This is a genomic window from Streptomyces sp. NPDC086077 (assembly GCF_040686175.1).
In the GTDB taxonomy this organism is placed as follows: Bacteria; Actinomycetota; Actinomycetes; order Streptomycetales; family Streptomycetaceae; genus Streptomyces.
Genome location: NZ_JBFBJT010000008.1, coordinates 56,893 through 102,680, shown reverse-complemented (window position 1 = coordinate 102,680; position 45,788 = coordinate 56,893). Strand labels below are relative to the sequence as shown.

The following is a 45,788-nucleotide window of genomic DNA, read 5'->3' as shown; positions in this document are numbered from 1 at the left end:
GGGGGGGGGGCGGCGGGGGGGGGGGGGGGGGGGGGCGCCCCCCCGGCCCCCCCCCGCGGGCGCCCCCGCCACGCCGGTGGCGGCCGGCAGGGCGGTACGGGCCAGGACGACAACCCGTTCGCACCGCCGCCCGAGGGCGCCAAGGACCGGCCGTGGCAGCCGCGACGGCCGTCGGGCGACAACGGCGACTCCTCGGGCCCGGACGGCTCGCGGGGGGACGGCGGCCGTCCGTCGTGGGGCAGCCAGTGGAGCGACCGGCAGCCCGGCCGTACGCCCGGCGGAGGCTTCGGCGACCGGCCCGGCGGCAACCCCAAGGGCTCCGGCGGCCCGGCGCCGGGCATGCGCTGGGACCCCACGGACCCCGCACAGCGCCGGGCGCGCTACGCGCTGCTCGGAGGCATGTGGGCCTTCTTCTTCGCGCTGTTCAGCTGGACGTACGTGGCACTGCTGCTGGGTGCGCTGGCGCTCTACTGGGGCATCAGCGCCCTGCGCGCCAAGCCGCGGACACCGTCGCCGGACACCCCGGCCGCCGCGACGCCGGCCCGCCCGCAGACCGCGGCGGCGGTGAGCGGCCTGGTCACGGCGTCGCTGGCGATCGCACTCGTCGGCGCCGCCTTCACGGCGCAGCTGGTGTACCGCGACTACTACACATGCACCAGCGACGCCCTCACGAACGAGGCACGGCAGGCGTGCAGCACGCTGCTGCCGGAGCAGCTGCGGAATGTGCTGGGAGCCAACGCCTAGGCGGTTCCTGGGGCTGAGGGGTCGTCGTCCGGTTTCCTGGAGTGCGGCTTCGTGAGGTCGACGGGTGCTGTGATTCCAGGGACGCCGGGGACTCCGGGGTGTCCGGGGACGCCGAGGGCCTTCGCGGGGGCGGGGGCTTCCGGGAAGTCGGGCAGCTCGGCCTGCTCCAGCGCCTCCGTCTTCGCCGAGATCTCGCGCAACGCCGCCCAGCGGGCCTCGCGGGCGGCGTCGTCGTGGGGCCAGGGAGGCGGAGGGCCGAGAGGGAAGGGTCCGTACGCCTCGTATGCGTCGTCCGCCTCGTCCGCGTAGTCCGTCGTGCTCGCGTCGCGCGTGCCGTCCGCGACGGCAAGGGTCTGCGGAGCCAGGGCTTCGCGGTCTTCGGGGGCAGGCACTTCGGAGGCGAGGGCTTCGCGGGCAGGGAATTCCGGCCCAGGGGAATCGAGGGCGAGGAACTCCGGGGCAAGGGCTTCCCGGTCGGGGAACGGCGTGCGTGACGCGGGAACCTGGAGCAGCTCGGGCTCGGTGTCGTCCAGGCCCGTGCCAGCTGCCGTCTTCCTGTCCTGATCCGCCTTCGCGTCCGGGTTCGTTGCCGCCTTCGCCGCGAGCAGCACGCCCGCCGTGAGCCGCTTCCCGCCCTTGGTGGCCGACGCCTCCGCCCGATCCGTGCCGGCCCTCCCCCGGCACCCCCACCACCGCACCACCAGCGCGACCGGCGCCGCCACCACCGTCACCCAGACCAGGGCCGCCAGGCCCACCTGCCACCACACCGGCCCGAACCGGGTCAGCGCGTCCACCCCCAGCGGCCCGCCCGCCAGCCCGGCCAGCAACGCCGACCAAACCCCGCACAGCACCGCCGCCACGCCGGTGCACCCCGCCGTCCGCCCTCGCGACCAGGGCCCGGCGCCGGTTCCCACCTCTGCCCCCGCCCCCACGGCCGCCCGGCCCGTGAACCACCCCACCGTCACCCCGGCCGCCACCGGCACCGCGGCAGCCGCCCAGTGGAGCGGCGTCATGGCGCCCGCACCCGGCACCGCCGCCAGCAGCGGGAACTGCGGCAGGAGCGGCACGGGGTCGGTGGACAGCGGGCCCGCCATGTGTCCGGCGCCCAGTGCGAACCCGGGTCCGAGGGCGTAGGACGCGCCCCACACCGCTGCGTTCGGCACCAGCGCGAGGCACAGCAGCAGTACCGCGAACCGCCCAGACCACCCTTCCGTCAGCTGCGCGAAGGCCACCCGGGCGGCCGGGCCGTGCCACACCAGTGACGCCGCCACCAACAGGGCGCCGCCCCCTACCAGCACCGCCGTCCCGGCCGTCGCCGCCCGCGCCGCCACGCCGAGCCGCTCCCGGTTCCGCGTCCCGACAAGGGCCCGGCGCAGCGGTCCCAGCAGGTTCAGCAGACGGTCCACCGGCCGGCGCGGCTGCCCGTAGGCCGTCCAGACCCCCGCCCCCGCCGCACCCACGGCGACGAGCGGCACGCACACCGCCGTCCACTCCCAGTCCGGCCGCAGCACACCCCCCGCCGAGTACGCCGCGGCCGCGGCCCCGACGGTGAGGTAGCCGAGCACGACCCCGGCCCAGGCCGTACGCCCGGCGACCAGGGGGGCCGGGCCGTCCCCCGCGAAGGCCCCGTCCACCGCGTCCCGGGCCGCCCGGTGCACCAGCCACACCGGCAGGGCGAGCAGCAGCATCGGGGTCAGCCCCACGGGGGCGGGGACGCCGGTGAGGGTGTCGGTGCGGACGAGTTCCGCGCCGTGCGCCAGCAGCCACAGCGCCGCCGCCACGTGCAGCGCGCCTCCCGGACCGCTGTCGGGATACGGCGAACTGATCCACAGCGCCATCACCAGTACGGCGAACGAGCCCAGCCCCAGCCCGGCCGCCACCACTCCACCGAGGAGGCAGGCGGCGAGTCCGGGGGACCGGCGGCGCATCCGGGTGAGCCGGGGAGGGAGCGGCGTTCGGCGGTCGGTCATCAGGATCACGCGGCCATGCTCCCAACGACACGCGCTTTCCCGGCGTAACAGGCGAACCACCGATGTGTCGCTCAATATGTGCTTATGTGTTTTTTCGTACGAAAGGGCGAACTGTGACACAAAGCCCTGCAACTCCGCTTCCCCCGCCCGAGGAGCGCCGACGCCTCCGGGAGGCCGCCTCCCTGACGCAGGCTCAGCTGGCGGCCCGGGTGGGCGTCTCCAAGTCGACGGTGCGTGCGTGGGAGTCCGGTCGCACGACGCCCGACGGCCAGAAGGCGGAGGCGTACGCGCAACTGCTCGCCTCCCTCAAGGACGAGCCGGCACAGCAGGTACGCCAGGCCGACAGGCCGGCCGTCGCGACCGCGGCCGCCGCCACCGCCGTACGAACCGCCGGGCCCACGGCCGACACCGAGCGCCTGCCCCTCCCCGACACCGGCCCTGACCCCCACCCCTCACCCAAACCCGAACCGGCCGCCGAACCCCTGACGCCCGCTCAGGCTTTCGACGCGCTCTACGCGTTCTGTGCGCCCGGCCTCGTCCGGCAGACGTACGTGCTCACCGGGCGGCGCGAACTGGCGCGCGAGTCGGTCGAGCGGGCCTTCCAACTCGCCTGGCAACGCTGGCCCGAGGTGGCCGTCGACCGCGACCCCGCGGGCTGGGTGCGGGCGGCGGCGTACGAGTACGCGCTCTCCCCGTGGCACCGCTACCGCCGCCGCTACCGCCATCCGGAGCCACCACCGGCCGACCTGCGCGACCGCACCCTGATGAACGCCATCCTGCAACTCCCACCGCCCTACCGCCGTACCCTCCTCCTCTACGACGGTGTGGGCCTCGATCTGCCGGAGACCGCGGCGGAGACGGAGGCGACCACCCCGGCGACGGCCAACCGTCTGCTCTACGCGCGCCAGGCCGTCGCCTCCCGGCTGCCCGACCTCGCCGACCCCAGCCACCTGCAGCGGCGGCTCGGCGAACTGGCCACCTCGGAGCGGTTGCGCGCGGCCAGACCCCTCGCGGTCCGCGCCGGCGGGGAGCGCCGGGCGCAGTTCTGGACACGGGCCGCCATCGCCTTCACGGTCACCCTGATCGGCGCGACGGCCTTGACCCTGCGGACGGCTCCGACGCAGTACGAGCCACCGGTTGCCCCCGGTGAGACCGTCCGGGGCGTGCCCCCACGGGCGGCGCCGGGTCCGCTGTCCTACGCGCAGCTGGAGCTGCGGCAGAAGCTGCGGCAGGCCTCGGTGAGCGGGCCGGAGCGGCTGATCCCGGAGGCGAGATGAACAGGTGAGCGCATGCGGAAGGGCCCGCTCCCGCGGCCGGACGGCCGGGGTGCGGGCCCTACTGCTGCACGCCGCGGTGAGGTGCTCCGCGCGCGCCGTGTTCCTGCTGGGCGGCGGGTCAGCCGGCGAGGATCTCGCGGGCCAGCTTCGCGGTCTCGGTCGGGGTCTTGCCGACCTTGACGCCCGCGGCCTCCAGGGCCTCCTTCTTCGCCTGGGCGGTGCCCGACGAACCGGAGACGATGGCGCCCGCGTGGCCCATGGTCTTGCCCTCGGGGGCGGTGAAGCCCGCGACGTAGCCGACGACCGGCTTGGTCACGTTCTCCTTGATGAAGGCCGCGGCCCGCTCCTCGGCGTCGCCGCCGATCTCACCGATCATCACGATCAGGTCGGTGTCGGGGTCGTCCTGGAAGGCGGCCAGCGCGTCGATGTGTGTGGTGCCGATGATCGGGTCACCACCGATGCCGACGGCGGTGGAGAAGCCGATGTCCCGGAGCTCGTACATCATCTGGTACGTCAGCGTGCCGGACTTCGAGACCAGGCCGATACGGCCCGGCTTCGTGATGTCGCCCGGGATGATGCCGACGTTGGACTGGCCCGGGGTGATGATGCCGGGGCAGTTCGGGCCGATGATGCGGGTCTTGTTGCCCTTCTTGCCGGCGTACGCCCAGAACGACGCCGAGTCGTGCACGGCGATGCCCTCGGTGATCACGACGGCCAGCGGGATCTCGGCGTCGATCGCCTCGACGACCGCGTCCTTGGTGAACTTCTCCGGCACGAAGATGACGGAGACGTTCGCGCCGGTCTTCTCGATGGCCTCCTTGACGGTCCCGAAGACGGGTACCTCGGTGCCGTCGAAGTCCACGGACTGACCCGCCTTGCGCGGGTTCACGCCGCCCACGACGTGGGTGCCGTCGCCGAGCATGAGCTTGGTGTGCTTCATGCCGGTGGCGCCGGTCATGCCCTGGACGATGACCTTGCTGTCCTTGTTGAGCCAGATAGCCATGGTGTGTTGGTGTCCTCGTCCTGAGTGCTTACTTGGCGGCGTGGGCCAGCTCGGCGGCCTTGTCGGCCGCCCCGTCCATGGTGTCGACGCGCTGGACCAGCGGGTGGTTGGCGTCGGTGAGGATCTTCCGGCCCAGCTCGGCGTTGTTGCCGTCGAGGCGGACGACGAGCGGCTTGGTGACCTGCTCGCCACGGTCCTCGAGGAGCTTCAGGGCCTGGACGATGCCGTTGGCGACCTCGTCACAGGCGGTGATGCCACCGAAGACGTTGACGAAGACGGACTTGACGTCCGGGTCGCCGAGGATGATCTCCAGACCGTTGGCCATGACCTGGGCGGAGGCGCCACCGCCGATGTCCAGGAAGTTGGCCGGCTTGACGTTGCCGTGCTTCTCACCGGCGTACGCGACGACGTCCAGGGTGCTCATCACGAGACCCGCGCCGTTGCCGATGATGCCGACCTCGCCGTCGAGCTTGACGTAGTTGAGGTTCTTCTCCTTGGCAGCGGCCTCGAGCGGGTTGGCCGCGGCCTTGTCGTGGAGCTCGTCCCAGTCGTGGCGGAACTCGGCGTTGTCGTCCAGCGACACCTTGCCGTCGAGGGCGATGACGTCACCGGAGGCGACCTTGGCCAGCGGGTTCACCTCGACGAGGAGGGCGTCCGACTTGATGAAGGTGTCCCACAGCGTGACGAGGACGTTCACGACCTTGTCGGCGACCTCGGCCGGGAACTTGGCGGCCTCGACGATCTCGCGGGCCTTGGCCTCGTCCACACCGTCGATGGCGTCGATCGCGATCTTGGCGACGGCCTCCGGACGGGTGGCCGCCACCTCCTCGATCTCCATGCCGCCCTCGACGGACGCGATGGAGAGGAAGGTGCGGTTGGCGCGGTCGAGGAGGAAGGAGACGTAGTACTCCTCGAGAATCTCCGGAGCGGTCTCAGCGATCATGACCTTGTGGACCGTGTGGCCCTTGATGTCCATGCCGAGAATGTCCGTCGCGCGGGCGACGGCCTCGTCCGGGGTGGCGGCCAGCTTCACACCACCGGCCTTGCCGCGGCCACCGACCTTCACCTGCGCCTTGACGACGGACTTGCCGCCGAGCCGCTCGGTGATCTCGCGCGCCGCCTCAGGCGTGTCGATGACTTCACCGGCCAGCACCGGTACATCGTGCTTGGCGAAGAGGTCCCTCGCCTGGTACTCGAACAGGTCCACGCGCTTCCGTCCCTATCAGTGATCTCGCGGTTCGTTGGATGCGTGGGCGTGCCGCGAAGGGCAACGTGACGACCGCATGTGTCACAAGGGAAGCGCACACGGTGTCCGAGCGCGCGGCATGTCCGTCTCGCAGGTTATCTCTGCTTGCGGGGGGCCTCTAAATCGCGGGTCACATGTGAGCGGTGATACCTGTCACATGATGCCGGAATTGCTGGCACGGGGTGCCGCGGGATGCCGTGGAGTGCAACGGGGCGCCCTGGGGGGAGCGGGTGGGGTGGTGGGGTGAACGCCCTGGAAACGCCCAGAGCCTCACCGGGCTGGGGTTGACCCGGTGAGGCCCCTTGAGCCGCCCCGATGAGGGACCCGACGGTCCCTCGCGGAGGCTTCGGTCCGGCGGTCCCCACCCCAATGGGGACCGCCGGACCCCGTCCGCAGGACTTCCGTCCGGGCGAGCCGACGGTTTCGGCCGCCCGCGCCGGGTGCCTGCGGGGTCAGTTCGCACGCCTGGGGGGCGTGCAGGTTCTGGGTGCGCGCGAGACGCGCCTTGCGAGTCAGGCACGGCGTGCGCCACCTCGACGGGGCCTCTGGAGGTCCTGGATGCCTTGGATGCCTTGGATGCCTTGGATGCCCTGGATGTCCTGACGCCCGGGATGCCCTGGATGCCCTGGACGTGGCTGTGAGCGTCGCTCTCCACGTGGCCCGGCGCGAACGGCCCGATGACGGCCCCGCCCCGGCGCCGTGCCGGCGTCGTGCCACGCACGACGGGGGCGGCGACCTCGTTGGCCACGGCACCGCGAGGGGGCCCGGGGCCTTCCCTAGCCGGGGAGGACGAGGATGTCCCGGTGCCGGTCCCGCGTCCCGTCCGCCTCGACGCGCTCGACCGTACGCGGCACCAGCAACAACGGCATCCGCCGACTCACCGTCACCGCGTGCGCGTCACCATGCCGGGGCGAACCGCTGTCCGCCGACGACCGACTGCCCAGCACCCCATGACCACCACCGGCCGGCGCCGGACGCACGGGCGCGTACCGCGCCTCGCCGTCCGCACGCTGCCGGACCCCGCCCCGGTCCGCGGCGGGAACACCATCGGAGGCCACGCCGAGATCCGGCCCGTGAGCACCTACGGCTCTTGCCATAGGTGCCCGCCCCTCCGGACCCACGTCATGAGCGGCCGAGCCCCGGCGGCCACCGGGCCACGCGGTCCCCGCGTCGGGGAGAGGCAAGGTCCGCCCCGGAAACACGGAGACGCCCGGCGGCTCGAACGCCACGGGCAGCCCAGGGATCCCGGGATTCACGGGAAGGAAGGGAAGATTGCGAACGTCGGGGAGGTTGGGCAGCCCGGAAACTCCGGGGAGCCCCGGAAGGCGAGGCGGGCCGGGCACAGCCACGTCAGACACGCCAGGCACGCCAGACATGCCAGGAAAATGGGGCACGTGAGGCAGAGGCGCGTGAGGCAGATGAGGCATGTCGGGCAGAAGAGGCCCGTGAGGCAGACCAGGCTCGCGAGGCACACGAGGCTCGTGAGGCCGCGCAGGCAAGCCATCCGCCCCGGGCCGCGACGGCGACTCCAGCCGCGAAGGCAACCCGGACGACGCCGACCCCCCACCCCCGGCCCCCGCAGACCGACCAGTCACCGCCTCCAGGGCTTCCCCGACCGACCGCACGGCCCGCTCCCCCACGGACCGCCCAACACCCTCGGCTCCAGGAGGCGCGACACCCTCGACCGCGCGTCGCGCAACGCCCTCAACCACAGGCTGGACAACCGCCCGTCCGACCGAACCGACCACCCCGCCCCGTGAACCACCTGCCCGGCCCTCACCACCGGCCCGCCCACCCGGCTCCACAGCCACCGGCGCGACCACCCGCGCCAAGGCCCCAGAGCCCGGCACCCCTTCAGCCGCGTCCGCCGGCTCCGCGCACAGCACCGCCAGCGCGAACAGCCCACCCACCAGCAGGACCAGGGGCAACGCACGCCGCCGCGCCGCCCCGCGCACCACACGCGGGACGGCGCCGGACCGTGCGGTTGACCAGATCAAGAGGGGGAGGATCCTCCCGTGCGGCGGAACAAGTCACGCATCGACGGCTACGCATCAACGACTACGCGGTACGGGCAAGCGGAGCCACCGCACCGCTGATGAGACGTCGATACTTGCACGTGACGCCCGAGGTTACGCAAGCCCCGCGTTACCGATGGGTAGTCATATCCCCTTTCGACATGCCTCACCCGTTCCCGCCGGTTCCTCCCCCTCGTCGTCACGTGTTGTCCGGTATCGGCAGCGGACGCTTCTCGATCGCCGCCGCCATCACCTCCGGGAACAGATCCGGCGTACAGGCGAAGGCCGGCGCCCCGAGCGCCGCCAGTGCGGTCGCGTGCTCCCGGTCGTACGCGGGCGCCCCCTCGTCGGACAGCGCTAGCAGCGTCACGAACTGCGCCCCCGCCCCCTTCATCGCCGCCACTCGCTTCAGCATCTCGTTCCGGATCCCCCCTTCGTAGAGGTCGCTGATCAGCACGACCACCGTCTCCGTGGGCCGGGTGATCTGAGACTGGCAGTACGCAAGCGCCCGGTTGATGTCGGTGCCGCCGCCGAGCTGCGTGCCGAAGAGCACGTCCACCGGGTCGTCAAGCTGGTCGGTGAGGTCGACGACCGCGGTGTCGAACACCACGAGTCGCGTGTTGATCGTCCGCATGGAGGCGAGCACCGCTCCGAACACCGACGCGTACACCACCGAAGCCGCCATGGATCCCGACTGATCGATACAGAGGATGACCTCCTTCTTGACTGACTGGGACGCCCGCCCGTATCCGATCAGCCGCTCCGGGACGACCGTTCTGTACTCGGGCAGGTAGTGCTTGAGGTTGGCCGCGATCGTGCGGTTCCAGTCGATGTCGTGGTGGCGCGGCCGGCTGATCCGCGCGCTGCGGTCGAGCGCCCCGCTGAGGGTGGCCCTCGTGCGGGTGGCGAGCCGCTTCTCCAGGTCCTCGACGACCTTGCGTACGACGGCCCGTGCCGTCTCCTTCGTCGTCTCCGGCATCGCCTTGTTCAGCGACAGCAGCGTGCCGACGAGATGCACGTCGGCCTCCACGGCCTCCAGCATCTCCGGCTCCAGCAACAGCGCGGACAGCCCGAGCCGGTCGATGGCGTCCCGCTGCATGATCTGCACGACGGACGACGGGAAGTACGTCCGGATGTCCCCGAGCCAGCGCGCCACGGACGGCGCGGATGCCCTCAGCCCCGCCGAACGCTCCTTGCCCGTCTGCGGCTTGTCCCCCTTTCCGTAAAGCGAACTCAGTGCCCCGTCCATCGCGGCGTCCCGCGCACCGAGCGCACACCCGGTCCCGTCCGCCGCGTCACCGCCCAGCACCAGCCGCCACCGCCGCAACCGCTCCCGCCCGGCGTCGTCCAACTCCACCCCCACCAGGGCTTCCGCAGTCATCCGGCCTCCTCCCCTCGCACCCCATGGCTCCCGGTCATCGCGCCACCCCCACCAATGCCGCGCCGTCCTCGTCTCCCGCCCCTTCGTCCAGCCCCAGCAGCAACCGCACCACCGGCAGCACGGCATCGGCCCGCTCGGTGTGGAGGTCCGTGCCGAAGCCCGGTATCCCCGGCCCCTGCGCCTTCGTGCTCCCGCGTCGCCCCGGCCCTCGCCGCACCAACTCGCCCAGAGTTCTGCGGACCCCCGGCTCGTACGCCGAGAAGGTGCGCCGCAGCAGCGGCAGTACGTCCGTGAACGCCTCCGCCGGCACCCCGGTCAGCCAGCCGTCGACCAGCCCCAGCAACCGCTCGTCGTGCACCAGCAGCATCCCGCCGCCGCCCCCGCCGACGAACCCCTCGATCCACGCGGCCGCGTCCCCCGGCGGCGTCCCCGAAGACAGCACCAGCCCCATAAGCCGCGCCGCCTCTTCCTGCGCCAGCTCCCCGTCGTCCAGCAACAGCCGCACCGCGCGCCCCCGTATCACGCCCGGCACGGTGTCCCGCGCGGAAAGCACCCGCAGCGCCGCGTGCCAACGGCCCCGCAGGTCACCGTGTCCCGCTGCCGGAGCCTCGCCGAGCAACCCCACCGCCGTGTGCACCGCGTCCACATGACGCCGCATCTCCTCGGCCGCGTCCGTGTCGAGCGCGGCACAGGCCGACGGCAGCCCGACGAAGATCCGCTCGGCGAGGCCCGCGGCGACCTCGGCGAGAGAACCGGTGTCCGTGCCCCGCACGTCGCCATAGCGCAGTGAGCGAACCAGCGCCGGCAGCGCCTGCGCGAGATGGCCGACGTCGGTGTCCAGCGCCGCCCGGTCCGCGAGGATCCGCATCACCACCGGGAGCGCCTGCGGCAGTTCGGCCAGCAGACAGCGCTCGGCGAGTCCGGTGACCTCGGCGAGGCCCTGTGCCGTCGTGGCCTCGCTCTCCGCCTTGGCGGTCGCGGCGGCCGACACGGTCGTCCCCCACACCCCCGCCTCGGCCACCCGCACCGACAGCTCCGGCTCCCAGCGCAGCCGCCAGGTCTCCCGGAACGTCCCCGTACTGCCCCGCGACATCGCCGGCTCGCCCCACGCCACGCCCAGCAGCCGCAGCCGATGCAGCAGCCGGCTGCGCCCGGCATCGGTCTCCTTGCGCAGATCGAGCTCCAGCTCCCGCTCCAGCGCCTCCGGCTTCAGCCGCAACCGCCGTTGCAGCCGGGCAAGGTCCCGCTGCAACGGCACCGCCGGCGCCGCCTCCGGCACCTCCCCCAGGACATCCCCCACCACCAGGCGGTCTTGCACCAGCACCAGCGGCACGTCCGATCCCTCGCACATCACCGCCCGCACGGCGTCCGTGGTCTCACCGAGCCCGGCCAGCGGGCGCCCGCGCATCGCGGCGAGCGTCTCGGCCAGCCGCACCGCCTCGATGACGTGCGCCGAGGAGACACTCCGGTCCTCGGCCCGCAGCAGCCCCGCGACCTTGGTCATCCACCGCTCGACGGGCCGGTCCGGAGCCGAGAACAGGTGCCCGTACCACCCCGGTGAATCGATCCCCGCGCCGTACCCGCTCGCCCTGGCGAGCCGGCGATTCGTCCACGGCACCCACGTCATGTCGACCTTGACCTTGGGCAGCCCCTTCACCAGCGCGCGGTCGGCCGCGACCGTGACCTTCTGACGCAGCGCGGGGACGTGCCACGCCCCGCACACGACAGCGACTCCCCCCTCGAACTCCCGCTGTGCCGCCCGCATCTGGAGCCGCATGTACGCCTCGCGCACGAGGTCCCGGTCGTGTCCCCCGCTCCCGTACACCTCCCGCAGCGCCCCCATCGCCTCCTCGACCACGGCGAACGGAGCGAACGCGTCCCCCGCGCCGAGCCCCCGATGCTCGACGACGTCCTCGCACCAACGCTCGGCATCGTCATAACCAGCCGCCTCGGCGAGCACACCGAGCGGGTCGATCCGCACATCCGCCTGAGCGTCGACGTCGGGACAGGCTGCCTGGGCATCGGTGTCCGCGTCCGCATAGATGCCGTCGTCACCGTCGGTACCGGCCTCGGCAAGGGCGCCGACGTCAGCGGCTGTCCCGGCGACAGCGTCATCGGGATCGGTGCCAGTGGCAGCCCCGGTGTCGGTGGCAGCTCCGGCATCACCGCCCCCACCGCCTCCGACCCCGGCCGACTCCCTCTCCGGCCCGCTCCCCCACACCAGCGTGTGCGTGGCCGGCAGATCGATGAAGCGGGCCGGAACGTCGTGGTCCAGGGCCCACCGGATCGCGACCCACTCCGGGGAGAACTCGGCCAGCGGCCAGAAGGCCGAACGGCCGGGCTCGTCCACGGCATGGGCCAGCAGGGCGACCGGCGGCCGCATGTCCTCGTCGCCGGCCAGCTCGACCAGCGCGTCGGCCTCGGGCGGACCCTCGATCAGCACCACCCGCGGCCGGGCCGCGTCTAGCGCCGCCCGCACCGCCCGAGCCGACCCCGGCCCGTGATGCCGTACGCCGAGCAGCAGCGGTTCAGGTCCCCTCCGTCCGCTGCTTGCGGCGTCCTCAACGCCCGTCACGCCGTCCCCCTCGCCTGCGAGGCCACCCCAGGTCGTCGTCGCCCACGGCGCCGACCCTCTTCACGCCCGCTACGCCCCACCCCGTGACGCTCATGCGCTCACCTCACGGCAGGCCCGGTAGAAGTCCTTCCAGCCGTCCCGCTCGCGCACGACCGCCTCCAGGTACTCCTGCCAGACCACCCGGTCCGCCGCCGGGTCCCGTACGACCGCGCCGAGAATGCCCGCGGCGACATCGCTCGGCCGCAGGACGCCGTCCCCGAAGTGGGCGGCGAGCGCGAGGCCGTTGGTGACGACGGAGATCGCCTCCGCGGTGGACAAGGTGCCGCTGGGTGACTTCACCTTCGTACGGCCGTCGGCCGTGATGCCGTCCCGCAGCTCACGGAAGACCGTCACCACACGCCGGATCTCGTCGACGCCGTCCGGCACGGCCGGCAGGTCGAGGGACCGGCCGAGCTGGTCCACGCGGCGCGAGACGATGTCGACCTCGGCCTCGACGCTGTCCGGCAGTGGCAGCACCACGGTGCTGAAGCGGCGGCGCAGCGCACTGGACAGTTCGTTGACGCCGCGGTCACGGTCGTTGGCCGTGGCGATCAGGTTGAAGCCGCGGACGGCCTGCACCTCCTGCCCCAGCTCCGGTATCGGCAGCGTCTTCTCCGACAGGATCGTGATGAGCGTGTCCTGCACATCGGCCGGGATCCGGGTCAGCTCCTCGACCCGGGCGGTCATCCCCTCTGCCATGGCCCGCATGACGGGGCTGGGCACCAGGGCGTCCCGGCTCGGGCCGTGGGCGAGCAGCTGCGCGTAGTTCCAGCCGTACCGGATCGCCTCCTCCGGTGTGCCGGCGGTGCCCTGCACCAACAGGGTCGAGTCGCCGCTGACCGCCGCGGCCAGGTGCTCGGAGACCCAGGTCTTCGCGGTGCCGGGCACGCCGAGCAGAAGCAGGGCACGGTCGGTGGCGAGCGTGGTGACGGCGACCTCGACGATACGACGCGGTCCCACGTACTTCGGTGTGATCACTGTGCCGTCGGGCAGGGTGCCGCCCAGCAGGTACGTGGCGACGGCCCACGGTGACAGCTTCCAGCGGGCCGGGCGCGGCCGGTCGTCCTGCGCGGCCAGCGCCGCGAGTTCCCCCGCGAAGGCGTCCTCGGCATGCGGCCGCAGCGCCTCCGCCTCCTGCTCGGGCGTGGTCTCGGTCAGCTCGACGGATGTCGTTTCCACGGACACAGGCATGGCTGAGTCCCCCTCCAGCTCGGCCGGTTCGGATCTGGCACCCACGTTGCACCACGCCACTGACAATCCGTTCTGACCTGCACATACGCGCTCGCAGGGCTGATTGTCAGTGGTGGGATCTACCTTCGATGACATGACTCAGCAGGGGGTGCGCTGGACTGCGGATCAGGTGCTGGCACTGGCGCCTGACGCCACGTCACGCAAGGCGGGAAGCAAACTCGGAGCGGCCGGGCCGTGGTCCGGGACGGGGAGCTCCGACGAGGGGACGGTATGGGGACTGTGCAAGGGCAGTGGCAGCAAGCCGTACCAGACGATCATCGACATCGCGGACGCGTCCGGCCCCGCGTACAAGTGCAGTTGTCCGAGCCGCAAGTTCCCGTGCAAGCACGCGCTCGGACTGCTGCTGCTCTGGTCGGGCGACGACGACGCAGTGCCGCCCGGCCAGGTGCCGGACTGGGCGGAGCAGTGGATCGCGGGCAGACGGCAGCGCGCCGCGGAGAAGCGGACGACGGGCCCTGCGGGTTCACCGGCCGCCACCGCTGATCCGGAGGCCGCGCGGCGCCGGGCCGAACGCCGCGCCGAGCGGATCACGGCCGGCGCGACGGAGCTGGAGCAGCGGCTGTCGGACCTGCTGCGCGGCGGCCTGGCGGCTGCCGAGCAGGCGGGGTACGGGCTGTGGGAGGAGACGGCGGCTCGCATGGTCGACGCCCAGGCACCCGGACTGGCAGCTCGGGTACGGGAGTTGGGGGCGATCCCGGCGTCGGGAGCGGGCTGGCCGGTGCGGTTGCTGGAGGAGTGCGCGCTCCTCCACCTCCTCGACCAGGGCTGGCTGCGTCGCGACCGGCTGCCGCAGGCCCTGGCGGCGACGGTGCGATCCCGGATCGGCCTGCCCGCGTCGGCGGACGGCCCGCCGGTGCGCGACCGCTGGCTGGTCCTCGCCCAGTACGACACGGCGGACGCACGACTGACGACGCGCCGGATCTGGTTGTACGGCGCCGACTCGGACCGCACGGCCCTTCTCCTTTCTTATGGCGCGGCCGGCCGGGCTCCGGAGCTCGCCCTGCCGGTCGGCCTGGCCCTGGAGGCGGAGGTGTCCGCCTACCCGGGGGCGAGCCAGGCGCGGGCGGCCCTCGGCGAACAGTTCGCACCGCCGGCCCCGGCGGCGATACGCCCCCGGGGCACGACGACCACCCAAGCCGCCGCCCGCTACGGCGAGGCTCTCCGCGCCGACCCGTGGCTCGACTCGGTTCCGGTGACCCTGGAGCGGGTGATACCGACCCCGGACGGCGACTCCTGGCAACTGGCGGACGCCGACGAGGACGCGGCGCTGCCGCTCACCCCGGTCGCCCGCTCCCGTTCCGGCCTCTGGCGCCTCGTCGCCCTCTCGGGCGGCGCGCCCGTCAAGGTCTTCGGCGAGTGCGGACACCAGGGCTTCACCCCGCTGACGGCCTGGCCGCAGGGCGTGGGAGCGGCGGTACCGCTGTGCTGACCCTCCTTTCCCCCACCACGAGACCGCAGACCGACGAGCCGAAGGCAGTCCCGCGAAACCGAAGAGGCCGACGTCCCCCGAAAGGACTCGCGTGACACCCATGGGACCGAAACCGAAAGGACTCTCGTGAACAGGACCGTGACTCCTGTGGATTCGCCCACCCCGGACTCCACCGCCGGCCACGGGCACGCGGGCGCCCCCGTCTGGGAGGACCTGGTCACCACCGCCCTGCTCGGCACGGACCGCCGCACACCCCCGCCCTCGGCCTCCGCGCCGGACCGCGAAGCACCGGTGGCCCTGCTGGACGCCGCCGCCGCCGAGACCGTACGGCGCCGGGCCGGCCTGCGTGCCGCACGGTCGGCGACCCGGCCGGAAAGGGCCCCGGAGGACCCGCGCCGGCCGCTCCCCGTCGCCGCCGCCCGCAGACTCGCCCTGCTGCTGGCCGACCGTCCTGGCGTGTCCGGCGGAGGCCGCAGAGGCACGGCTCCTGATCTCATGGAGCTGTTGCCCCAGTGGCTCGCACTGGCCAACGCCCACCACTACGCGGCACCTCCGGAAGCGCTGCCAGCCCTTCTGGACGCGGCCCGCGGCCGTACGGACCTGCGTCCCGCCGCCCTGACCTTCGCGGGCCCGCGCGCCCTGTGGCTGGCCCGCCTCAACCAGGAGTGGCGCTTCGCCCTGCGAGCGACCCCAGGCGGAGGCACGACACTGCCGCACCTGGAAGACGCGGAGAAGGTGCGACAGCTCTGGCAGGAGGGGCTGTTCGCGGAACGGGTCTCGCTCCTGGGCGCACTGCGCGCCCATGCACCCGCCACCGCAAGGGAACTGGTCGCGTCGACCTGGGCGACGGAGCGGGCCGAGGACCGCCTGATGTTCCTCGACTCCCTCCGTAAGAACCTCACCGCCGAGGACGAGCCGTTCCTGGAGCAGGCCCTGGCCGACCGCAGCCGCAACGTACGGGCCACCGCGGCGGAGCTGCTCTCCGCGCTGCCCGGCTCGGCGCTCGCCGCGCGGATGGCGGTCCGGGCCGGCGCGTGCGTGGCCGTGGACCACACAGCCATGGACCAGGCCGGGGGCACGCCGACCCTCACCGTCGAGGCGCCGCACGAATGCGACGCGAGCATGGAGCGGGACGGCGTGATCGCCAAGGCGCCGACGGGCCGCGGTGAACGCTCCTGGTGGTTCGGCCAGTTGGTGGAGGCGGCACCGCTCGCGACCTGGCAGGACCGGCTGGGCGGTCGGACGCCCGAAGAGATCGTCGGACTCACGGTGGCCGACGACTGGCAGTCCGAACTGCACGCCGCGTGGTGCCGGGCGGCGGTCAGACAGCGCGATGCCGACTGGTCGCGCGCCCTGCTCGGCACGCCCTCGGCACCGGAGGCCGGCGGCCCCGGCGCGGTCTCGCTGGCCGAGCGGGCCAAGCTGCTGGACACGCTGGAGGCCGGGGAGCGGGCCGAGTGGGTCGCGGGATTCATCGCCACGCACGGCCTGTCCGAGGCGTTCCAACTGCTGGGCGTCTGTGCGGTGCCGTGGTCCGCGCCCCTGGGACGGGCGGTCGTCGACGCCCTCGACATCGCGCGGGACGCGGGAAGTTACCCGTGGAGCTTCAGCGGGGTGATGGGCCTGGCGGAACGCTGCCTCGACCCGTCCGAGGCCAACCGCCTCGACGGCCTCCTGGCGATACCCGAGGAACCGGAGAACGCGTCACCGGGAGCTGGCGGCTACTGGGCCGAGGCCTTCCAGCGTCTGGTCACGACCCTGCGCCTCCGGGCGACGCTGGCCGAGGAGCTGAATCCCTGACGGAAACGGATCAAGGAATGGGCAACGGGGCCGCCGCCTGACGAAAGTGGGGCGCGGCCCGAGCCCGGGGGCTGAACCTGGAAGGGAAGCGGATCGCGACACCGGCCCAAGGGCTGGCCCCGGACGCAAACAGATCAAGGACGCCGCCCTCGAAACAGATCCCCGCCCAAGGGCGAACGCAAGGCGCCAGGCGCTGCCCCTGCCCCACCACCCGAACGGACCACGCATTGAGGGCCTCGCCTGCCCCCGGTCCCTACGCCCACCACAGGAACGGACCACACACCGGGCCGCAGGCCACCCCCATCACCCGAATGGAGCAACGGGCCAGGACCTCGCCTCAGCCGCCCCGGAACTCAGCCGCCCCAGCGGGCCGGCGGAGCACGGCGCGCAAGCACGCCACCCCCGCCTCACCAGCGCAGACCTCACGCCTCCGCGGGCTGACGCACGTTCGCCCGGACCCACTCCACGATCGACGTGGTCGTCGCCCCCGGCGTGAAGATCTCGGCGACACCCTTCTCCTTCAGCGGGGCGATGTCCCCCTCGGGAATGATCCCGCCGCCGAAGACCAGGATGTCCTCCGCCTCACGCTCCCTGAGGAGGGCGATGACGGCGGCGAAGAGCGTGTTGTGCGCCCCGGACAGGATCGACAGCCCGATGGCGTCGGCGTCCTCCTGGATAGCGGTGTCGACGATCTGCTCGGGCGTCTGGTGGAGACCGGTGTAGATGACCTCCATACCGGCGTCCCGCAACGCCCGCGCGATCACCTTCGCCCCGCGATCGTGGCCGTCGAGCCCCGGCTTGGCCACCACCACTCGGATCGGACCGGCTGCCACACCCATCACTGCCTCCATGAAGCGAATACATCCATCCGTACCGACAAGTACCGCACAGATCCCTCATGCCCGTACGCGTGGCGCGCCACCCGCGCCCACGGCCCCGGCACGCTCGCCGGGCCGCACCTCCACCGAGGAAGTGAACGAACGTTATCGCTAGCAGCCCATCACCGGCAGTTTTACGATGTGGACCGAGGGGGAAATCACATAGTGGGACACATTCGCACGCGCGGAGTCCCAGGGACCCCGCGCAACGGGAGCCGCAACGAGCGCCCCACCCCCGCGCCGCGAGCCGCGCGCCGCGGACGGTGAGGCACATCGACGCAGGTACGAAGGGCATGATCGGCACGTAGCGCAGGCCACACGATCCATCACCGAAATCCCATTCAGCCTCACAGCACACATGAGGCCTCACTCAAGGACACAGCTCAGAACAACAGCGGACAGGCGCAGCGACCGCACACAGCGCGACCGACCGCGCCGGACCACCCGCAGCGGAACCTGCACACCCCGTACCACCCCCGCACCAACCCGTACCCAGCGCACATCCCGAATCACCCAGCGCTCCGCGCAACCCTTCGCGCCCCGTCGATCCTCCACCGCGACTCCCACGGACGCACACGACGGACAGAGACGTCCCCCGTGTGCCGACGGGAGGTCGGCCATGAAGGTCACGCAGGTCACCAGGGCTCTGCAGCCCTTTGAACCGCTCTACCGCCAGCTGCTCCCGATCCCGGGCAGCCTCGCGGGACTGTCAATGGCCCTTCTGAAAGCCACCGCCCTGGAGATCGCGATCCTGGCCGGGCACCTGATCCTCTACCCCTCCGGCATCATCCAGGAGCGTCGCGCGCCGGCCACCCGGCTCCCGCTCCAAGAGGGCGCCGCGCAGCTCCCCACCAAGAGCAAGCCCCCGGTCGTCCTGCTGCACGGCTTCATCGACAACCGTTCGGTCTTCCTGCTCCTGCGCCGCTCCCTGGCCCAGCACGGCAGGCAGCAGATCGTCTCCCTGAACTACTCCCCGCTGACCTGCGACATCCGCACGGCCGCCAAGCTGCTCGGCCGGCACATAGAGGAAATCTGCGAACGCACGGACAGCGTCCAGGTGGACATCGTGGGCCACAGCCTCGGCGGGCTGATCGCGCGCTACTACGTGCAGCGACTCGCCGGTGACACCCGCGTCCGCACCCTTGTCACGCTCGGTACGCCGCACTCCGGCACGCGGGTCGCGCCGCTGGCGAACGCACACCCCATTGTGCGCCAGATGCGCCCCGGCTCCGGCGTCCTCGACGAGCTGGCGCTGCCGACGCCCGGCTGCCGTACGCGGTTCGTGAGCTTCTGGAGCGACCTGGACCATCTGATGGACCCGCTGGAGGCGGCCTGCCTGGAGCATCCCGACCTGCTCTCGCAGAACGTCCGGGTCACCGGCATCGGCCACCTCGCGCTCCCCGTGCACCCCGCCGTCGCGTCCGGCATACGCCAGGCCCTCGACGGGACGTACCACGGCACCTCGGAGGACGCCCAGCCCACCGCCCACGACGGCGGTCTCACCGTGGCCTGACCATCCGCCGCCGGTCTCCGCCCAGTTGCCCGCGCGCCACTCATCGGCTTCGGCCGGCCATGCCCCGGCCACCTGACCACTGCGGGCGAACACAGCCAACTCAGCGCCTCGGCACAGCCATCGACATCGAACAATCTTCGAACACAGCCCCAAAGCCGTGCCCGCGGTCCCCCGAAACACGGCCGAATGCCCGTTTCCTGCGCGCGCGAAACCTGCAGAAGATTGTCGTGCCCGCGTACCGCCGGGTACAGTCGCCGCACTGCTCTGCCAGCCCCTGTTGTCGAGGCGAAAGAGAAGTTGGTGAACGACCGTCACCCGTCGGGGTCCATGACCACCCCGGCCCCGGCTTCCGAAGCCGCCTCGGCGCACTACGCGCCGTACGGCACCCAGGAAGCCCAGTACGGCGACTTCACCACATATGCCGCCTATCCCGCCAACGGATTTGACACCGGTGGCCACCCCGCTCCGAACGCCCCGACCGCCACCACGACCTTCGAGGCCGACCCCCTGTTCGGCGACCTCGCGGGAAGCGGTCACGGCACCGGCGCCCACGACGCCTCCCAGTGGCCCACCGGCGGCCATCACACGGTCACCTACGACCCGTACGCGGCAGAGCACCAGGCCGCCTACGACACCGGCGCCTACGACGCGACCACCTGGGCCGGCGGCGACCACCAACTCCCCCTCATCCCTCCGCAAGCCGGCTCGGTCGACGCCAGCGGTCAGTGGGACGCGAGCGCGTGGCTACAGCCCGAGCAAGGCGGCCCGGCCGACCGGACCCAGCAGTGGCAATGGGGCACGCAGGTCTTCGACACCGGCGCCTACGACGCCACGCAGTGGAACTCCGACGGCGGCCAGGCCAGCACCGGTCAGCCCCCTGAGAACTACGAGCAGCACACCGAGGCCTTCCACCACCAGGCCGAGTCGTTCCCCCGGCAGGCCGGATCGTTCGACCAGCACACCGGCGAATTCGACCAGCACACCGGCGAGTTCACCGAGCAGAACAACGACTTCGACCAGAGCGCCGTGCCCTTCGACCAGCTGGCGACAGCGACGTTCGAGCAGGTCGACCTCGGTGAAGCCGGCCACGGCGATCCCGACAGCTGTGGCGAGACGTCCGCGCCCCCCGTCCTCCTCGACGACCAGGAGGAGGTCACCCCCGTCCCGGGCGGCCGGGCGGCCGGGCGCAGCGGCTCCCGCTCCCGTCGCCGCACGCCCGCCAAGCGGTCCGCGCTGCTGACCGTCGCCGTGCCCTCGGCGTGTGTGATGGGCGTGGCGGGTATCGCCGCCGCCTCCGTAGGCACCTTCACCGGGGACGAGCAGGACGCCACCACGACGACGGCCGCGGACGCCCAGGCGGTGAAACCATCCGCCGCCAACAACCAGCTGGACACCCAGCTCACGAGCCTCACCGCTGAGGCGGACGACTTCGGCGACCGCGTCAGCCGCACGCAGGAGCGCATCGACCTCAAGGCGCAGCAGGCGGCCGAGAAGAAGCGGGCGGCGGAGGAGGCGGCCCGCAAGGAGCGGCTGCGCCCGAAGTTCGCACTGCCGGTCGCGCAGCACGGGCTCAGCGCCTACTACGGCCAGTCCGGCATCAACTGGATGTCCGTGCACACCGGCATCGATTTCCCCGTCGCGTACGGCACGACGGTGATGGCCGCGACGGACGGCACGGTCCGTACGGAGTACAACAGCGCGTACGGCAACATGATGATCGTGACGGCGATGGACGGCACGGAGACGTGGTACTGCCACCTCTCCAGCTACCAGGTCGCCTCCGGTACGACCGTCAAGGCCGGCGACGCGATCGCGTACTCCGGCAACTCCGGCAACTCGACCGGTCCGCACCTGCACTTCGAGGTGCGCCCCGGGGGCGGCGCGGCGATCGACCCGCTGTCCTGGCTGCGCAGCCACGGGATCGACCCCTCGTAACGCGCCCCGCGCGGACGGGCGGGGACTCCGTCACGGAACCCCCGGCCCGGGCCGTACGGCTACAGCTTCTCCACCGGCGCGTACCGCAGCAGCAACCGCTTCGGCTTAGTGTCCCCGAAGTCGATCGTCGCCTCGGCGTTCCCCCCCGTGCCCTTCACCGCGACGACGGTGCCGAGCCCGAACTGGTCGTGCGTGACCCGGTCCCCCACCGCCAGCGCGACCACCGGCTGTTCGGCCGTCCGCCGGGTGGCGAATCCCGACGCACCCGACGCCGAGGAGCGCGAGCGGGACGAGGACAGGGAGGCCGCCACGCCCGAGACCGGGCCCGCGGGGGCCGCCGTGGCACCCGTGCGCTTCCAGTCCAGGTGCGCCCCGGGGATCTCCTCCAGGAAGCGGGACGGCGGGTTGTACTGCGGCTGGCCCCAGGCGCTGCGCATCACCGACCGCGTGAGGTACAGCCGCTCCCGCGCGCGGGTGATGCCGACGTACGCGAGCCGCCGCTCCTCCTCCAGCTCCTTGGTCTGGCCGAGGGCGCGCATGTGCGGGAAGACGCCGTCCTCCATGCCGGTGAGGAAGACGACCGGGAACTCCAGGCCCTTGGCGGTGTGCAGGGTCATCAGCGTGATGACGCCGTCACCGTCCTCCTCGTCGGGGATCTGGTCGGAGTCGGCGACCAGCGCGACCTGCTCCAGGAAGTCGGCCAGGGTCCCCGCCTCGCCCTCCGCGCGCTCCTGCTCGAACTCCAGGGCGACGGCGGCGAGTTCCTGGAGGTTCTCGATCCGGGTCTCGTCCTGGGGGTCGGTGGAGGTCTGCAACTCGGAGAGGTAGCCCGTGCGTTCGAGCACGGCCTCCAGGATCGTCGCCGGGCCGGCGCCGGAGTCCACGATGGTGCGGAGGTCCTCCATCAGCGTGTTGAAGCGCTTGACGGCGTTCGTGGAGCGCGCGGCCATGCCGTACGCCTCGTCGACCCGCTTGAGCGCCTGGGGGAAGCTGATCTTCTCGCGCTGGGAGAGCGCGTCGATCATGGCTTCCGCGCGGTCGCCGATGCCCCGCTTGGGGACGTTGAGGATCCGGCGCAGCGGGACCGAGTCCTCAGGGTTGGCCAGGACGCGCAGGTAGGCCAGGACGTCCCTGACCTCCTTGCGCTCGTAGAAGCGGACGCCGCCGACAACCTTGTAGGGCAGACCGACGCGGATGAAGATCTCTTCGAAAACACGGGACTGGGCGTTCGTACGGTAGAAAACCGCGACGTCGCCCGCCTTCGCGTCGCCGGCGTCCGTGAGTCGGTCTATCTCGTCGGCGACGAACTGCGCCTCGTCGTGCTCGGTGTCGGCGACGTAGCCGGTGATGCGCGCGCCCGCGCCCGCGTTGGTCCACAGGTTCTTGGGGCGGCGGGACTCGTTGCGCTCGATGACGGCGTTGGCGGCGGTGAGGATCGTCTGGGTGGAGCGGTAGTTCTGCTCCAGCAGGATCGTCGTCGCGTTCGGGTAGTCCTCCTCGAACTGGAGGATGTTGCGGATGGTCGCGCCGCGGAAGGCGTAGATCGACTGGTCGGCGTCGCCCACCACGCACAGCTCGGCGGGCGGCAGGTCGTCCTGGCCGGGTGGTACGTCGACGTCCTCAGCGGCACGCTCGCCGGTGCCGACGAGCTCGCGCACGAGGGCGTACTGGGCGTGGTTGGTGTCCTGGTACTCGTCGACCAGGACGTGCCGGAAGCGGCGGCGGTAGTGCTCGGCGACGTCCGGGAAGGCGCGGAGCAGGTTGACCGTCGTCATGATCAGGTCGTCGAAGTCGAGGGCGTTCGCCTCGCGCAAACGTGACTGGTACAGCGCGTACGCCTGGGCGAGGGTCTTCTCGAAGCCGTCGGTGGCCTGGGCGGCGAAGTCCTCCTCGTCGATCAGCTCGTTCTTGAGGTTGCTGATCTTGGCGCTGAAGGACTTGGGCGGGAAGCGCTTGGGGTCGAGGTCCAGGTCGCGGCAGACCAGGGACATCAGGCGCTTGCTGTCGGCGGCGTCGTAGATCGAGAAGGACGAGGTGAAGCCGAGCTTCTTGGACTCCCGGCGCAGGATGCGCACGCAGGCGCTGTGGAAGGTCATCACCCACATCGCGTTCGCCCTGGGGCCGACCAGTTGCTCGACGCGCTCCTTCATCTCGCCCGCGGCCTTGTTGGTGAAGGTGATCGCGAGGATCTGGCCCGGGTGCACCCCGCGCTCGGCGAGGAGGTGGGCGATGCGGTGGGTCAGGACCCGCGTCTTGCCGGAGCCGGCGCCGGCGACGATGAGCAGCGGGGAGCCGGAGTGGACGACGGCGGCGCGCTGGTTGTCGTTCAGCCCCTCCAGGAGCACGGCGGCGTCCAGGGCGGGGCGCGGGGCGCCGTCGCGGTAGTAGGCGTCCCGGTCCGGGGGCACGTCGAACTTCCCGCCGAACAGATCGTCCGGAAGCGCATCCGGAGCGTGATCGTCCTCGGGCGGCGGCGGAGGCTCCTCGTGGGCCCGTGGGGCCTGGAGGTCCGCCAGGAAGCTGTCGTCAAAGAGGCTGCTCATCGCTCTCCGAGTCTAGGGCGCCCCACTGACAACCCGCTCCCGCCCCGAGAACATACCGGCCACGAAAGGCCGGCGATCTTGCGGAGGAGCCCGCGATCACGGCCCGGGAAGGCGGCCGGTGAAGGCGGGGGGCGCCAGCGGACCATCATGCGGGTCCCGGCCCGTTATCGCCCGGCACCGGCGCTGACCAGGCGCTCACCGTCCGAACACGGTCTCACGCGGGGCGTGACCACCGGCCGAAGGTCACGAAAATGTATCGGGCATATCGCCCACCAACCTTCACACGGACCACACGAGTTGGCTACCGTGCCGGACAGGCCGCACGACTCTTACCGGCGAACGTCGCCGGGCCGCGCGGCCTCCGCCGAGTCCGATGCGCCCAAGGCAGCCGGAGCCGGGGACCCACCGAACTTGGGGTGAATCGGCCCAAATCCCTTCCGGGGAGCGGACCGTAGGGCAACCCTTCCGAACCACCCGCCCGAACCCGACAGCTAACCCGGTAGGCGGCAGATGGAAGGAGTCGCCTCCTTTGGCGTCGCACCGCAAGTCGCGCCCCACCGGCGCGCGGGTGGCAGGCATACGCACACCGGCCCTCGCCACCGCTGCCCTGACCTCCGTGGCCCTGCTCTCCCAGACCGCCAACGCCGAGCCCTCGGCCGACGACAAGCCGAGCCTCGAGGAGGTCGAGAAGAAGGTCGGCGATCTCTACCGCCAGGCGGAGTCGGCGACCGAGAAGTACAACGCGGCCAAGGAGAAGACCTCGAAGCAGCGCAAGCGCGTCGACACTCTCCTGGACGACGTTGCCCAGCGCGCACAGAAGCTGAACGAGGCGCGTGAGGAGCTGGGGTCGTACGCCGCCGCCCAGTACCGCTCCGGGGCCTCCGTCCCCGACACCGCCACCTTCCTGCTCGCCGACTCCCCGCAGGACTACTTCGACCAGAACCAGCTGATGGGCCGTCTGACCAGCCGCCAGAAGAGCGCGGTCGACGAGTACTTCACCGAGCAGTCGGCGACGATGAAGAAGCGCCAGGAGGCCACTCGGAGTCTGGAGACGCTCACCGAGTCGCAGAGCGATCTGCAGTCGGGCCAAGGCCACCGTCCAGAAGAAGCTCGCCGACGCGCGGGCACTGCTGTCGGCTCTGACCGCCGAGGAGAAGGCCCGCCTCGCGGCGATCGAGAAGAAGAAGCAGGAGGAGGCCGAGCGCAAGGCCGCCGAGCTCGCCCGGCAGCAGGAGCAGCGGCGTCAGGAGGCGGCGCAGCGCGAGCGGGAGTCCTCGAACGCCGATACCTCGGCAGGCACGGGCGACGAGTCCGGCTCCGGAGACTCCGCGTCGGACTCCGGGTACGGCACCAAGGCGGAGAAGGCGCTCGCCTTCGCCCGCGCCCAGATCGGCAAGCCGTACGTCTGGGGTGCCACCGGCCCCGAGTCCTACGACTGCTCCGGCCTCACCCAGGCCGCCTGGAAGGCCGCCGGCGTCACCCTCCCGCGCACCACCTACGACCAGGTCGACGCCGGGACGACGGTCTCCGTCGCCGCCGCCCGGCCGGGCGACCTGGTCTTCTTCTACGACGACATCACCCACGTCGGCCTGTACATCGGCAACGGCATGATGATCCACGCCCCGAAGCCCGGCGCGTACGTCCGCGAGGAGTCCGTCTACTACGACGGCGAGTCCTCCATCCACAGCGTCGTCCGCCCGGCCTGACAAGGGCGCCGCGAGGCGGCCGGAGAGGCGATCGAAGGGCACGCGCGCGTGCGGCGGTTTCCGTGGCACGCGCGCGTGGGGCGGTGCGTCAGGTCCAGAGCACGGCGATGAAGACGTTCGCCGTGGTCAGTAGCCCCACCAGAGCGAACATGCCCTTGTCCACCTTCTCGTCGTCCCGTTTCACGTAGACGAGGCCGAGGATCACGATCAGCAGCGCCAGTTTCACGCCGATCTTGATGTTGTTGACGGGCTGGTCGTCCGCCTGGTTGAGGCCGACCAGGATCACGCCGGTGACCAGCATGGTCAGTGCGCCGTGCAGCATCGCCGGGACGAATCGCGCGGTGCCCTGGCCCATCGCCTTCATCTGGGTGAGGAAACCACCGAGGAGGGAGGCGATGCCGATGATGTGCAGGCCGACGAAGAGGTGGATGAGTACGTCCATGGGGCCGGAGCCTAATCAGGCAGTTCAGGGCCGCCCGACACCGGGCCGCCCATGGCACACAGGGCGACTGCATATATGCGCCATAGCACCCTCGCGCCTCCTCCCGCCCCGGAATCGCCGCATCGGTCATCGCACTGCGTGAAGGCGACGGCCGCGAATCGCGAGCTCGATCACATACGGTCACCCGCTGTTTCCCTCGCGTCACTTCCGCACAAGACGTCACCGTACCGACACGCCCGGGCTTAGCGTCCTCCACCAGGTGACCGGCTCCCCACCGCCGCCCTGGCCGGGGGCGGCAGCCGGGCACCACCGCCGAGAAGGTCCGGCGGTGCCCCGCATCCCCTGCGCGGGGCGCCGCCGGACGCGTCAGCCGCCCCGGAGCGGTCGTACGTCCACCCGGTGGCCGTACGGACCGGCGGTCGCCCGAGTCGTACGAAAGGACGTGCAGTCCACGTGGCAGCGCACCGCAAGCCCCGACCACGCTCGGCCCACGGCACCAGGGCCCGCACGGCGGCGACGATCGCCCTCGCGGGCGCGGCGACCGCCACGGGCCTCGACGGGACCGGCCACGCCGAGCCGCAGCTGACGCCGGCGCAGGTCAAGGCCAAGGTGGACAAGCTGTACCAGGAGGCGGAGGTCGCCACCGAGAAGTACAACGGCGTGCGGGAGGAGACCCGGGCGGCACAGAAGCGGCTGGGCAGCCTCCAGGACGAGGCGGCCCGCAAGGAGGACCGGCTCAACTCCGCCCGCGACGCCCTCGGTTCTTACGCGGCCGCCCAGTACCGGGACGGCGGCCTGGACCCCGCGCTGCAACTGGCGCTCTCCGACGACCCCGACCGGTATCTCGACGGCGCCGCCTTCGCCGAACGCGCCGGCGACCGGCAAGCGGCCGCCGTCACACGCGTCCGCCGGCAGCTGCGGGAGATCGAGCAACTGCGCGGCGCCACCCGCGTCGAACTGGCCTCGCTCCAGTCCCGGCAGGCCGAGCTCAACCGGCACAAGAAGACCGTCACCGGCAAGCTGGACGAGGCGCGGCAGTTACTGTCCCGGCTGACGGCCGAGGAGCGGGCGCGATTCGCGCAGGGCGACGGCACGGACCGCGCCTCGCGCGCCTCGACGGCCGGCCGGGACGCCCTCCAGGCCCCGGGCTCCGCCACCGCGGCGGCGCCCAACTCCCGTGCCGCCGCGGCCGTCTCGTACGCCTACCAGAAGCTCGGCAGCCCCTACGTCTGGGGCGCCACCGGCCCCGACGCCTTCGACTGCTCGGGCCTCATGCAGGCGGCGTACCGCTCCGCCGGGGTGGCCCTGCCCCGCACCACCTACGCCCAGATCGACGCCGGCCGCCGCGTCTCGCGCTCCGAACTTGCCCCCGGTGACCTGGTGTTCTTCTACTCCGGCATCAGCCACGTCGGCCTCTACGTCGGCAACGGCCAGATGATCCACGCGCCCAACCCCTCGGCCCCGGTGCGGCTGGCGCCGATCGACCAGATGCCGTTCGCCGGGGCGACCAGGGTCGTGTGACGCGCGCTCGTCACACCAGCCGACGGGCCGTCGCCCAGCGGGTCAGCTCGTGCCGGTTGGAGAGCTGGAGCTTGCGCAGCACCGCCGAGACGTGGGACTCGACGGTCTTCACCGAGATGTACAGCTGCTTGGCGATCTCCTTGTAGGCGTAGCCGCGGGCGATGAGCCGCAGGACCTCCCGCTCACGCTGGGTGAGTCGGTCCAGGTCCTCGTCGACAGGCGGGGCGTCGGTGGAGGCGAAGGCGTCGAGGACGAAGCCGGCGAGACGCGGTGAGAAGACCGCGTCGCCCTCCTGGACCCGGAAGACCGAGTCGACCAGGTCCGTGCCGGTGATCGTCTTCGTGACGTATCCCCGTGCGCCGCCGCGGATCACGCCGATCACGTCCTCGGCCGCGTCCGAGACGGACAAGGCCAGGAAACGGACCGGCTGCTCGGGGTCGGCCATCAACGGAGCGCAGCGGCGCAGCACTTCGACGCCGCCGCCGCCCGGCAGGTGCACGTCGAGGAGGACGACCTCGGGGCGGGTCGCGGTGATGACCGTGACCGCCTGGTCGACGTCCGCGGCCTCGCCGACGACCTCGACGCCGGTCTCGTCGGTCCGGCCGATCTCGGCCTGCACGCCCGTGCGGAACATCCGGTGGTCGTCGACGAGCACCACGCGCACGTGCCGCCCTCCCACACCGCCGCCCGGCGTCTGTGCGGGCTCGGCCGACTCCTCCGCTCCCGCCGTTCCGTTCGCCTCGGTCGGGTCGCTCATGACGTCTTCTCCGCCCTCTCCATCTCCAGCTCGACCTCCGTGCCACCGTCCGGCACCGCCCGCAGCCGGGCCGTACCGCCGTTGCGCTCCATGCGGCCGATGATCGATTCTCTGACGCCCATGCGGTCGGCGGGTATCGAGTCGAGGTCGAAGCCTGGACCGCGGTCCCGGACGGACACGAAGACCGTCTTTCCCTCGACCTCGGCGAAGACCTGCACGGCGCCGCCGTCGCCACCGTACTTGGCGGCGTTCACCATGGCCTCGCGCGCGGCCTGCATTTGTGCGCCGATCCTCTCGTCGAGCGGGCAGTCGCCGACCACGACGACCTCTATGGGGACGCCGTGCTTGTCCTCGATCTCCGCGGCGTTGCGCCGCACCGCGTCGGCGAGGGTGGTCGGCTCGTCGACCTCGTCCTTGCCGGTGCCCTCCGGTTTGTAGAGCCAGGTGCGCAGGTCGCGCTCCTGGGCTCGGGCCAGGCGGCGCACCTCGCCGGGGTTCTCCGCGTTGCGCTGTATCAGCGTCAGGGTGTGCAGCACCGAGTCGTGGACGTGGGCGGCGACCTCCGCGCGCTCCTGGGCGCGGATGCGCATCAGACGCTCCTCGGAGAGGTCCTGGGTCATACGGACCAGGTACGGCCCGGCGAGAAGCGTTATCCCGACCAGCACCGCGAGGGCCGCCTGAAGCACCGAGCCGAGGTGGGCCGCGGAGCCCTGGAGCACGAAGACGCCCGTGACACCGGCCGTGACCAGCAGGACGCCGGCGACCGCGCGCAGCAGGCCGAGGGTGCGCTTGCGGCGGCCGACCTCGACCCAGCGGGCCCGGCGGGCGTTGTCCGCCTGGCGCCATACCAGGGCGACACCGGCGCCGACCAGCACGGCCGGCAGGAGGTAGGCCTGGGCGCCGCCGCCCAGGTTCACATTGCCGACGAAGACCATGGCCACGACGACCATGAGGAGCAGGGCGACGATCTGGCCCTTGTCCGGTCTGCGGGCCACGAGCTTCTTACGGCCGTCGGGAGAGGTCTCGGCGGCGACCAGCGACGGCGGCTTCTGCGCCTCGACGCCGCCGACGCCCAGCGGCACGAAGAACCAGAAGGCGGCGTACAGCAGCGCGCCGAGGCCGTCGGCCGTGAACAGGCCGACGAACACCAGGCGCACCCAGATGACGGGCAGGCCGAGATGCCCGGCGAGCCCCCGCGCCACGCCACCGAGCCAGCGTCCGTCACTGCTGCGGTAGAGCTTGCGCGGCGGCCGCGGTTCGTCGAGAGGCGCTGCTGCGGTTGCGGCTTCCGGCATGCCATTGATGGTCACATGACCGGCGGGCCGGAGCATCAGGGTCGGCCCCCGAGACTCCCCTGATCTTCGAACCGCGGGCCGGTCGAACGCCTCCCCGCCTCGACTCAGGGGCGATATCAGGGTCCGGCCAGGGTCATACCGACTCCCGCGGCGGCGGCTCGCCCGTCACCATGGACTCATGACTGATCACCAGCACGCCGCGGATGCCGTGCCCGGCGCGGGCACCGCGTCCGACGCCGCGGCCGCGACGGCCGCGGGTGAGGATCCGCGCGCGCACGAGGGCGCGGGCGCGACCGGGAAGGGCGGCACGAACGCGGACGACGAGACCGGCAGGCCCCGAGGCCCGGGCGTGCTCGGCGAGTCCGGCGACGCTGGCGCGCCAGATTCCGGCCAGCCCGGCGGTGCTGGCATGCCCGGCGATCCCGGAGTGCCCGGCAATCCAGGCGTACCCGGTGGTCCCGGTCTCCCCGGTGGTCCCGGCGTGCTCGGCGAATCCGGCGGGCCCGGCGATGCCGGCACGCCCGGCCGTGCTGGCACGTCCGGAGCACCCGGAGGCTCAGGCGTACCCGGCGATTCCGGAATGCCCGGCGGGCCCGGCGCGCTCGGGGACTCCGGCGTGCCCGGAGCGCCCGGCGGTCGCAGGCCACTGGAGCCCCCGCACAAGTTCCGGCGGGACCGGCGGCACAAGATGATCGCCGGCGTGTGCGCCGGACTGGGGCGGCAGTGCGACATGGACCCGGTGATCTTCCGGATCACCCTCGCCGTGCTCTCCGCGACCGGCGGTATCGGTCTCCTCTTCTACGGTTTCGCCTGGCTCTTCGTCCCGTACGACGACAAGGACGAGAACGAGGTCCGCAAGCTCCTGACCGGCCGGGTCGACGGACAGGCCCTCGCCGCCGTGCTGTTCGCGCTGGTCGGCTGCGGGGTCTTCCTGGCGATGCTGAAGAACGGCGGCGTGCTGACCTTCGCCGTCATCCTCTCCCTCCTTCTCGCGGGCGCCGGTTACTGGTCGCAGCGCCGGGGCGCCCCCGATCCCGACCCGCTGGCGGCGCAGGCCGTCGCGGACGCCCCGCCGGAGGCGATGGCACCGCCGGCCCCCACCGCATACCCCTCCTGGTGGCGGGACCCGATCGTCAAGGACGGTACGCACGTCGGCGGCACCGGCTATCTGTGGGGCCCCAGCGAGTCCGCCGACAGCGACATCGCGGCGGCGGTCAACATCAGCTTCGGTCCGGACACCGGCCCCCAGACCCCCCTCACCCCGCGCACCGCACCGTCCAGGCAGCGCGGCCCGCGCTGGATAGGCGGCTGGGTCTTCCTGTTCGCGCTGCTGGCGGGAGCCATCGGCACGCGCGTGACCTGGCAGGAGCAGCCGTTGGGGACGAGTCTGCAGACAGGCCTGGCCTGCGCCCTCGTCGTCATCGGGCTGGGCATCGCCGTCAGTTCGTTCCTGGGCCGTACGGGAGCCGGGTCGATCTTCCTGGCCATCCTCACGGCGGGGCTGCTGGCCGCGGCGGCGGCGCTGCCCAAGGACATCGGGACGGAGTGGATGCGCACGACCTGGCGGCCGGCCGCGGTGGCCGACGTCGCGCCGAGATACGACCTGGGCACCGGCGTCGGCACCCTGGACCTGACTCGGCTGAACCCGGCCAAGGGTCAGACGGTGTCCCTGGACGCCGAGGTGGGCGTGGGCCGGCTGCGGGTGATCGTGCCGCCGGACGTGACGGTGAAGGCGAACATCGACGTGGGGGTGGGTGACATCCAGTTGCCGGGCGAGCAGAAGAAGGACGTGGACGTGGAGCCGGGCAAGTACCGGGAGGTGACGCTCGCTCCGGCGGCGGGCACCAGGAACGCCGGCACGGTCGATCTCGACCTCAAGGTGGGCGTCGGTCAGGTGGAGGTGAGCCGTGCCGCGTCATGAGTTCCAGCCGGGCAGGCTGGTGGCGGGAGTGGTCGTCACCGCGGCAGGTGCCCTGTATGCCGGTGACGCGGGGGGCGCCTGGGAGACACCATGGTTCGTGGTGATCCCCCTGATGGCGGGCGGCCTGTGCCTGGCCGCCGTGGCCGGGATGGTGGGCCGGGGCATACGCCGCCGTGCGGGCGGCCGCGCGAACCGCGGAGAGACATGGGCGAGCACGTCACGCTGAGAGGCCCCGCCGAGGGTGCCCGACCGGCACGGGGCCGGCCAAACCAGCGGCGGCCATCCCCGGTCGGGCGCTAGGGACATCAACCCCGCCGGCGACCCGGCAGGCGACCCGGATGGCGGCCGCGCTAGCGATACCCGCCTGCCCGCTCCCGCCGCCGGGATCGCAACGCCGCGTCCACGGAGAGGATCGACGCACCGGCGAGGACGAGGGGGATCCAGGCCATCAGATAGACGAGGTCACTTGCGTACCGCTGTTGTAGGGTCACCATCCATGAAGCCTGTGCGTGTACTGATCGCCCTCAGGATCAGCAACGAGACCGACGCGTCCACCTCATTGGAACGACAGCTCCAGGACTGCACGGCCTACGTGAACGAGAGGCAGCATCTCGGGTGGCAGGTGGTGGGAGTAGCCAGAGACGCTCACATCTCCGCCACCAAGTCACATCCCTTCGAGAGACCGGAACTCGGGGAGTGGCTGAACAATCGGGCTCCAGAATTCGACCTGTTGCTGTTCTGGAAGATGGACAGATTCGTCCGCAAGGTCGTCGACATGCAAGACATGATCAAGTGGGCGACCGCACACGGCGGTAAGGCCTTGGTTTCGGTCAAGGAACCTGTGCTCGACATGGTCGGCCCTTTCCGGCACGTCATCATCGACCTGTTCGCGGCCATCGCCGAGACCGAAGCCCAGAACATTTCCATGCGAGTCAAGTCGTTCCAGAGCTACGCCAAGTCAAAGAACGTCTGGGCTAAGGGCAACCCTCCCTACGGCTACGAGTCCTTCCGTGACACCGACGGCGCAATGAGGCTTCGAGTTCGGGAAAATCAAAGGCAAGTAATTCGGGAGATGTACAAGCGAGTAGTCGAGGACGGAGAACCTTACTCAACCATCTGCAACGACTTCAACACCAGGGGGATTCTCTCCCCTGCGGGCGAGAGGATGTCGGACCGCCGAAAAAAGAACGGTACATCTATGCCCGTATGGCGGAGCCGTACCATCACCAACATTCTGAGGTCAGAAACCATCCTCGGCTGGAAGTGCGAGGAAGTGAAGGTTCCCGGAAAGAAGTACGGGGTATCACAAGCCATCCTCACTTCCGAGGGGAAGATCCGGATGGCGGACCCCATTCTCACAGACGATGAATGGGCGAAGCTCCAGGATGAGATGAACGGACGTCCTGGTGCCGCCCGTCGCTCCACCAAGAACACGACTGCCTATCGCGGAGTGGTGCGCTGCGGCGGATGCGGCAAAAACCTGTACCTCTTCAACCCGGAGAGACAGCAAGGCAAGCCCGTGTACCGATGCAATAAGTCAGCAAATCGGGATTCCTGCGGCAAGGGGTACGCCTTCCGGGCCGAGAAGGTGGAGGAGCTTGTCGAGACGATGATCCTCGGAACCATCGGGGACTTCCCTATGCATGAGCGCCACTATGTCAAAGGCTCGAACAACTCTCAGAGGCTCCAGGAGATCGAAGAGTACGTAACAGAACTCCAGAGATCCATCCGCCCTGGCGGAAAGAACTCATCGGGATTCGCAAAGAAGGCCACAGAAGAAGAGATTGCTGCTCTCTACGAAGAACACGACTCCCTGGCCGCCGAAGGAGACAAGCCTGACAGGTACGAGTACCGGGACACCGGGGAGACCTTCCGCCACATGTGGGAGAGGAACAAAGACAATGAAGCCGAGAGGACGCGTCACCTGCTGAAGGCAGGGATCAGCATCCGGCTGCATCCCCTCACCAAGGGAGTCTCCAACACCACCGACTTCGGTGGAGAGGTGGACCTAGGAAACAGAAGTGAGCCATTCACTATTCACTGACTCAGAGGGCCTCCCTCTTGAGGGGGAGGCCCTCTAGTACTAGTGACTCCTAGAGGCTCTGTTCGTGGGGGGTATATACAACCCCCCACATAAATAATGTACGCGTCCTTTGCCTGGTTCCGGGACAACAGCTTGAACAGCTGAGAGCAGGGTCACACCGCACGCGGCCGACAGCGCCCCTCAGGGGACCGCACAGGACGAGGGGCAGCGTGGTCAAAGATCTTTTATTCCGCATCGGGAATAGTTCGGTTCCAGCATGGACGAGGAACAACAGCCTACGTAGCGTCGATCAGCAAGAGCCCCAACAGGGGTCACAGACGAGGGGGGCACCATGGCACGTGAGGAACTGACCCGTCTCACCGGCAAGTTCGACGGACCCAACTGCGATGACGACGACTGCCCGAACGTCTACCGCACGGCAAGTGGCTCCATCGTGGTCCAGGGGGACGTGTCCAGCGCCTTCCAGCCGCCCGAGGGTGAGGCCCTTGTGGAGATCCCCGAAGCAGTGCTCAGGGAGGCCGTACGTGCTCTTGGATGGTGATGAGTGGCGCAGGACGTTCGACGCCTTCCAGCGTGACGCCTGGCGGTTCGAGGCTCAGCCCACGTACACCATGCCCAAGGAGACCGAGAACGTTGCTCGGTTCCTTCGGGGGGAGCCCAAGCCCACCGACCACAACTCACGCTGGCATGAGCGCGTACACGACTACGTGGCATCGGGACGGAGTATCGGGCGAGTACGAATCGTACGACAACCGTTGACGGACTATCAGCGATACCAATTCGCTTGGGGAATCCCCGGGAACATCCAAGCCGGGGAGGATATCCGCATCCTGGATGTCACACACGATGACTACGGTCTGCCGCTCTCGGGAACCGACTGGTGGATGTTCGACGAGACACATGTGGTGCACCTCAACTTCCGACCGGACGGGACACAGATCAACCGTGAACTGTTCAATGGAGACGTCACTCCGTATCTGGAGTGGAAGCGCATAGCTCTGGCCCACTCCGTACCGTTCTTCGAGTACGTGAAAGAAGCCGAGTGACGAGTGACGTTCGATCCTGAGCAGCTAGGGCAGTCGAAAAATGATCTGGCAGAAAAGCTGCGCGAGTTGCGTAAGCGAGCCGGTCTCACGGGAGATCGGCTCGCAAGGCGCTGCAGCATGTCCCAGAGTCAGATCAGCAAGTTCGAAACTGGCAAGAAGACGCCGAAGCTGGTCGACGTCGAACGGATCCTTCGAGCCCTGGACGCTCCCCCTGAGTTGGTTACAGAGGTTACCGCCCTTGCTCGAATCGCCAACACCGAGTGGCAGGACAAGCGCTCTTCCTGGCGCAGGGGAATGGAGAAGCGTCAGACGGAGTTGGCCTCACTGGAGTCTGAAGCGACGGAGCTGCGGTACTTTCTGCCGGCGATGGTCACAGGACTGTTGGCGACACCGGAATACATCCGCGCCAGCCTGAGCCACACGCCGGGCGACCCTTCCAAGACCATCACGAGGAAACTGGAGCGTCAGGCCGTTCTCTTCGACACGACGAAGACGTTCACATTTCTCCTCACGGAACAGGCAATCAGGTGGGCAGTCATCCCTCACTCCGCCCTGGCAGTTCAGATTGACCGTCTCACATCAGTCTCCCACCTTCCCAACATCCGCATGGGAGTTATCCCGATAGGGACGGTGATACCACGAGGACCGATGAACACCTTCACCGTCTATGACGACCGGATGGCCACGGTCGAGAACTTCACTGGCCGCATGATCTTTCGTGATCCCCGCGACATCTCTGAGTACCTTGCCGTCTTTACCTCGTTCGAGCGTCACGCTCTATTCGGCGGCGAAGCAAGAGAGTTGCTTGAGCAGTGCGCAGAGCACTATCGATGATCTTTAGTCAGGAAAGGGAATATTGATCGGCGTTGCTCGCCAACTGGTGGACCATGAATGGGTCACGAAACCGGGGAGGACTGATGGCGAGCACACAGCAACCTCAGGGCTACGGGCTCACCGAACTGCCGCCAGAGCCAAGAGCGGTTCCAGGATGCAGCGCCTGTCTCGACATCTGCGTACGTCGGAGGAATTCCCGGTCGAGAGGCGACCACAGCGCCGTATCTGATGCGAACGTCGAGCTGCGCCAGCACCACTCCGAGGCGCACAACTCATGAGCTCTGAGAAGGCGGTTGGACTCTTCGACGACCGCCCCTTGATGACCATGCGCGTCTCCCGCGACTCAGGTAAGACCTGGGCGCCCGAGCGAAGCGTGTCCACGGCGGACGATCTTCAGCCCCTCATCACCCTGGCTTGGCCTCCCTGCCAGTGCACACGGTGCACGAAGCGCGGTAAGTCCTGAAACCCGTACAGCGTCGAAGGAACCTGCCCCTGCGGTCCACGCCAGGGACACCCATCCTCATTACCCCCGAGTGCATGCCGCAGGTCGTGTCTCAGAAACCTTGGTTTACGAGACGGCACCCAACAAGACCCCAGGAGCCCCACAGGGGTGTCCAAAACCCGTCTCACAATCACTTCGGATGACTTGTAGTTTTGAGACGAGTTGTGAGACGTTGGGCATGTGACGACAACTACCACCGGCCACCTCATCGGCTACGCCCGAGTCTCAACCGACGACCAGGAAGCACAGCTTCAGAGGGATGCACTCACCGAGGCGGGATGCTCCCGGATCTTCGAAGACAAGGCATCCGGCAAGAACACCGATCGCCCTGAGCTGGCAGCCGTGCTCGACTACCTGAGAGAGGGTGACACCGTCGTCGTCTGGAAGCTCGACAGGCTTGGCAGGTCCCTCATCGACCTTGTGAGCATCGTGGACGGCCTTAGGGGCCGTGGCATCGGCTTCAAGGTACTGACGGGGGCTCTCAGCGCCGTGGACACGACCTCCGCCGACGGCCGTCTCTTCTTCCAGATCATCGCCGCCATGGCGGAGTTCGAGCGCTCCCTCATCAAGGACAGGACCAAGGCCGGACTGGAAGCGGCCAAGACGCAGGGGCGCACCGGAGGACGACCCACGGTCATCACTGATGATCTCCTCGCCGCGGCCAAGGCGAGGAAAGCCAAGGGCGAGAGCGTCAGCGCCATAGCCAAGACTCTGGGAGTGTCCAGAGCAACTCTGTACCGGCACCTGTCCGACCAGGAGCAGCGCTGACTTACCGCCAGGCCCCCGCCACGTCCCGTCCCCGCCGTCGGCGCCTGATCAGGGCATCCAGTGACCAGTAAGGCGCTCCGGCCAGCACCAGCGGCACCCAGCAAAACATGTACGGGAGATCGTTGCCGTAGTAGTACGGGTCGGAGGCCCAGCTCACGGTGAGCCAGAGGCTGAGGGAGATCAGCGCGCCCCCGAAGGCGGCGAGGCGGGAGAGCAGACCCAGGAGGGTGCCGATGCCGACGGCGAGTTCGCCGGCCGCGATGGCGTAGCCGAAGGCGACGGGGTTCTCCAGGGCGAGGTCGACCAGGGCCGGGATGGCCGAGGAGTCCCGGACGGTGCGCATCGTGTCGCCGATCGAGCCCGAGCCGGCTGCCTGGAGGAACGCGCTGTCGGTGAGTTTGTCGAGCCCGGCGTAGATGAAGGTGATGCCGAGGAAGACGCGAAGGGGGAGGAGAGCGTAGCGGGTGGCCGTGTCGCGCCAGTCGCCGCGACCGCCGTCGTAGGGGGCACTTCGGGTATCGGTACGAATACTGTGAGTCATCGATGCGTAGCCGCCTCTCGGACGCCGTGCCGTGGCCCTCAAATGACCATACGTATGAAAGGCAGAACCCGCTCAGGTACGAACAGGCCCGATTTCGTAACGCTCGGCGCTTCGTTCGAGTCGCGGCGCCCGCAAGCCCGCCACCCCGCGGCTCCCGCGACCCCGCGGCTCCCGCGACCCCACTACTCCGTCACGTCGATGACGTACGCGTTCGTCTCCACGCCGGCCGCCGTGACCACCCGCACCTCCACCCGGCCCGGTTCCACCTCGGCCGGTACCGGCACGGTCAGGAGGGCGTCCGTCGGGTTGCTGAAGCCGCCGGTGATCGGGACCAGCGGGACGTGGACGTGGACGGGGCCGATACGGACGACCATGCGGGAGAGCCGGTCGGCGGTGCCGGCGCCCGGGGGGACGAAGCCCGCGCCGCGGATCTCGATGTCCTCGCCGGTGCGGATGGGCGCGTCCAGGTCACCGGCCTCCCGGGCGCGGACGACGGAGAGGACGACGGGGCGCCCGCCCTCGGCGTACTTGCCGGCGAGGTAGGTGGCGGCCGACACCAGGACCACCACCGCCAGCCCCCACGGCAGGTCGGGCAGCTGGTCGGGGCGGCGGGCCAGCCGTACCGCCGCGAACACCAGGGCGACGGCGCTGATGACGACGTACTGGATGTCGGCGAAGGTGCCCCGACCCGAGTCGTCCGTCAGCAGGTCGGCAGCCCTCGGCCGGTCCGCGCGTACCTTCTGGAGCCGTTGCCCGAGGACGCGCAGCCCGACCACCCGCCGGACCAGCACGGCGATCCCGCAGGCCACGGCGAGGACCGTCACCACCCCGGCGCCCCGGGCGATTTCGAGGCCGCCGATCAGCTCGTCGCGTGCGCCGGGCGAGGAGGCGGCGGCGAGCTGCCCCGCCAGCACGAGCACGGCGTAAGCGACGAACAGCACCCACATCGCGGCGACGGCACGGGAGGTCGACAGACGGTTGTCCTCACCCACGATGGGGGCCAGGACGCCACCCCGGGCCCGGTGGAAGAAGGACGCCGCCGTCAGGGCGACCGCGACCAGTACCGCCGCGAGCAGTCCGGCCGTGCGGGCCGTCGTCCAGCCCGCGCCGATCGCCGTCAGCGACTGCGCGAGCAGCAACAGCAGGACGAGCGCCCAGATCACGCCCGTCGTGCGGCGCCACAGGCGGGACAGCCAGGCCTCGCCCTCGGCGCGGGCGCGTTCGGCGACCGCCGCCGCGGACTGGGTCAGTTCGTCGGAGACCCACTGGCGGGAGGCCGACGCCGAGTGGGCCACGGCCGCGGGCAGATTCTGCCCGGCCGCGAACTCGTCGCGCTTCAGCAGGAACGCGGCCACCGCCCGCCGGTGTCCGGCACGTGCCCCGTGCGGACAGTCCCCGCAGGTGCAGCCACCGTCGTGAGCGCTACCCAACGCGCCCGTGCGCGCTTGTGCGCTCTGCCTCGCCTCCTGCACCGCCACGCCCGACGCCCGCCTTCCGCGAATCCCCGTGCCACACTCGTCCGCCCCGCTCGTCGGTGAGTCGGGGCCGCTCCCGGCGGCCCGTGCAACTCCCCGGCGATGTCAGCGAATTGTGCCCTACGACACCCGGTTCGCGTCCGGCAGGTCGGGTCGGCTCTGGTCGGCCCGGGTGAACGGACGGTCGCCGTGTTGACCCGGCTGCGAGAATTTCCCGACAGCGGCGCCTTCTAGGACAGCAGGTCGGGTTCCCTGCGCGTGATGTCCTGCCACAGCGGCTGGTAGTTGATCCACGCGACCAGGTCGCCGCCGAGCTGCTCCCGGGTCGCCACCGCCTGTTTGTGGTCGATCAGGATCGGGCGGCCCGCGGCCTTCGCGGTCAGCTGCACCTGGCAGGAGCGCTCCATGGAAACGAACCACCAGGCCGCCGCGTCCACCGAGTCGCCGACGGTCAGCAGGCCGTGGTTGCGCAGGACGAGGGCCTTGCGGGAGCCGAGCGCGGCGGCGATCCGGCGGCCCTCCTCCGCGTCGACGGAGACGCCGCTGTAGGCGTCGTAGAGCGCGTGGTCCTCGTAGAAGGCGCAGCTCTCCTGGGTGATCGGGTCGAGCAGGTCGCCGAGCGCGGACAGGGCGCGGCCGTGCACGGAGTGGCAGTGGGCGACGGCGACGACGTCGGGGCGGGCGTCGTGCACCTGGGCGTGCACGGTGAAGGCGGCCTGGTTCACGTGGTAACGGCCCTCCACGACCTGCCCGTCCTGGTTGGCCAGCACGAGGTCGCTGACGGTGACGTGGCGGAAGGGCATGCCGAACGGATTGACCCAGAAGCAGTTCGAGTACTCGGGGTCGCGGGCCGTGATGTGCCCGGAGACGCCGTCCTCCAAGCCGTACCGCCCGAAGATGCGCAGCGCTCCCGCGAGCCGTTCCTTGCGGTGCCGGCGCTCGTCGTCGACCGATTCGTACCTCGGCGGCATGGCGAACTGCAGCCGGTCGGTGGGCAGGGGCTGGGGCGGGGTGGGCGCGGACATGGGTCCTCCGGCGCTGGGTTCCGGTACGGAGCGGAAGTTACCCGCGGTCAGCGCAGGAGAACAGGCCTTCGGTGGGATCAGCGACACTCCGGTGCGGCACATACCCGACAGAGGATGTCGGGTATCGGCGCCAGACTCCTCGTATGGCAGCGAACTGGGCATCCTTCAGCACCGCCGAACCCGATCTCGCGCAGACCGTCGAGGAACGCTTCGGCTCCTACACCCACCACGTCCTCGCGACCCTGCGCAAGGACGGCTCACCGCGCACCACGGGCATCGAGGTCCGGTTTCTCGGCGGTGAGCTGTGGCTCGGCATGATGCCGGACTCGCTCAAGGCCCTCGACCTGCGCCGCGACCCGCGCTTCGCGCTCCAGGCGAACCCCGGAGAGGGCACGTCGATGGGCGGCGGCGATGTACGGATCGCCGGGCGGGCCGTCGAGGTCGAGGACGACGCGACGAAGGCCCGGTACCACGAAGAGGTGGAACCGCCGGAGCCGTTCCACCTCTTCCGCACCGAGCTGACGGAGGTCGTACGGACCTACGTCGAGGACGACAAGTACCTGGTCGTCCAGGTCTGGAAGCCCGGCGCCCCCCTGCGCACGATCAAGCGCACGTAGGGCCCACTACTCCCACTCGATCGTCCCCGGCGGCTTCGACGTCACGTCGAGCACGACCCGGTTGACGTCCCGCACCTCGTTGGTGATCCGGGTGGAGATCCGGCCGAGGACGTCGTAGGGCAGGCGCGACCAGTCGGCCGTCATGGCGTCCTCGGAGGAGACCGGGCGGAGCACGATCGGGTGGCCGTACGTCCGGCCGTCGCCCTGGACGCCGACCGAGCGGACGTCCGCGAGCAGCACCACCGGGCACTGCCAGATGTCACGGTCGAGGCCGGCCGCCGTCAGCTCCTCGCGGGCGATGGCGTCGGCGTCGCGGAGCAGGTCGAGCCGCTCCTTCGTCACCTCGCCGACGATACGGATACCCAGCCCGGGTCCCGGGAAGGGCTGGCGCTGGACGATCTCCTCCGGCAGGCCCAGCTCCTGGCCGACCATCCGGACCTCGTCCTTGAACAGCTTGCGCAGCGGCTCGATCAGCTGGAACTCGAGGTCCTCGGGGAGGCCGCCGACGTTGTGGTGGGACTTGATGTTGGCGGTGCCGGTGCCGCCGCCGGACTCGACCACGTCGGGGTAGAGCGTGCCCTGGACCAGGAACTCCACCGCGGGACCCGCGTCGGCGATGATCTCGGCCTGCGCCTGCTCGAAGACGCGGATGAACTCACGGCCGATGATCTTCCGCTTCTCCTCCGGGTCGGAGACACCCTTGAGCGCGTTCAGGAAGCGCTCCTCGGCGTCGACGACCTTCAGCTGCACGCCGGTGGCCGCGACGAAGTCCTTCTCGACCTGCTCGGTCTCGCCCTTGCGCATCAGGCCGTGGTCGACGTACACGCAGGTCAGCTGTGAGCCGATGGCCTTCTGGACGAGGGCGGCGGCGACCGCGGAGTCCACGCCGCCGGACAGGCCGCAGATGGCGCGCTTGTCGCCGACCTGCGCGCGGATCGCCTCGACCTGCTCCTCGATCACGTTGCCGGTGGTCCAGGACGGGCTGAGGCCGGCGCCGCGGTAGAGGAAGTGCTCCAGGACCTGCTGGCCGTGCGTGGAGTGCATGACCTCGGGGTGGTACTGGACGCCGTAGAGCTTCTTCTCGTCGTTCTCGAACGCGGCGACCGGGACGACGTCCGTGGAGGCCGTGACGGAGAAGCCCTCGGGGGCGGCGGAGCAGGCGTCGCCGTGCGACATCCACACGGCCTGCTCGGCCGGGGTGCCCTCGAAGAGGGTGGAGGACGACCGGGAGACGTGCAGGTCCGTGCGGCCGTACTCACGGGCGCCGGTGTTGTCGACGGTGCCGCCGAGGCTCTGCGCCATCAGCTGGAAGCCGTAGCACATGCCGAAGACCGGGACGCCGGCCTCGAAGATCTCGCGGTCCAGACGCGGGGCGCCCTCCTCGTACACCGACGAGGGGCCGCCGGACAGGACGATCGCCGCCGGGTTCTTGGCGAGCATGTCCTTGACCGGCATGGTGCTCGGCACGATCTCGCTGTAGACCCGGGCCTCGCGGACGCGTCGGGCGATGAGCTGGGCGTACTGCGCACCGAAGTCGACGACCAGGACGGTGTCGGGGGCGGCGGGGGTCGCTGATGACACGGGTTGCCTTCCGGCGGCTCGAAAAGGGCTGTACCTCCGATTCTAACGGCGCTGCCACACGTGACCGCCGTCTCAGGATCCGAACCGAATTGGCGGCCGCCGAGGGCCGCGGCATACTGGCGGCATGCGCTCGCACCCGACCTTCCGCTTTACCTATGGCAACCGGCCCGCCGGCTGCCATGGTCGTGCTGCTTGAGCTACTGACAAGCGACTTCCCAGGCGCCCCGGGCCGACAAGGTCCGGGGCGTTCGGCGTTCCAGGAGACTTGTCCGTTCCGGGGCCTTACCCGACAGGAGCCCCGATCATGACCTCCACCACCGCCGCCGCCGCAGGTGACAGGACCGGCGCCCGTACCGACGAGGCCGCCGAGGTGATCAGCGGCGCGCGGGAACGCATCGACGCGCTCGACGACCGGATCATCGGGCTGATCCAGGAACGGATGGCCGTCTCGGCCGTGATCCAGGAGGCCCGCATCACCTCCGGTGGCCGGCGCGTGAACCTCTCCCGGGAGATGGAGGTGCTCGGCCGCTACCGGCAGGAGCTCGGCAAGCCGGGCACCGCCCTCGCCATGACCCTGCTCGAACTCTGCCGTGGCCGCATCTGAGGTTCCAACCGTACGGAGGGCGCGTCGAGGTTCGAACTGTCCAGGGATCGCATCTGAGTTCGCACCCCTTCTCACCCGTACGGCGCGTGACCGCCGCCCGCCAGGCTTCGTTGGTCCCGATGTCCGTGCCAGCCAGGGGCGGGCCCGAAAGAACCACGCGTGGCTCGCTGGGGCGATGAGACGTACGGATCGTGACGTGCGTCGTGGGACCTCGCTCCAGAAAGTGACCGGACGGCAGGGGACAGCAGCCCGGTCACCCAAGAGAACGGTCGGCTCCGGGGACGCCCGGGGCCGGCCGGCGGAACTGCCCGAAGTGAGACGTACCAGAGGTCGAGACCATCCGGAGGCAGGCGGCGCGACCCCCCGGCGCCGCCTCCCAGGCACCGGCGCTGCCCTGACGCCGGTGCTGACGCAGGAAGGGCCCCGCGGCTCCGCCCCGCGGGGCCCTTCTCGTGCCCACTCACCCGTCCCACCGGCTGCCCCGGGTCTCCCCACCCAAACCAAGTGATCCAGCTCACATAAATTCTGTGTGAAGCGTGGACAACCATTCACCGGCTCCAGTGATCAAACCTGCAAGAACCCAGGGCCACACCCGTACCCCCATACGCGGAGCCCTTCCGACTCAGCAGGTAGGTCTTCATGAAGCTTCGCCGTGCCCTGGCAGCCGCCGCCGCGGCGGCCGCGATAGCCCCCATGACTCTGCTCGCGGCGCCGGGGGCGTACGCGACGGACTCCCCGAGCCCCGGCGTTTCGGAGTCCGCCACCGAGACGGCGTCCGTCTCGCCGTCCCCGTCCGACACCCAGTCGCCCACCGCGAGCGACCCGGGTACGCCTTCCGGGGGCACCAGCGAGTCGGCCACCACGGACCCGACCGCGACGGGCAGCGCCTCCGCGACCGCCACCACCGAGCCGACCGGCTCCAGCTCGCCCTCGGCCACCACGTCCGTGAGCCCTTCCCCGAGCAGCTCCGCGCCCGAGGAGGATCTCTGCGAGAACGCGGACGAGGAGTCCGTCGGCCTCAGCGAGGACCTGACCAGCGGTCTGTCCGGTCTGCCCGAGCGGATCGTGGCCGGCAGCGGCTGGACCGAGTTCTCCTTCGACGTCTCCAACGACGGCGACGAGCAGATCAAGAACATCAAGCCGCTGATCGGCGTCGCAGCGCTCGGCTGGGACGAGGAGGACTACTCGGGCGAGATCACCGTCCAGGTCTTCGACAAGGCCAAGGGCGGCTGGAACACGCTGGCGGACACGGCCGGCGAGGGCGGGACCTTCCCCGCGTTCAGCCTCGGCGCGGGCCAGTCCACCTCGTACCCGCTGCGCCTGAGCGTCAGCGGCAAGGTGCCCGACGCCATCGGTCTGACCGGCGGCTTCGCGCAGTACTCGGACGCCGAGGGCTGCTGGATGGCCGACGACCCGAACGGCTGGGTCTACTTCTTCGACATCCTCGCCGCGGGCTCGGACGCCGGTGACCCGCCGGACGCCAAGCCGCAGGGCGGGATGAGCGACCTGGACGAGGTCAACGACGTGGACGCCACGGGCAGCCTGGCCGACACCGGTTCCAGCTCCGCGCTGCCGATGATCGGCCTGGTCGGCGGGGTCGCCGTCGTCGCCGGTGCGGGTGCGGTGTTCGTCGTCCGGCGCAAGAAGGCCGGTGCGCAGGCGTAAGCACGCCTGAAGCAAGGACAAAGAGAGAGGGAGCTGCGCTCGGAGGGGGGCGCAGGTCCCTCTCTCTTCTTTCGCCCTCCGCTGGTGCCTTCCTGTGGCCTCTTCCCGTGGCCTACTTCTTGGGCGGCACCGTCGGCATCCCCAGGAACGGCAGCCGCAGCGCGCCGAACGCCTCCGCGGGGACCGCCGGGGACTGCGGCTCGACCGGCTTCAGGCGCTCGTACGCCGCTCCCTGCCGTGGGCGCGGGTCGGCCTCGCCCTTGTTGGGCCAGTACGACATCGCGCGCTCGGCCTGCGCCGTGATGGTGAGGGACGGGTTGACGCCCAGGTTCGCGGTGACGGCCGCGCCGTCGACGACGGAGATGCCCGGGTGGCCGTACAGCCGGTGGTAGGGGTCGATCACGCCGGTCTCGCGGGAGTCGCCGATCGGGCAGCCGCCGAGGAAGTGCGCGGTGAGCGGGGTGCCCATCAGTTCACCCACGTTGCTGCCGGCGAAGCCGTTGATCTCGGCGGCGATCGCCGAGGCGCCCTGCGAAGCGGCCTTGATCTGTTTGGGGTTGGGGGCGCCGTGCCCCTGCTTGGCGGTCAGCAGGCCCTTGCCGACGCCGCCCGGTTTCAGGTACGTCGTCAGCGAGTTGTCCAGCGACTGCATCACCAGGCCGATGATGGTCCGCTCCGACCAGCGGTGGTTGTTCAGGGAGCGGAGCATCTGGAGGGGGTGGCGGGCGGCGTTGCGCAGGAACGCCACGGCGCGGGACGAGCCCTCCGCGTACGGGATCTGGAGGATCGCCATGCCGCCCATCGCGTTGGAGCCCTTGCCGTAACGGACCGGCTCGATATGGGTGTTGGCGTCCGGGTGGATGGAGGACGTGATGGCGACGCCGCGGGTGAAGTCGACCTTCCGCTCGCCGGTGACCTTGCGGTAGCGGCGGTTGGTGGTCTGGGCGCCGACCAGGGCCTCGGAGTTGGTGCGGGTCAGTTCGCCCAGCCGGTCAGAGAGGTACGGCAGCTGGCCGCCGGCCTTCATGCGGTGCAGCAGGGTCTGGGTGCCGTAGGTGCCGGCGGCCAGGACCACACGCTGGGCGCGGAAGGTGCGGCCGCCGCCCTTCCCGCGGTTGCCGGTGGGCAGCGTGGCGACGGCGTACCCGCCCTGCGAGTCGTCGGTGACGGAGACCACCGTGGTCATGGGATGGACGACCGCGCCGGCCTTCTCGGCGAGGTAGAGGTAGTTCTCGTTGAGGGTGTTCTTCGCGCCGTGGCGGCAGCCGGTCATGCACTCGCCGCATTCTGCACAGGCGCGGCGGGCCGGACCCGCGCCACCGAAGTAGGGGTCGGCCACCTCCTCGCCGGGGCGCGCCGTGGCCTTGCCGTCGGCGTCCTTGCCGTCGCCGAAGAAGACGCCGACCGGTGCCATGTGGAAGGAGTCGCCGACGCCCATCCGCTGCGCGGCGGCCTTCAGATGGACGTCGGAGGGGGTCGTCGTCGGGTTCAGCCGGACGCCGAGCATGCGCTGGGCCTGGTCGTAGTACGGCGCCAGCTCCTCCTGCCAGTCGGTGATGTGGCCCCACTGAGGGTCCTCGAAGAAGGGCTTCGGCGGGACGTAGAGCGTGTTGGCGTAGTTGAGCGAGCCACCGCCCACGCCCGCGCCGGCCAGCACCATGACGTTGCCGAGCAGGTGGATGCGCTGGAGACCGTACATGCCGAGCTTGGGGGCCCAGAGGTAGTTCTTCAGGTCCCAGGAGTCCTTGGGGAGGGTGGCTCGGGTGAAACGGCGGCCGGCTTCCAGGACGGCGACCCGGTAGCCCTTCTCCGTGAGGCGCAGGGCGGTGACGGAACCGCCGAAGC

35 protein-coding genes, 1 pseudogene and 1 riboswitch (1 of these 37 running past the window's edge) are annotated in these 45,788 nt (G+C 70.6%); of the genes and pseudogenes, 18 read left to right on the top strand and 18 right to left on the bottom strand.

Annotated elements, in window-relative coordinates; translation table 11 throughout:
• Positions 1 to 744, top strand: a 744-nt coding sequence (locus AB0O67_RS04415; RefSeq protein ID WP_365445891.1) for a hypothetical protein, incomplete at its 5' end; no start/stop codon positions are given.
• Here the strand turns inward: AB0O67_RS04415 and AB0O67_RS04410 are convergent.
• Positions 741 to 2,714: a DUF6350 family protein gene (locus tag AB0O67_RS04410; RefSeq protein ID WP_365445888.1), complete on the bottom strand. Its 1,974-nt coding sequence runs from the start codon at positions 2,712 to 2,714 to the stop codon at positions 741 to 743. The genes AB0O67_RS04415 and AB0O67_RS04410 overlap by 4 nt on opposite strands.
• Positions 2,715 to 2,827: 113 nt before the next feature.
• On the opposite strand from AB0O67_RS04410, the gene AB0O67_RS04405 reads away from it, so the two are divergent.
• Positions 2,828 to 3,991, top strand: a complete 1,164-nt coding sequence (locus AB0O67_RS04405) for a helix-turn-helix domain-containing protein (RefSeq protein WP_365445885.1) — start codon at positions 2,828 to 2,830, stop codon at positions 3,989 to 3,991.
• A 118-nt stretch (positions 3,992 to 4,109) separates the two neighbouring features.
• On the opposite strand, the gene sucD is transcribed toward AB0O67_RS04405, so the two are convergent.
• The 6 genes from sucD to AB0O67_RS04375 form a co-directional block, all read right to left on the bottom strand.
• Positions 4,110 to 4,994 (bottom strand): succinate--CoA ligase subunit alpha, encoded by an 885-nt coding sequence (gene sucD, locus AB0O67_RS04400; RefSeq protein WP_365445882.1) that lies wholly within the window; start codon positions 4,992 to 4,994, stop codon positions 4,110 to 4,112.
• A gap of 28 nt (positions 4,995 to 5,022) precedes the next feature.
• Positions 5,023 to 6,201, bottom strand: a complete 1,179-nt coding sequence (sucC, locus tag AB0O67_RS04395) for an ADP-forming succinate--CoA ligase subunit beta (protein WP_365445880.1) — start codon at positions 6,199 to 6,201, stop codon at positions 5,023 to 5,025.
• Positions 6,202 to 7,016: 815 nt separating this feature from the next.
• The gene (locus tag AB0O67_RS04390; RefSeq protein WP_365445877.1) at positions 7,017 to 7,298 is read right to left on the bottom strand and encodes a hypothetical protein; all 282 of its coding nucleotides are present in this window, start codon (positions 7,296 to 7,298) and stop codon (positions 7,017 to 7,019) included.
• A gap of 1,156 nt (positions 7,299 to 8,454) precedes the next feature.
• A complete protein-coding gene (locus AB0O67_RS04385; RefSeq protein ID WP_365445874.1) occupies positions 8,455 to 9,636 on the bottom strand; it encodes a VWA domain-containing protein in 1,182 nt (393 codons plus the stop codon).
• 34 nt (positions 9,637 to 9,670) lie between these two features.
• A complete protein-coding gene (locus AB0O67_RS04380; protein ID WP_365445871.1) occupies positions 9,671 to 12,211 on the bottom strand; it encodes a DUF5682 family protein in 2,541 nt (846 codons plus the stop codon).
• Between the two features lie 90 nt (positions 12,212 to 12,301).
• Positions 12,302 to 13,441 (bottom strand): AAA family ATPase, encoded by a 1,140-nt coding sequence (locus tag AB0O67_RS04375; protein ID WP_365445868.1) that lies wholly within the window; start codon positions 13,439 to 13,441, stop codon positions 12,302 to 12,304.
• A gap of 133 nt (positions 13,442 to 13,574) precedes the next feature.
• Here AB0O67_RS04375 and AB0O67_RS04370 point away from each other — a divergent pair, with 133 nt between their 5' ends.
• Both AB0O67_RS04370 and AB0O67_RS04365 read left to right on the top strand, forming a co-directional pair.
• Positions 13,575 to 14,930 carry an SWIM zinc finger family protein gene (locus AB0O67_RS04370; RefSeq protein WP_365445865.1) on the top strand — a complete coding sequence of 452 codons (1,356 nt, stop codon included), beginning with the start codon at positions 13,575 to 13,577 and terminating at the stop codon, positions 14,928 to 14,930.
• Positions 14,931 to 15,077: 147 nt separating this feature from the next.
• A complete protein-coding gene (locus AB0O67_RS04365; protein ID WP_365445862.1) occupies positions 15,078 to 16,730 on the top strand; it encodes a DUF5691 domain-containing protein in 1,653 nt (550 codons plus the stop codon).
• 422 nt (positions 16,731 to 17,152) lie between these two features.
• On the opposite strand, the gene AB0O67_RS04360 is transcribed toward AB0O67_RS04365, so the two are convergent.
• Positions 17,153 to 17,569 carry a cobalamin B12-binding domain-containing protein gene (locus AB0O67_RS04360; RefSeq protein ID WP_365445859.1) on the bottom strand — a complete coding sequence of 139 codons (417 nt, stop codon included), beginning with the start codon at positions 17,567 to 17,569 and terminating at the stop codon, positions 17,153 to 17,155.
• Positions 17,570 to 18,227: 658 nt separating this feature from the next.
• Between AB0O67_RS04360 and AB0O67_RS04355 the strand changes: the two genes are divergently transcribed.
• Entirely contained in the window at positions 18,228 to 19,121 is an 894-nt protein-coding gene (locus tag AB0O67_RS04355; protein WP_365445856.1) for an alpha/beta fold hydrolase, read from the top strand.
• Positions 19,122 to 19,421: 300 nt separating this feature from the next.
• On the top strand, positions 19,422 to 21,056 hold the full coding sequence (locus tag AB0O67_RS04350) for a M23 family metallopeptidase (protein ID WP_365445853.1): 1,635 nt from the start codon (positions 19,422 to 19,424) through the stop codon (positions 21,054 to 21,056).
• A 59-nt stretch (positions 21,057 to 21,115) separates the two neighbouring features.
• Here AB0O67_RS04350 and pcrA read toward each other — a convergent pair whose 3' ends face one another.
• The gene (gene pcrA / locus AB0O67_RS04345) at positions 21,116 to 23,599 is read right to left on the bottom strand and encodes a DNA helicase PcrA (protein ID WP_365445850.1); all 2,484 of its coding nucleotides are present in this window, start codon (positions 23,597 to 23,599) and stop codon (positions 21,116 to 21,118) included.
• Positions 23,600 to 23,965: 366 nt separating this feature from the next.
• Positions 23,966 to 24,121: riboswitch (cyclic di-AMP (ydaO/yuaA leader) on the top strand.
• A 7-nt stretch (positions 24,122 to 24,128) separates the two neighbouring features.
• Here pcrA and AB0O67_RS04340 point away from each other — a divergent pair.
• A pseudogene (locus AB0O67_RS04340) lies at positions 24,129 to 25,305 on the top strand (NlpC/P60 family protein).
• Positions 25,306 to 25,393: 88 nt separating this feature from the next.
• Here the strand turns inward: AB0O67_RS04340 and AB0O67_RS04335 are convergent.
• Positions 25,394 to 25,747 (bottom strand): hypothetical protein, encoded by a 354-nt coding sequence (locus AB0O67_RS04335; protein WP_365445847.1) that lies wholly within the window; start codon positions 25,745 to 25,747, stop codon positions 25,394 to 25,396.
• A 453-nt stretch (positions 25,748 to 26,200) separates the two neighbouring features.
• Between AB0O67_RS04335 and AB0O67_RS04330 the strand changes: the two genes are divergently transcribed.
• Positions 26,201 to 27,268, top strand: a complete 1,068-nt coding sequence (locus tag AB0O67_RS04330) for an NlpC/P60 family protein (protein WP_365445844.1) — start codon at positions 26,201 to 26,203, stop codon at positions 27,266 to 27,268.
• Between the two features lie 10 nt (positions 27,269 to 27,278).
• Here AB0O67_RS04330 and AB0O67_RS04325 read toward each other — a convergent pair whose 3' ends face one another.
• Positions 27,279 to 28,025, bottom strand: coding sequence for a response regulator transcription factor (locus AB0O67_RS04325; protein WP_365445841.1), 747 nt, complete (start codon positions 28,023 to 28,025; stop codon positions 27,279 to 27,281).
• Entirely contained in the window at positions 28,022 to 29,320 is a 1,299-nt protein-coding gene (locus tag AB0O67_RS04320) for a PspC domain-containing protein (RefSeq protein ID WP_365445838.1), read from the bottom strand. The genes AB0O67_RS04325 and AB0O67_RS04320 overlap by 4 nt, the downstream gene beginning before the upstream one ends.
• Before the next feature lie 580 nt (positions 29,321 to 29,900).
• Here AB0O67_RS04320 and AB0O67_RS04315 point away from each other — a divergent pair.
• Together AB0O67_RS04315 and AB0O67_RS04310 are read left to right on the top strand one after the other, a co-directional pair.
• Positions 29,901 to 31,241 carry a PspC domain-containing protein gene (locus AB0O67_RS04315; RefSeq protein WP_365445906.1) on the top strand — a complete coding sequence of 447 codons (1,341 nt, stop codon included), beginning with the start codon at positions 29,901 to 29,903 and terminating at the stop codon, positions 31,239 to 31,241.
• Positions 31,228 to 31,467 carry a hypothetical protein gene (locus tag AB0O67_RS04310; RefSeq protein ID WP_365445835.1) on the top strand — a complete coding sequence of 80 codons (240 nt, stop codon included), beginning with the start codon at positions 31,228 to 31,230 and terminating at the stop codon, positions 31,465 to 31,467. The genes AB0O67_RS04315 and AB0O67_RS04310 overlap by 14 nt, the downstream gene beginning before the upstream one ends.
• 124 nt (positions 31,468 to 31,591) lie before the next feature.
• Here AB0O67_RS04310 and AB0O67_RS04305 read toward each other — a convergent pair whose 3' ends face one another.
• The gene (locus tag AB0O67_RS04305; RefSeq protein ID WP_365445909.1) at positions 31,592 to 31,735 is read right to left on the bottom strand and encodes a hypothetical protein; all 144 of its coding nucleotides are present in this window, start codon (positions 31,733 to 31,735) and stop codon (positions 31,592 to 31,594) included.
• A 2-nt stretch (positions 31,736 to 31,737) separates the two neighbouring features.
• On the opposite strand from AB0O67_RS04305, the gene AB0O67_RS04300 reads away from it, so the two are divergent.
• The 5 genes from AB0O67_RS04300 to AB0O67_RS04280 all read left to right on the top strand — a co-directional run bounded on the left by AB0O67_RS04300 (position 31,738) and on the right by AB0O67_RS04280 (position 36,435).
• Complete coding sequence (locus AB0O67_RS04300; protein ID WP_365445832.1) at positions 31,738 to 33,285, top strand: recombinase family protein; 1,548 nt, start codon at positions 31,738 to 31,740, stop codon at positions 33,283 to 33,285.
• A gap of 331 nt (positions 33,286 to 33,616) precedes the next feature.
• Complete coding sequence (locus AB0O67_RS04295) at positions 33,617 to 33,826, top strand: hypothetical protein (RefSeq protein WP_365445829.1); 210 nt, start codon at positions 33,617 to 33,619, stop codon at positions 33,824 to 33,826.
• Entirely contained in the window at positions 33,810 to 34,331 is a 522-nt protein-coding gene (locus tag AB0O67_RS04290) for a DUF6879 family protein (protein ID WP_365445826.1), read from the top strand. The genes AB0O67_RS04295 and AB0O67_RS04290 overlap by 17 nt, the downstream gene beginning before the upstream one ends.
• 3 nt (positions 34,332 to 34,334) lie before the next feature.
• Positions 34,335 to 35,165, top strand: coding sequence for a helix-turn-helix transcriptional regulator (locus AB0O67_RS04285; protein WP_365445823.1), 831 nt, complete (start codon positions 34,335 to 34,337; stop codon positions 35,163 to 35,165).
• Between the two features lie 682 nt (positions 35,166 to 35,847).
• Positions 35,848 to 36,435, top strand: coding sequence for a recombinase family protein (locus AB0O67_RS04280; protein WP_365445820.1), 588 nt, complete (start codon positions 35,848 to 35,850; stop codon positions 36,433 to 36,435).
• A gap of 1 nt (position 36,436) precedes the next feature.
• Here AB0O67_RS04280 and AB0O67_RS04275 read toward each other — a convergent pair whose 3' ends face one another.
• From AB0O67_RS04275 to AB0O67_RS04265, 3 genes are all read right to left on the bottom strand, one after another.
• Entirely contained in the window at positions 36,437 to 36,976 is a 540-nt protein-coding gene (locus AB0O67_RS04275) for a DoxX family protein (protein WP_365445817.1), read from the bottom strand.
• A gap of 182 nt (positions 36,977 to 37,158) precedes the next feature.
• On the bottom strand, positions 37,159 to 38,454 hold the full coding sequence (locus AB0O67_RS04270) for a hypothetical protein (RefSeq protein ID WP_365445814.1): 1,296 nt from the start codon (positions 38,452 to 38,454) through the stop codon (positions 37,159 to 37,161).
• A gap of 227 nt (positions 38,455 to 38,681) precedes the next feature.
• Positions 38,682 to 39,476: a class II aldolase/adducin family protein gene (locus AB0O67_RS04265; RefSeq protein ID WP_365445811.1), complete on the bottom strand. Its 795-nt coding sequence runs from the start codon at positions 39,474 to 39,476 to the stop codon at positions 38,682 to 38,684.
• A gap of 143 nt (positions 39,477 to 39,619) precedes the next feature.
• On the opposite strand from AB0O67_RS04265, the gene AB0O67_RS04260 reads away from it, so the two are divergent.
• Complete coding sequence (locus tag AB0O67_RS04260) at positions 39,620 to 40,093, top strand: pyridoxamine 5'-phosphate oxidase family protein (protein ID WP_365445808.1); 474 nt, start codon at positions 39,620 to 39,622, stop codon at positions 40,091 to 40,093.
• Positions 40,094 to 40,099: 6 nt separating this feature from the next.
• On the opposite strand, the gene guaA is transcribed toward AB0O67_RS04260, so the two are convergent.
• Positions 40,100 to 41,674, bottom strand: coding sequence for a glutamine-hydrolyzing GMP synthase (guaA, locus tag AB0O67_RS04255; RefSeq protein ID WP_365445805.1), 1,575 nt, complete (start codon positions 41,672 to 41,674; stop codon positions 40,100 to 40,102).
• A gap of 304 nt (positions 41,675 to 41,978) precedes the next feature.
• Here guaA and AB0O67_RS04250 point away from each other — a divergent pair, with 304 nt between their 5' ends.
• Positions 41,979 to 42,278 carry a chorismate mutase gene (locus AB0O67_RS04250; RefSeq protein ID WP_365445802.1) on the top strand — a complete coding sequence of 100 codons (300 nt, stop codon included), beginning with the start codon at positions 41,979 to 41,981 and terminating at the stop codon, positions 42,276 to 42,278.
• Between the two features lie 639 nt (positions 42,279 to 42,917).
• Positions 42,918 to 43,943, top strand: a complete 1,026-nt coding sequence (locus AB0O67_RS04245; RefSeq protein ID WP_365445799.1) for an LAETG motif-containing sortase-dependent surface protein — start codon at positions 42,918 to 42,920, stop codon at positions 43,941 to 43,943.
• A 112-nt stretch (positions 43,944 to 44,055) separates the two neighbouring features.
• Here AB0O67_RS04245 and AB0O67_RS04240 read toward each other — a convergent pair whose 3' ends face one another.
• Positions 44,056 to 45,788 carry the 3' portion of a GMC family oxidoreductase gene (locus AB0O67_RS04240; protein ID WP_365445796.1) on the bottom strand. Its footprint extends 46 nt past the window's final position, so the window shows 1,733 of its 1,779 coding nt (coding positions 47-1,779); the start codon falls outside the window, past its right edge; its stop codon occupies positions 44,056 to 44,058.

What these genes read in the sequence shown, in the direction of transcription:
- AB0O67_RS04410 (WP_365445888.1), bottom strand. Translation starts at nt 2,714, where the DNA reads ATGACCGACCGCCGAACGCCGCTCCCTCCCCGGCTCACCCGGATGCGC.
- sucD (WP_365445882.1), bottom strand. Translation starts at nt 4,994, where the DNA reads ATGGCTATCTGGCTCAACAAGGACAGCAAGGTCATCGTCCAGGGCATG.
- AB0O67_RS04385 (WP_365445874.1), bottom strand. Translation starts at nt 9,636, where the DNA reads ATGACTGCGGAAGCCCTGGTGGGGGTGGAGTTGGACGACGCCGGGCGG.
- AB0O67_RS04375 (WP_365445868.1), bottom strand. Translation starts at nt 13,441, where the DNA reads ATGCCTGTGTCCGTGGAAACGACATCCGTCGAGCTGACCGAGACCACG.
- AB0O67_RS04370 (WP_365445865.1), top strand. Translation starts at nt 13,575, where the DNA reads ATGACTCAGCAGGGGGTGCGCTGGACTGCGGATCAGGTGCTGGCACTG.
- AB0O67_RS04360 (WP_365445859.1), bottom strand. Translation starts at nt 17,569, where the DNA reads ATGGGTGTGGCAGCCGGTCCGATCCGAGTGGTGGTGGCCAAGCCGGGG.
- AB0O67_RS04355 (WP_365445856.1), top strand. Translation starts at nt 18,228, where the DNA reads ATGAAGGTCACGCAGGTCACCAGGGCTCTGCAGCCCTTTGAACCGCTC.
- pcrA (WP_365445850.1), bottom strand. Translation starts at nt 23,599, where the DNA reads ATGAGCAGCCTCTTTGACGACAGCTTCCTGGCGGACCTCCAGGCCCCA.
- AB0O67_RS04335 (WP_365445847.1), bottom strand. Translation starts at nt 25,747, where the DNA reads ATGGACGTACTCATCCACCTCTTCGTCGGCCTGCACATCATCGGCATC.
- AB0O67_RS04325 (WP_365445841.1), bottom strand. Translation starts at nt 28,025, where the DNA reads ATGAGCGACCCGACCGAGGCGAACGGAACGGCGGGAGCGGAGGAGTCG.
- AB0O67_RS04320 (WP_365445838.1), bottom strand. Translation starts at nt 29,320, where the DNA reads ATGCCGGAAGCCGCAACCGCAGCAGCGCCTCTCGACGAACCGCGGCCG.
- AB0O67_RS04315 (WP_365445906.1), top strand. Translation starts at nt 29,901, where the DNA reads ATGCCCGGCGGGCCCGGCGCGCTCGGGGACTCCGGCGTGCCCGGAGCG.
- AB0O67_RS04305 (WP_365445909.1), bottom strand. Translation starts at nt 31,735, where the DNA reads ATGGTGACCCTACAACAGCGGTACGCAAGTGACCTCGTCTATCTGATG.
- AB0O67_RS04300 (WP_365445832.1), top strand. Translation starts at nt 31,738, where the DNA reads ATGAAGCCTGTGCGTGTACTGATCGCCCTCAGGATCAGCAACGAGACC.
- AB0O67_RS04295 (WP_365445829.1), top strand. Translation starts at nt 33,617, where the DNA reads ATGGCACGTGAGGAACTGACCCGTCTCACCGGCAAGTTCGACGGACCC.
- AB0O67_RS04275 (WP_365445817.1), bottom strand. Translation starts at nt 36,976, where the DNA reads ATGACTCACAGTATTCGTACCGATACCCGAAGTGCCCCCTACGACGGC.
- AB0O67_RS04265 (WP_365445811.1), bottom strand. Translation starts at nt 39,476, where the DNA reads ATGTCCGCGCCCACCCCGCCCCAGCCCCTGCCCACCGACCGGCTGCAG.
- AB0O67_RS04260 (WP_365445808.1), top strand. Translation starts at nt 39,620, where the DNA reads ATGGCAGCGAACTGGGCATCCTTCAGCACCGCCGAACCCGATCTCGCG.
- AB0O67_RS04250 (WP_365445802.1), top strand. Translation starts at nt 41,979, where the DNA reads ATGACCTCCACCACCGCCGCCGCCGCAGGTGACAGGACCGGCGCCCGT.
- AB0O67_RS04245 (WP_365445799.1), top strand. Translation starts at nt 42,918, where the DNA reads ATGAAGCTTCGCCGTGCCCTGGCAGCCGCCGCCGCGGCGGCCGCGATA.